This is a genomic window from Catenuloplanes japonicus (assembly GCF_000717135.1).
GTDB lineage: Bacteria > Actinomycetota > Actinomycetes > Mycobacteriales > Micromonosporaceae > Catenuloplanes > Catenuloplanes japonicus.
Genome location: NZ_JNXY01000003.1, coordinates 115,344 through 173,014, shown reverse-complemented (window position 1 = coordinate 173,014; position 57,671 = coordinate 115,344). Strand labels below are relative to the sequence as shown.

General features: G+C 72.9%; 43 protein-coding genes (2 of these 43 cut by a window edge). 24 read left to right on the top strand and 19 right to left on the bottom strand.

All coding sequences use genetic code 11. The features are described from left to right. The 3 genes in view from OP04_RS06405 to OP04_RS06395 are tightly spaced (at most 31 nt apart) and all read left to right on the top strand, a layout consistent with a single transcriptional unit that may run on beyond the window. Positions 1-2,343 carry the 3' portion of an AAA family ATPase gene (locus OP04_RS06405; protein WP_033338568.1) on the top strand. The gene continues 852 nt to the left of window position 1, outside the view, so 2,343 of the gene's 3,195 nt are visible here — the last part of the coding sequence; the start codon falls outside the window, past its left edge; its stop codon occupies positions 2,341-2,343. Positions 2,344-2,374: 31 nt separating this feature from the next. Continuing rightward, the gene (locus OP04_RS06400; protein WP_051797190.1) at positions 2,375-2,986 is read left to right on the top strand and encodes a hypothetical protein; all 612 of its coding nucleotides are present in this window, start codon (positions 2,375-2,377) and stop codon (positions 2,984-2,986) included. Continuing rightward, complete coding sequence (locus OP04_RS06395; protein ID WP_063746553.1) at positions 2,983-4,146, top strand: S8 family serine peptidase; 1,164 nt, start codon at positions 2,983-2,985, stop codon at positions 4,144-4,146. Before OP04_RS06400 ends, OP04_RS06395 begins: the two co-directional genes overlap by 4 nt. Before the next feature lie 201 nt (positions 4,147-4,347). Here the strand turns inward: OP04_RS06395 and eccCa are convergent, their stop codons facing one another. Further along, complete coding sequence (gene eccCa, locus OP04_RS06390) at positions 4,348-8,328, bottom strand: type VII secretion protein EccCa (protein ID WP_085066266.1); 3,981 nt, start codon at positions 8,326-8,328, stop codon at positions 4,348-4,350. Between the two features lie 137 nt (positions 8,329-8,465). Between eccCa and eccD the strand changes: the two genes are divergently transcribed. The 9 genes from eccD (at position 8,466) to OP04_RS06345 (ending at position 33,771) form a co-directional block, all read left to right on the top strand. After that, positions 8,466-9,821 carry a type VII secretion integral membrane protein EccD gene (gene eccD / locus OP04_RS06385; RefSeq protein ID WP_033338651.1) on the top strand — a complete coding sequence of 452 codons (1,356 nt, stop codon included), beginning with the start codon at positions 8,466-8,468 and terminating at the stop codon, positions 9,819-9,821. A gap of 5 nt (positions 9,822-9,826) precedes the next feature. Beyond that, positions 9,827-11,209, top strand: a complete 1,383-nt coding sequence (gene eccB, locus OP04_RS06380) for a type VII secretion protein EccB (RefSeq protein WP_033338566.1) — start codon at positions 9,827-9,829, stop codon at positions 11,207-11,209. Between the two features lie 24 nt (positions 11,210-11,233). Further along, a complete protein-coding gene (locus OP04_RS06375; protein ID WP_033338565.1) occupies positions 11,234-11,551 on the top strand; it encodes a WXG100 family type VII secretion target in 318 nt (105 codons plus the stop codon). Between the two features lie 35 nt (positions 11,552-11,586). Continuing rightward, on the top strand, positions 11,587-11,880 hold the full coding sequence (locus OP04_RS06370) for a WXG100 family type VII secretion target (RefSeq protein ID WP_033338564.1): 294 nt from the start codon (positions 11,587-11,589) through the stop codon (positions 11,878-11,880). A 33-nt stretch (positions 11,881-11,913) separates the two neighbouring features. Then, positions 11,914-12,330, top strand: a complete 417-nt coding sequence (locus OP04_RS06365; protein WP_033338563.1) for a hypothetical protein — start codon at positions 11,914-11,916, stop codon at positions 12,328-12,330. A 1-nt stretch (position 12,331) separates the two neighbouring features. Beyond that, positions 12,332-14,518, top strand: coding sequence for a hypothetical protein (locus OP04_RS53000; protein WP_051797186.1), 2,187 nt, complete (start codon positions 12,332-12,334; stop codon positions 14,516-14,518). Between the two features lie 123 nt (positions 14,519-14,641). Beyond that, positions 14,642-15,073, top strand: a complete 432-nt coding sequence (locus tag OP04_RS49235; RefSeq protein ID WP_051797185.1) for a YbaB/EbfC family nucleoid-associated protein — start codon at positions 14,642-14,644, stop codon at positions 15,071-15,073. Beyond that, entirely contained in the window at positions 15,066-15,386 is a 321-nt protein-coding gene (locus tag OP04_RS06350; protein ID WP_157239361.1) for a hypothetical protein, read from the top strand. The genes OP04_RS49235 and OP04_RS06350 overlap by 8 nt, the downstream gene beginning before the upstream one ends. Positions 15,387-15,420: 34 nt before the next feature. Then, entirely contained in the window at positions 15,421-33,771 is an 18,351-nt protein-coding gene (locus tag OP04_RS06345) for a toxin glutamine deamidase domain-containing protein (RefSeq protein WP_033338561.1), read from the top strand. Here the strand turns inward: OP04_RS06345 and OP04_RS06340 are convergent. Further along, a complete protein-coding gene (locus OP04_RS06340) occupies positions 33,768-34,400 on the bottom strand; it encodes a response regulator (protein WP_033338560.1) in 633 nt (210 codons plus the stop codon). The two genes, OP04_RS06345 and OP04_RS06340, sit on opposite strands and share 4 nt — an antisense overlap. Further along, positions 34,397-35,542, bottom strand: coding sequence for a sensor histidine kinase (locus OP04_RS06335; protein WP_051797184.1), 1,146 nt, complete (start codon positions 35,540-35,542; stop codon positions 34,397-34,399). Before OP04_RS06335 ends, OP04_RS06340 begins: the two co-directional genes overlap by 4 nt. Before the next feature lie 132 nt (positions 35,543-35,674). On the opposite strand from OP04_RS06335, the gene OP04_RS49230 reads away from it, so the two are divergent. Beyond that, positions 35,675-36,478: a CPBP family intramembrane glutamic endopeptidase gene (locus tag OP04_RS49230; RefSeq protein WP_051797183.1), complete on the top strand. Its 804-nt coding sequence runs from the start codon at positions 35,675-35,677 to the stop codon at positions 36,476-36,478. On the opposite strand, the gene sigJ is transcribed toward OP04_RS49230, so the two are convergent. Then, positions 36,462-37,310, bottom strand: coding sequence for an RNA polymerase sigma factor SigJ (sigJ, locus tag OP04_RS06325; RefSeq protein WP_033338559.1), 849 nt, complete (start codon positions 37,308-37,310; stop codon positions 36,462-36,464). The two genes, OP04_RS49230 and sigJ, sit on opposite strands and share 17 nt — an antisense overlap. Before the next feature lie 74 nt (positions 37,311-37,384). Between sigJ and OP04_RS06320 the strand changes: the two genes are divergently transcribed. Next, positions 37,385-38,131 (top strand): SDR family oxidoreductase, encoded by a 747-nt coding sequence (locus OP04_RS06320; protein WP_033338558.1) that lies wholly within the window; start codon positions 37,385-37,387, stop codon positions 38,129-38,131. Positions 38,132-38,274: 143 nt separating this feature from the next. Next, positions 38,275-38,511, top strand: coding sequence for a DUF6289 family protein (locus OP04_RS06315; RefSeq protein ID WP_051797182.1), 237 nt, complete (start codon positions 38,275-38,277; stop codon positions 38,509-38,511). On the opposite strand, the gene OP04_RS52995 is transcribed toward OP04_RS06315, so the two are convergent. Further along, entirely contained in the window at positions 38,493-38,645 is a 153-nt protein-coding gene (locus OP04_RS52995; RefSeq protein ID WP_157239360.1) for a hypothetical protein, read from the bottom strand. The genes OP04_RS06315 and OP04_RS52995 overlap by 19 nt on opposite strands. A gap of 232 nt (positions 38,646-38,877) precedes the next feature. On the opposite strand from OP04_RS52995, the gene OP04_RS06310 reads away from it, so the two are divergent. Both OP04_RS06310 and OP04_RS06305 read left to right on the top strand, forming a co-directional pair. Beyond that, positions 38,878-40,158: an NAD(P)/FAD-dependent oxidoreductase gene (locus OP04_RS06310; RefSeq protein ID WP_033338645.1), complete on the top strand. Its 1,281-nt coding sequence runs from the start codon at positions 38,878-38,880 to the stop codon at positions 40,156-40,158. A 274-nt stretch (positions 40,159-40,432) separates the two neighbouring features. Continuing rightward, positions 40,433-41,254 carry a PHP domain-containing protein gene (locus OP04_RS06305; protein ID WP_232323497.1) on the top strand — a complete coding sequence of 274 codons (822 nt, stop codon included), beginning with the start codon at positions 40,433-40,435 and terminating at the stop codon, positions 41,252-41,254. Positions 41,255-41,258: 4 nt separating this feature from the next. Here OP04_RS06305 and OP04_RS06300 read toward each other — a convergent pair whose 3' ends face one another. After that, complete coding sequence (locus tag OP04_RS06300; protein WP_033338557.1) at positions 41,259-41,972, bottom strand: SDR family NAD(P)-dependent oxidoreductase; 714 nt, start codon at positions 41,970-41,972, stop codon at positions 41,259-41,261. Positions 41,973-42,041: 69 nt separating this feature from the next. On the opposite strand from OP04_RS06300, the gene OP04_RS06295 reads away from it, so the two are divergent. Together OP04_RS06295 and OP04_RS06290 are read left to right on the top strand one after the other, a co-directional pair. Continuing rightward, the gene (locus OP04_RS06295; protein WP_033338556.1) at positions 42,042-42,944 is read left to right on the top strand and encodes a LysR family transcriptional regulator; all 903 of its coding nucleotides are present in this window, start codon (positions 42,042-42,044) and stop codon (positions 42,942-42,944) included. A gap of 46 nt (positions 42,945-42,990) precedes the next feature. Continuing rightward, entirely contained in the window at positions 42,991-43,437 is a 447-nt protein-coding gene (locus OP04_RS06290; protein ID WP_157239358.1) for a hypothetical protein, read from the top strand. A 122-nt stretch (positions 43,438-43,559) separates the two neighbouring features. Here the strand turns inward: OP04_RS06290 and OP04_RS06285 are convergent, their stop codons facing one another. From OP04_RS06285 to OP04_RS06275, 3 genes are all read right to left on the bottom strand, one after another. Then, positions 43,560-44,540, bottom strand: a complete 981-nt coding sequence (locus OP04_RS06285) for a serine hydrolase domain-containing protein (protein WP_033338554.1) — start codon at positions 44,538-44,540, stop codon at positions 43,560-43,562. Beyond that, entirely contained in the window at positions 44,537-44,719 is a 183-nt protein-coding gene (locus OP04_RS06280; protein ID WP_033338553.1) for a hypothetical protein, read from the bottom strand. Before OP04_RS06280 ends, OP04_RS06285 begins: the two co-directional genes overlap by 4 nt. Positions 44,720-44,822: 103 nt before the next feature. Continuing rightward, entirely contained in the window at positions 44,823-45,248 is a 426-nt protein-coding gene (locus OP04_RS06275) for a VOC family protein (RefSeq protein ID WP_033338552.1), read from the bottom strand. Between the two features lie 93 nt (positions 45,249-45,341). Between OP04_RS06275 and OP04_RS06270 the strand changes: the two genes are divergently transcribed. The 4 genes from OP04_RS06270 to OP04_RS56390 all read left to right on the top strand — a co-directional run bounded on the left by OP04_RS06270 (position 45,342) and on the right by OP04_RS56390 (position 47,280). After that, positions 45,342-46,286 carry a helix-turn-helix transcriptional regulator gene (locus tag OP04_RS06270; RefSeq protein ID WP_033338643.1) on the top strand — a complete coding sequence of 315 codons (945 nt, stop codon included), beginning with the start codon at positions 45,342-45,344 and terminating at the stop codon, positions 46,284-46,286. Beyond that, a complete protein-coding gene (locus OP04_RS06265; protein WP_033338551.1) occupies positions 46,283-46,489 on the top strand; it encodes a hypothetical protein in 207 nt (68 codons plus the stop codon). The genes OP04_RS06270 and OP04_RS06265 overlap by 4 nt, the downstream gene beginning before the upstream one ends. A gap of 93 nt (positions 46,490-46,582) precedes the next feature. Continuing rightward, positions 46,583-46,981: a carbonic anhydrase gene (locus tag OP04_RS56395; RefSeq protein WP_269746663.1), complete on the top strand. Its 399-nt coding sequence runs from the start codon at positions 46,583-46,585 to the stop codon at positions 46,979-46,981. A gap of 5 nt (positions 46,982-46,986) precedes the next feature. Then, positions 46,987-47,280 (top strand): carbonic anhydrase, encoded by a 294-nt coding sequence (locus OP04_RS56390; protein ID WP_269746662.1) that lies wholly within the window; start codon positions 46,987-46,989, stop codon positions 47,278-47,280. Here OP04_RS56390 and OP04_RS06255 read toward each other — a convergent pair. The 7 genes from OP04_RS06255 to OP04_RS06225 all read right to left on the bottom strand — a co-directional run bounded on the left by OP04_RS06255 (position 47,277) and on the right by OP04_RS06225 (position 54,907). Continuing rightward, positions 47,277-47,540, bottom strand: coding sequence for a hypothetical protein (locus OP04_RS06255; RefSeq protein WP_033338550.1), 264 nt, complete (start codon positions 47,538-47,540; stop codon positions 47,277-47,279). The two genes, OP04_RS56390 and OP04_RS06255, sit on opposite strands and share 4 nt — an antisense overlap. A 57-nt stretch (positions 47,541-47,597) precedes the next feature. Then, positions 47,598-50,711: a DUF4132 domain-containing protein gene (locus tag OP04_RS06250; RefSeq protein WP_033338549.1), complete on the bottom strand. Its 3,114-nt coding sequence runs from the start codon at positions 50,709-50,711 to the stop codon at positions 47,598-47,600. A gap of 18 nt (positions 50,712-50,729) precedes the next feature. Continuing rightward, a complete protein-coding gene (gene lepB, locus OP04_RS06245) occupies positions 50,730-51,473 on the bottom strand; it encodes a signal peptidase I (protein WP_033338548.1) in 744 nt (247 codons plus the stop codon). After that, positions 51,473-51,778 (bottom strand): PadR family transcriptional regulator, encoded by a 306-nt coding sequence (locus tag OP04_RS06240; RefSeq protein WP_033338547.1) that lies wholly within the window; start codon positions 51,776-51,778, stop codon positions 51,473-51,475. The genes lepB and OP04_RS06240 overlap by 1 nt, the downstream gene beginning before the upstream one ends. A gap of 192 nt (positions 51,779-51,970) precedes the next feature. Further along, a complete protein-coding gene (gene wsfD / locus OP04_RS06235; protein WP_033338546.1) occupies positions 51,971-53,536 on the bottom strand; it encodes a glycan biosynthesis hexose transferase WsfD in 1,566 nt (521 codons plus the stop codon). Next, a complete protein-coding gene (locus OP04_RS06230; protein WP_085066262.1) occupies positions 53,533-54,273 on the bottom strand; it encodes a septum formation family protein in 741 nt (246 codons plus the stop codon). Before OP04_RS06230 ends, wsfD begins: the two co-directional genes overlap by 4 nt. A 31-nt stretch (positions 54,274-54,304) precedes the next feature. Continuing rightward, positions 54,305-54,907, bottom strand: coding sequence for a mycothiol-dependent nitroreductase Rv2466c family protein (locus OP04_RS06225; RefSeq protein WP_033338544.1), 603 nt, complete (start codon positions 54,905-54,907; stop codon positions 54,305-54,307). A gap of 176 nt (positions 54,908-55,083) precedes the next feature. Between OP04_RS06225 and OP04_RS06220 the strand changes: the two genes are divergently transcribed. Further along, entirely contained in the window at positions 55,084-55,599 is a 516-nt protein-coding gene (locus OP04_RS06220; RefSeq protein ID WP_157239353.1) for a carboxypeptidase, read from the top strand. 46 nt (positions 55,600-55,645) lie between these two features. On the opposite strand, the gene yiaA is transcribed toward OP04_RS06220, so the two are convergent. The 3 genes from yiaA to OP04_RS06205 form a co-directional block, all read right to left on the bottom strand. After that, the gene (gene yiaA / locus OP04_RS06215; RefSeq protein WP_051797204.1) at positions 55,646-56,095 is read right to left on the bottom strand and encodes an inner membrane protein YiaA; all 450 of its coding nucleotides are present in this window, start codon (positions 56,093-56,095) and stop codon (positions 55,646-55,648) included. A gap of 92 nt (positions 56,096-56,187) precedes the next feature. Continuing rightward, positions 56,188-56,916, bottom strand: a complete 729-nt coding sequence (locus OP04_RS06210; protein ID WP_051797180.1) for an endonuclease/exonuclease/phosphatase family protein — start codon at positions 56,914-56,916, stop codon at positions 56,188-56,190. A 111-nt stretch (positions 56,917-57,027) separates the two neighbouring features. Beyond that, a protein-coding gene (locus OP04_RS06205) for a DUF4132 domain-containing protein (protein ID WP_051797179.1) crosses the window boundary here: on the bottom strand, positions 57,028-57,671 show its final stretch. Its footprint extends 2,614 nt past the window's final position; only the last 644 of its 3,258 coding nucleotides appear in the window; the start codon falls outside the window, past its right edge; its stop codon occupies positions 57,028-57,030.

Genomic DNA, 57,671 nt, shown 5'->3' with positions numbered 1-57,671 from the left:
ACGTTCACGGCCGGTTCCGCGGCCGCGGTGGTGCTGAGCGGCGAGTCCGCGCCGGTGTTCACGCGGGGTGCCGTGCACGGTGGCGGCGCGACCGGCGTGCTGATCCGGGACGACGCGCACGGCACGTTCGCCGGCACGGCCGTGGACGGTGGTGACTTCGGGTTCGCGATCGACGGCGGCGGCCGCGGCACGCTGGACGACGTGACCGTGGACGGCTGCACGCGGGCCGGGTTGCAGGTCGCGGACGGTGGTGACGCCACGGTACGCCGCGGCGACGTGCGTGGCGGCGGGGTCGCGGCCGTGCTGGTCGGCGCCGCGGGCACGGTCGTGCTGGAGGAGACGACGCTGCGCGACGCCGCCGTGGGCCTGCTGGTGACCGGCACCGGCACCGCGCGCGGGACCGGCTGCGAGCTGCGCGGCGCGAGGACCGACGGCGCGCGGGCGGACGCGGGCGCGACGCTGACGCTGGTCCGCAGCCGGGTGACCGGCAACGGCGGCATGGGCGTACGGCTGGCGCCGGGCGCGCACTGCACGCTGGACGGCTGCGAGGTGACCGGCAACGGCGCGGGCGACAGCGGCCCGTCGTCCGCCCCGCTCGTGCCGGTGGAGCGCCCTGCCGCGGCCCCGGCCGAGCGCCCGGCCGACGAGGTGCCGGTCAAGGACGCCGGGACCGGTGACGCCGCGGCCGCACTGCTGGACGAGTTGCAGCGGCTGGTCGGCCTGGCCGGGGTGAAGCGGGAGATCGCCACGCTGGTCGGCCTGCACCGGATCAGCCGTCAGCGGTCCGCGGCCGGGCTGCCGGTGCCGCCGATGTCCCGGCACATGGTGTTCGCGGGCGCGCCCGGTACCGGTAAGACCACGGTGGCGCGGCTGTACGGGAAGATCCTGGCCTCGCTGGAGGTGCTGCCGGGCGGCCAGCTGGTCGAGGTGTCCCGGGCCGACCTGGTCGCGGAGCACGTGGGCGGCACCGCGGTGAAGACGCAGGAGCGGTTCACCGAGGCGATCGGCGGCGTGCTGTTCATCGACGAGGCGTACACGCTGTCCCCTGTGGAGGGTGGCGGGGGCGGGCACGACTTCGGCCGCGAGGCGATCGACATGCTGGTCAAGCTGATGGAGGACCACCGCGAGGAGGTGGTGGTGATCGTGGCCGGCTACTCGCCGCAGATGCGCGCGTTCATGGACTCCAACCCCGGCCTGTCGTCCCGGTTCGCGAAGACGGTGGAGTTCGAGAGCTACGCCACGCACGAGCTGGTGAGCATCGTCGAGTCGCTGTGCCGCACGCACCACTACGCGCTGGAGTACGACACGCGCACCGCGCTGGAGCGGCTGTTCGACGGCATGGCGCGCACGGAGTCGTTCGGCAACGCGCGCGTGGCCCGGAAGGTCTTCGAGGACATGATCGGGCGGCAGGCGTTCCGGCTGTCCCAGGAGGGCACGCTGGACGGCGTCGAGCTGGCCCGGCTGATGCCGCAGGATCTGGGCGAGGCGGAGGTGTCCGGGCTCGGCGAGCAGCGCCGCGAGCTGGACGCGTTGCTGGACAAGCTGCAGCGGATGGTCGGGCTGACCGAGGCGAAGCGCGAGGTCGCGGAGCTCATCGACCTGCTCGCCTCGTCCCGGGCCCGCGTCGAGGCCGGGCTGCCCGCACCGCCGGTCTCCCGGCACCTGGTCTTCTCCGGCCCGCCCGGCACCGGAAAGACCACCATGGCCCGGTTGTACGGCCGGCTGCTGGCCGCGCTCGGCGTACTCCCGTCGGGTCAGGTCGTGGAGGTGTCGCGCGCGGACCTGGTCGGCGAATATCTGGGGCACACCGCGCACCGGACCACGGAGGCGTTCGAGCGTGCCCGCGGCGGGCTGCTGTTCATCGACGAGGCGTACACGCTGACGAACGCCGGTGGCGGCCAGGACTTCGGCCGCGAGGCGGTGGACACGCTGGTCAAGCTGATGGAGGACCACCGGGACGAGGTCGTGGTGGTGGCGGCCGGTTACGAGCGGGAGATGGCCACGTTCCTGGCCGCGAACTCGGGCATGGCGTCGCGGTTCACCCGGCACATCCACTTCGGCAACTACACGCCGGACGAGCTGGTCGCGATCTTCGAGGGCTTCGCCCAGTCCAGCGGCTACGACTGTCCGGGAGGGACGCTGGTGGCGCTGCGCGAGCACTTCGAGCGGGTGCCCAAGGACCACACCTTCGGCAACGCACGGTACGCCCGGCAGGTGTTCGACGAGGCCGTGACGCGCCAGGCCGGCCGCATGCGGACGCTCCGGAGCCCGAGCGTGGACGAGATGCGCATGCTGGTGGTCCAGGACGTGGCACCGCACCTGACCGGGATCCCGGCGTCATGACCGGGCGTGCGCGTGACGGCGAGGGCCGGTCGTGAGCCGGGATCTGAGCGTGGCCGCGGGCCGCGACCTCAACGACGCGGACCGGGCGATGGCGTCCGCCTGCGCGACCGAGGGCGGCGTGGACGCGCTCTGGCGCACCGGAGACCGCTACCTGGCGCTGACGGACGAGGTGCCGGAACCGTTGCGGCAGCTCGGTGTGCGGCCGCTCGGCGACGAGCCGGGCGTGCTGGCGCTCGCGCACCTGCTGTGGAGCCGCGAGCCGGCCGACCCGCCGGTGAGGATCGCGGCGCTGTTCGACAAGGTGGCCGGACGGCCCGGTTTCGCGGCCGAGCGGGAGACGCTGGACGAGCCCGAACGCGGCTTGGTGCTGGCCTACCTGCGGGCCGGCGCGCCGGTGCTGCGGACCACCGCCACCATGCCGGACGTGCTGGCGCCGGACTCCGGCGTGCGGGTGGCGATCGGCTTCCGCACCGACGGGCGGTACGTGTGGACGGACGCGGCCGGGCACTACCTCGACCGGTACGGCAAGGTCGCGGATCCGGGGCTGCTGGCGCACATCCGAGCCCGGGGTCACCGGTTCACGGCGCCGGGCACGGTCGCGCTCTTCCGGGCCGCGGTGCTGCTCCAGGCGCGGGGGCGATGATGCTGCAGGCCGTACCCGCGCTGGTGTCGTTGCTGCTGGTCGCCCCGGTCCCGGTGGAGATCCCGCCGCTGCCCTCGACCTCGAAGGGGTGCGTCGGCGCGTCGCCCGAGGTCGCGCGCACGCCGTCCTGGGCCCAGGAACGGATGGCGCCGCACCAGCTGTGGCCGCTCACCCGCGGCGAGGGCGTGCTGGTCGCGGTGCTGGACACCGGCGTCAGCGCCACCGTGCCGTCGCTGACCGGCGCGGTCCGGCGCGGCACCGACCTGGCGGGCGGCGGCGCCGCGGACAACGACTGTCTCGGCCGGGGCACCGCGCTGGCCGGGATCGTGGCCGCGCGCCCGGTCTCCGGCGCCGGCCCGGTCGGCATGGCCCCGGGCGCGCAGATCCTGCCGATCCGGATCACGGACAGGGACGGGAAGATCACGCCCGCGCGCCTGGCGGACGGCCTGCGCGCCGCGACCGCGGCCGGCGCGGACGTGGTGCTGTCCGGTGCCGGCGTCCCGGCCGCGAACGCGTCGCTGCGGGCCGCCGTGCAGGCCGCACTGGCCTCGAACGTGCTGGTGGTGGCCGCGGTGCCGGAGACGACCGGCGACGCGGACCCGGTGGGGACGGCCTGGTTCCCCGCGGCCTACCCGGAGGTGCTGGCGGTCGCCGGCGTCACCGCGGCCGGCCTGCCCGCGGCCGTGCACGGCGAGGCGGCCGGGATCGACCTGCTGGGCCCCGCCGAGGGCGCGGTCGGCCCGGCACCGGCCGGGGACGGGCACTACAGCGTGACCGGCGCGGCCGTCGCCGCGGCCTACGTGGCGGGCGCGGCCGCGCTGGTCCGCGCCTACCATCCGGACCTGGCGGCCGCCGAGGTCGCCGCACGGCTGCTCCAGACCGCGGAGCCCGCCCCCGGCGGCCCGTCGCCGCTGACCGGCGCCGGCGTGGTCGACCCCTACGCCGCCGTGACCGCGCTGGTCACCGCGGACGCGCCGGTGACCTCGGACGTCCGCCCGGAGCCGGCCGTGCTGCCGCCTCCCCCGGTCCGCGACCCGGCCGGCCCGATCGCGGGCGTAGTGGCGATGGTCATCGCGGGCGCCTGCCTGATCGGCCTGGCGATCGCCGCCGCGGTCCGTGGCCGCCGCTCCCCCGCCCTGAGTCCAGACACAGCCGCCTGATCCCGGGCACAGTCACCTGATCCCTGACTCAGCCCTCTGATCGCACGATCAGGCCTGGTCGAGACACCGCAGAGCCTCGCCTCCTCCTGGGTGGCGAGGCTCTTGCGTATTACCTGTCCCCGCCGCGGCGATCGCGCCACGGCAGGGACAGGAGTGCACGGGAACTCGCGTGGTCTTCGGTGAGCAGCGACGGCCCCGGTTCTAGGTGGTGGGTGTGAGGACGCGATCCGGGTCGGCCCAGGCGGTCTGGATGAGTTTGCTGCCGCGGCGGGTGCAGAAGAGCGCGCGCCCCGGCGGGAGGTTGCGGGGTTTGACGCCGCCGAGCAGCGAACCCTCCGTGGGCGGGCAGGAGAGCGCGACGTCGGGGCTGTTCGTCTCCTGCATGCGGCGGATCAGCGGGTCCATCGACATGCGGGACACGTTGGCTGCGCCGCGGGTCAGGATCACGTGGAAGCCGATGTCCGCGCCCTGCGGGAGGAACGGGATGAGCGGCTGCAGCGGTCCGTCCATGCCGCCGAGCATGTCGTAGTCGTCGACCAGGATGAACAGGCGTGGGCCGGTCCACCAGTCGCGCCGGCGCAGCTGTTCCGGCGTGATGTCGGCGCCGGGGAGGCGGGGGCGCAGGCCGGCGACCGCGTCCGCGACCGTGGCCCGGGTGGAGTCGGCGGAGACGGAGTAGCCCAGCCGGTACGGCTCGTCGATGGCGTCGAAGAGCTGGCGCCGGTAGTCGACGACCATGATGCGGGCCTCCGCGGGCGTGTAACGGTCCATGATGGAGCGTGCCAGGTGGCGCAGCAGGTTGGTCTTGCCGCTCTCCACGTCGCCGAGCACGGTCAGGTGCGGGACCTCGCCGAAATGGTGCCAGTGCGGCAGCATCTGCTGTTCGTCCAGGCCGAGCGCGACGCGCAGGTCCCCCTCGGGCGCGGGCAGATCCTCGGCCGGCAGCACCGCGGGCAGCGTCTTGACCGAGGGCGCGGACGGTCCGGTCCAGAAGTCCGCGACGGTGGCGGCCAGATCGCGGACGCCGTCGGAGACCGTGGCCGGGTCCGCGAGGCCGTCGATGCGCGGGAGCGCGCCGAGGAAGTGCAGCTTGTCCGGCGTGAGGCCGCGGCCGGGCAGCGCGGGCACGGTCGCGGCCAGGCGCAGGTCGATCGTGGAGTCGATGGCGTCGCCGAGCCGCAGCTCCAGCTTGGTGCCGATCTGGTCGCGCATCGAGTGGTGCACCTCGGACCAGCGGGCCGCGCTGAGGATCAGGTGGACGCCGAAGCCGAGGCCGCGTGAGGCGATCTGGCGGATGGCGGCCTCCGCGGCCTCGAACTCCTGGCGAACCGTGTACCAGCCGTCGACGACCAGGAACACGTCACCGTACGGGTCGTCCGTGATCCGGCCGTCCGCGCGGCGCTGCCGGTAGCCGGCGATGTCGTCCACGCCGAGCTCGGCGAACCGGCGCTCGCGCGCGGTGAGCAGCGCGGTGACCTCGCTGACCGTGCGGTTGACCCGGTCCGCGTCGAGGCGGCCGGCGACGCTGCCCACGTGCGGCAGCTCGGTGAGCGCGCCGAGCGTGCCGCCGCCGAAGTCCAGGCAGTAGAACTGCACCTCGCGGGGCGTGTGGGTGAGCGCGATCGCGCAGATCAGGTTGCGTAGCAGCGTGCTCTTGCCGCTCTGCGGGCCGCCGGCCACGCCGACGTGCCCGCCGACGCCGGAGAGGTCGACCAGCAGCAGGTCACGGACCTGTTCGAACGGCTTGTCGACGAATCCGGCGGGCACGACCAGCGCGCCGCTGCCCGGCCACCGGGTCGCGGAGAGGCCGCGCTGCGGGTCGGGCTCCAGGCCGGGCAGCAGCTCGTCGAGCGTCGGGGACGCGCCGAGCGGCGGCAGCCACACCTGGTGCGCGGGCGGTCCCTGGTCCTGCAGCTGCGAGACGACCAGGTCCATGACGCTCGGGGCGGTGTCGTCCGAGGGTTTCTCCTCCTCGACGACGGGTGCGACCGGGGCGGCGGGCAACGGCAGATGCTCCAGTTCGTACGGTACGACCTGCTGCTCCACCACCTCCTGCCGGACGCGCGCGGCCTTGGGGCGGTAGGGGCCGGAGACGTAGGCGGCCTTGAACCGGACCAGCGTGGTGACGTCCATCCGGACGTATCCGTTGCCGGGCGCGGACGGCAGCTGGTAGGCGTCCGGCACGCCGATCACGGACCGGGACTCCATGGCGGAGAACGTGCGCAGGCCGATTCGGTACGACAGGTGCGACTCCAGCTGCCCGATGCGGCCGTCGTCGACGCGCTGACTGGCCAGCAGCAGGTGCACGGCCAGCGAGCGGCCGAGCCGGCCGATCATCACGAACAGGTCGATGAAGTCGCGGTGCGCGGCCAGCAGCTCGCTGAACTCGTCGACCACCACGAACAGCGTGGGCAGCGGGTCGAGCGCGGCCCCCTTGGCGCGGGCGCGCTCGTACTCCAGGACCGAGGTGTAGCCGCCGGCCTGGCGCAGCAGCTCCTGCCGCCGGACCAGTTCGCCGTTGAGCGCGGCCTGCATGCGGCCGACCAGCGCGGCCTCGTCGGCCAGGTTGGTGATCAGGGCGGACGTGTGCGGCAGGTCGTCCAGGCCGAGGAACGTCGCGCCGCCCTTGAAGTCGACCAGGATGAAGTTGAGCGTCTCGGACGAGTGCGTGGCGGCCAGCGACAGCACCAGCGTGCGCAGCAGCTCGGACTTGCCGGAGCCGGTCGCGCCGATGAGCATGCCGTGCGGTCCGGTGCCGCCGAGCGCGGACTCCTTGATGTCAAGGTCGACCGGCACGCCGTGCTCGTCCACGCCGATCGGCACGCGCAGCCGGGTCGCGTCCGGCCGCGGCGCCCAGTGCACGCCCAGGTCCAGGTGGGCCAGGTCGGCGATGCCGAGCAGCGTGCCCAGGTCGAAGTCGCTGCTCAGCGCGTCGCGGGCCGGTTCGGCGCCGGTCAGGCCCATCCGGTACGGCGAGAGCACCCGGGCGAGCGCGCCCGCGGCGGCCGGGCCGAGCAGGTCCGGGTCGGCGAGCTTGGAGCGCACGGCCGCGCCGATCCGGTCCTGACGGACCATGGTCAGCTCGTCCGCGGTCACCTCCAGGCAGAGCAGGTTCTTGGCCGGGGTGAGCTGCGGGTCCTCCAGGTCGATCAGCAGCGCGTTGCGGTAGCCGCCGTTGACGAACCGGTTGCCGTGCGGAAGGCGGCCGCCGTCGCGGATGACCACGACGTACGGCTCCTCGCGGCTGACGGTGGCGCCGGCCTCGTACCGCGGGCGCTCCAGGAACTCCTCGCCGAGCAGCCGTTCCACGCCGTCGATCGCGTCCGCGGCCAGGCGGGACTGGCCGGCCGCGTCCCGGTCGGCCGGGTGCTGCGCGTGCGGCAGCCACTTGGCCCACTCCCACGCCTCGGCGCCGTCGTCGGCCACGCACAGCGCCAGCCACACCTCCTCCGGTGCGTGCAGCGCCACCAGCTGGGCGATGAGCGCGCGGGTGACGGACCGGGCCCGTTCGCGGTCGCCGGACAGGCGGATCTCGGAGAAGCCGGGCAGGAACAGCGCGACCGGCTGGTCCGGCAGCGTCGTGTACGCCCGGGTGAAGCGGCGCAGCGACTTCGCGGACAGCGGCTCCAGGTCCTCGACCGGCTTGGTCTGCATCGGGTTGATCCGCACGGCCAGGCGCTGCTCGCCGCTGCCGACCCGGATCTCCAGGAAGTCCGGATGGGTGGGGCGGCGCTCCCATCGGCGCGGCGTCATCGCCAGCGACCACAGCGAGCGCGGGTCCGGGTGCCGCCACAGCGTGGCGTCACGCTGCTGGACCACGAACTTCCGGACGCGGCGCCGGTTCTGCCCGAGGTAGCGCAGGTAGTCGCGGCGCTCGGCGTCGAGGCGGCGCTTGCGGTCGCCGCCGCCCCCGCCGCCGGACATGACCTGGCCGAGCATCATGCCGCCCATGGCGACCACCATCATGCCGGACATCAGGTAGCTCATCGGGCCGCGTGCACCGCCGGAGTACATCAGCATCATCACGCCGGACATCAGCGCCATCGGCAGGTACATCATCGCCGCGCGCATGCCGTTGGACTGGGCCTCGGCGAGCTCGGGCGGTTCCTGCAGATTGATCTCGCCGGTCGGCATCTCCGGGCCGCTGCGTCGCGCGGGCCGCCGGAACAACACTGTCGCCATGCCGCCTACGACGGGCGGAAAGCCCGCCTGGGTCATGCCGTCGCGAAAAACTCCGGAATTCCGTTGAACTCGCTCCGGCCGCGTCCGTCGTGCAATCCGTGAATGCTGCCGCGGCAACGGATGTGTGCCGGCTCGTCGTGGTCGGACCTGACCGGCGACTGGAGCTGGCCGTGCCCACCGACGTGGTCATCGCCGACCTGCTCCCGGTGCTGGTCTCGCACCACGGCGAGCAGATGGCCGAGACCGGCCTGACGCACGGCGGGTGGGTGCTGCAGCGCCTGGGCTCGGCGCCGTTCGACGAGGAGGCCAGCGTCGCCACGCTGGGCCTGCACGACGGCGACACCGTCCACCTGCGACCGCGCGCGGACCAGTACCCGGTGGTCGACTTCGACGACCTGATCGACGGCGTGGCCGAGGGCATCCGGGAGAAGGCGCCGCGCTGGACGCCCGCGATGACCCGCTGGACCGCCTGGGGCCTGGCCGCGGTGACGCTGCTGCTCGGCCTGGTCGCGCTCGGCCTGCCCGGACCGCCGCCGGCCCGGGTGCTGACCGCGTCCGGCGCCGCGGTGGTCAGCCTGCTGGGCGCGTTCGTGGCGAGCCGGTTCACCACCTACCGCGCGCCGGCCGCGCTGCTCGGCGCCGCCGGGTTCAGCTACCTCGCGCTGGCCGGCATGGTCGCGCCGGACCTCACCCGGGACAGCGCGCCGCTGGTCTTCGGCGGGCCGCAGCTGTTCGCGGGCGCGCTGGCCGTGGCGCTGCCGGGGCTGCTGGTGGCCGCGTTCGCGGAGCGGCTCCGGCCGTACGCGGCCGCCGCATCCGTCGCCGGGCTGCTGGTGGCCACCGCGGGCGCGCTGTCCGCCTACGCGGGATTCACCGGGGAGCAGTCCGCCGCCGTGGTGGCGGTGGCATCCACGGTCGCGGTGACGCTGGTGCCGTTCACCGCGTTCCGGATGGCGAAGCTGCAGCTCACGCCGCTGCCCACGGAGGCGGAGCACCTCCAGGAGGACATCGATCCGGTGCCGAGCGAGCCGTTGATCGCCGGTGCCGCGCTCGCCGCGCGCTACATGACCGCGCTGCACGTGGGGCTGGCGCTGCCGGCGACCGCGGCGCTGCTGATCCTCGGCACCGGGCGGCACTGGGCCGCGCTGAGCCTGGCCGGGCTGCTGGCGCTGGTCCGGCTGCTCGCGGTCCGGCCGATGACCGGCGCGTGGCAGCGGGTGGCGTTCACCGTGCCGGCCGTGGCCGCGCTGGTCGCGCTCGCGATCACCGGGCTGCTGGCCTGCCCGGACGCGTTCCGGCCGATCGCGCTGGCGGTGGTGCTGATCGCGGTGCCGGCGCTCATCGCGGTCTCGGTGCTGCTGCCCGGGAGACGGCTGATGCCGTACTGGGGGCGGGTCGGCGACATCGTGCTCACCGCGGCCGGCGTGGGCGTGCTGCCGGTACTGCTGGGCGTGTTCGACCTGTACGCCGCCGTGCGGGCGCTGGGGGGCTGAGCGCGATGCAGTCACGTCGTGATCAGGTGCAGGCGCAGTCGTACGTGCTGGGCCGCCTCACCTCCGCGCTGGTCTCGGCCGAGCCGGAGGCAGCGGAGTCGCCGTACCGCCGGCTGATCGTGGGTATGGTCTCCGGCATCCTCGTGGCAGCGCTGGTGCTGGGCGGGTTCGCGGTCTACGGCTTCCTGGCGCCCGGTGGCGCGACCGCGTGGCGTGAGCCCGGCATGCTGGTGGTCGAGAAGGAGAGCGGCAGCCGCTACGTCTACCTCGACGGCACGCTGCGTCCGTTCCTCAACCAGGCCTCGGTACGGCTGGTGCTCGGCCCGGCACCGAAGCAGGTCCGCGTGTCCGCGAAGTCGCTGCGTGGCGTTCCGCACGGCGCGCCGGTCGGCATCCTCGGTGCCCCGGAGGCGCTCCCGCTCCCGTCCGGCCTGGACGGCATGTGGTGGACGGTCTGCACGATCGCGGTCAGCGACCAGGCCGGCGCGCGGACCACCGCGACCAGCGTGACCGTGGACCGGGAGCCGGACGGCGTGCCGCTCGGTGACCGCGCGGTCATCGCCGGCGCCGGCGACGCGGTCTTCCTGATCTGGCAGGGTCACCGGCATCGGCTGGCCGCATCCTGGCTGGCCAAGATCTTCGGCCTGAACGGCGCGCCGGAGCCGGTCGAGGCCGCCTGGCTGGACCTGGTACCGGCCGGCACGGACCTCGGCGGCGCGGTCGTGCCCGGCCGGGGCGAGTTCGGCCCGGAGATCGACGGCCGGCGCGCGCGGCTCGGGCAGCTGTTCGTGTCGCGCAGCACCGGCAGCCCGGACCGGTACTTCCTGCTCCAGCGCGACGGGCTGGAGGCGCTGTCCGCGACCGGATACGCGATCGCGGCCGGTGATCCGGCGACGCTCGACGCGTACAACGGCAAGCCGGTCACGCCGGTCCCGCTCAGCCCGGCCGCGCTGGCCCAACTGCCCCGCGCGGCGCCACAGGCGGTCCCGGCCGGGCTGCCGGAGACGCTGCCGGAGCTGACCGGCCCGGCCGCCGGCGAGAGCTGGTGCGTGACCCAGCCGTCCGGGGAGGAGCCGCGGATCCTCGCGGCCTCACCGGCGATGACCGTCACCGCGGCGGCGCCGGGCGTGACCCGGACCGTGAACACCGCGGACGCGATCCGCATCGCGGCCGGCGCGGGCGGGCTGGTGCGGGCCGGACGGCCCGGCCGCGCGCCCGGCGCGAACCTCTACCTGGTCGTCGACTCCGGGGTGAAGTACCCGGTAGCCGGCGACGAGAACGCCGGGCAGCTCGGCTACGACGCGGGACGTGCCGCGCTCGTGCCGGCCGAACTGCTCGACCTGCTCCCGACCGGCACGCTGCTCGACGCGCGCCAGGTCCGGGGCTGACCGCCCTATTTCGAAGGAGGAACCATGGCGATCGACGTCAATGCCGAGACCACCACCGCCCTCATCAACGCGTTCGAGGCCGCGGCCGAGGACCAGCGCAACGCCGGCAGCAACATGGGCGACATCCAGGCCGTGCTGGCCGGTGGCTGGCAGGGTGCGGCCAGCACCGCGTTCACCAACAACGTGGACGAGTGGCTGGCCGGGCTGGCGAAGGTACGCAACGCGCTGGTGACCATTCAGGACAACATGGTCGAGTTCTCCAAGGCCAACACGCGTACCGAGGACGACAACCTCCAGGACGCCAGCACCTGGATCTCCGAGGCCCCGGCCTCCTGGACCTGAGCACACCACTTCCCGAGAGAGCAAAGGAGATCATCATGGTCAGCTTCAGTGTGGACCCGGTCGTCGTGGCCGGTGCGCTCGAGGACATGCAGACCCTGCAGAACCAGATCGACGAGTCCATGGGCACGCTCAACCAGGCCGTGTCCGCGTTCATCAACGCCAACCAGGGCGACGCGGTCACGGAATACCAGAGCGCGCAGCTCGAGTGGAACGAGGGCCTGGCGCAGATGCAGCGCGCGCTCGGCAAGGCGCAGACCAGCCTGAGCAACATCGACGGCAACTACAAGCTCGGGCAGCAGCAGGGCGTGAACCTGTTCGGCAGCCGCTGACCCCTCTCTCTTCTTTCGAAAGGCGGCGAGACCGTGCCGATCGTCATCACCGACGAGGTTCTCCGTGGGATCAGCGACCGGCTGACCACATGGGCGGCCCACCTGGAGACCGTGGCCGGCGGCGATTGGCCGGCCGAGCTCGCGAACGCACCGGCGGTCTCCTCGCCCGCCGGAACGGGTTACGCGGCGGTCCAGCCGAACAACACGCTCGGGCTGGCCGAGCTGGTGCTGCGCGCCGGAGGCGACTTCGTGCTGAGCACGAGCCTCGAGCAGAAGATCAAGTCCGGCGCGACGCACGTGCTGGAGCGGCTGGAGCCGATGTCTCTGGAGTCCGACCAGTTCGGCGTCGACCTGCTGACGTTCCTGGAGCGGAACAGCGAGATCGAGGATCTGAACCACGTGACCGCGGCCTCGATCGCCGAGACGTTCACCGCGCCCGAGACGGTCTGACATGCCGACCCAGGAAGAGGCGAACGCGTACGACAGCAACGCCCAGCAGAACAAGCCGGGCGACGAGGACACCACGCCCACGCCCGAGGGGCAGATGCCCCCGCCGCAGGAACTGCCGGTCGACAACACGTACAACTGGGACCAGACGATCAACCACGTGCTGGTCTCCGACAACGCGGACACCGGCAACAGCAACGCGGTGACCACGATCGACCGGAACCTGATCGCGATCCCGCAGTGGTACGTCTGGCAGAACACCTGGATCGACGAGCACATCACCACCGGTGTGTGGCACGACCTCAAGCCGGAGAACTACAACAAGCCCGGGTACATCTACCTGTGGCGGTGGGTGCGGCGCAACACCGGCTACGTCCACGACGACGACTGCCTGATGGTCCGAGTCTGGCAGAACAAGGAGATCCTCACCGCCTACAGCAACTACACCACCATCTCGGACACGGCGACGCGGCCGTTCTGGGAGTCGCACGACCACCCGGTGCTGAGCCGGCAGACGTTCGTCAACGCGGCGCAGACCATGGCGTACGTGGAGACCGCGACCGCCCGGATGGCCGAGGAGTTCTCCACCACCGTCGACGGCGTGGACGTGGAGGGTTCCGGCTTCCGCGGCTCCGCGGCCGAGATGTTCCGGTGGCGGCTCAACAACCAGGTCCGCAACGCGGAGGATCTCGGCAAGGACTTCGGCCGGGCCACGTTCGGCTCCGGCCCGAACCCGGACAGCTGGAGCCAGTCGCTGATCGGCGCCGCGAACCAGATCGGCGCGTTCGGCGCCGGGATGGCCAACGCCTGGCACCGCGACAAGACCACGACGCCGGAGGACGGGCAGACACCGCTCAGCGGTTTCGTCAGCCCGCAGCACCTGCACTACCTGCTGTTCAACCAGGTGCTGGACGCGTTCAAGGGCCAGGAGGCGGTGGGCTCCAGCGGCGACTGGCAGGGCGTGCACTGGACCGCGACCGTCAACCTGGGCGACGGCTTCACCGGCTCGTTCAACGTGGCGACCAAGGCCGGCTGGACGTTCATCGACAACCTGATCCGCAGCCGCTGGCTGCACGGGCTGAAGTCGCTGGACGACGTCAGCCGCGCGCAGGTGCCGCCGCTGTTCGACGCGTTCAACAAGCTCGACTCGAAGCTCGGCACGTCGCTGCGACCGCCGGCGCCGTCACCCACGCCCACGCCGCCCGAGGGTGGCGGGGGCGGCGACGGTGAGGGCGGCGGCAACTTCGACCCGAACGACCTGCTCAACGACCTCTTCGGCGGTGGCGACGAGTCCGGCGGCGGCGGGGGTGGCGGAGGCGCCAACTTCGACCCGAACTCGCTGTTCGGGGACGGCGGCGGGGGTGGCGGAGGCGGCGGTTTCAGCGCGGACGATCTGACCGGCGGGGGCGGCGGCTCCGACTTCAGCCTCGGCGGCGGCGGCGGGGGCGGCGGCCTCGACATCGGCGATCTCGGCGGCGGAGGCAGCGGCGGTACCGGCGGCGGTGACTTCGGGCTCGGCGGCGGAGGCGGCAGCGGACTCGGCGGCGGCGACGGCATCGGCAGCATCGGCGGCGGGCTGGGCGCGCTTCCGGGGTTCGGCCTCGGCGGCCTCGGCAACGTCGGTGGTGGCGGGTCCGGCCTCGGCGGCCTGGGCTCCGGCGGTGTCGGCGGCGGGCGGGACGGCGTCTCGCTCGGCGGCGGAAGCAGCTTCGGCGAGGACGACGGCGGCCTGTCGCAGTTCCCGACCGAGGTCGACGCCGTCGACATCGGCCGGATCGGCGAGGGCGCGATGTCCGCGACCGGCGGCGTCACCATGCCCCCGGACATCAGCTCGCCGTTCGGCCCGGCGCAGCTGACCGCGACCAGCGTGCCGATCCCCGGCACCGGCGGGACCGGTGGCGCCAGCGGGAGCGGCGGCATCGGCTCCCCCGGTATGGGCGGCATGCCGATGATGGGCGGCATGGGCGGCGGCATGCCCGGTGGCAAGGGCGGCGACGACAAGGAACGGGAGCGCAAGACCTGGCTGGAGGAGGAAGAGGAGGTCTGGGGCACCGACCCGGACGTCGCTCCCGCCGTGGTCGGGCGCGAGAACATCCCGGCCGGCGGCGACCGGGGCCGGCAGACCGGCACGCCCGGCACCACGCCCACGACGCCGGCGCGCGGCACCACCCGCCAGACCGGACGCGGCTAGCGCGGTGTCCACCGGACCACGACCGTGATCCAGGCGTCGTTCACGTCACCAGAACCGCGTGAACGACGCCTGGAACACCGGAAGGCCAGGTGGACAGCCCACTGAAGACCTGAGGGAGGAACGATGACCGGACCACTGCACAACCAGATCGAAGAGGCGTACGCGGAGCTGGAACGCCAGCGCGAGGAGCTCGCCGAGGTCCAGAGCGGCCTGGGCGACCTGCAGACCACCGTGACGTCCAAGAACCGCGCGCTCTCGGTGACCGTGAACAGCCAGGGCCGGCTGACCTCGATCGTGTTCCCCAGCAACGCGTACCGGACGATGGCCGGCGCGGAGCTGGCCGGCCTGCTGATCGACACGATCGAGCAGGCGCGCACGGACGCGATGCACGCGCTGGTCGGCCGGTTCGAGTCGATCATGCCGAGCGGGCTGCCGATGCTGGACCTGTTCACCGGCGACAGCGAGAGCGGCGGCATCGACCTGGACGCGATGGTCCGCGAGGCCGTCGCGTTCGCGGACCGGCCGCTGATGCGGGAGGGCGAGGCCGATGCCTAGGTACGAGGTGGACACGGACGGGATCCCCCGGGAGCCGTTCCTGGACTACAACGCGCATATCGAGGCGATCACGGCCGGCTACGACGAGGGGCTGGCGTACCAGACACCGGTCGTCCCCGGTGGCGCGCGCGCCGACGTCGACGAGCAGGTGCTGAAGCTGATGAAGCAGTCCCGCGAGACCGTCGACGCGACGATGCGGGTGCTCGGCGTCATCACCGACGGCGACACGCACATCCTGGAGCAGTTCGCGCACACCATGCTCGGCCAGGAGTCGGACAACGTGGGCGAGGCCAACTGGGGACGGGCGCACTGATGGACCGGTGGCGGGGACGGGGAGGGGGTCCGGCATGGCAATCATGATCAACGACGAGCTGTCGAACTTCTTCAAGATCTTCTCCGGCGAGGACTTCCCCGCCACCGACGAGGACAAGCTGCGCCGGCTCAAGGACGTCTACGACCAGCTGGCGGACGGCATCATCGCGGCCGAGCCGAAGCTGATGGGCGGCGTGAACCGCCTCCGCCACAACCTCGACGGCCCGGCCGCCGAGGCGTTCGTGCGGTCGATGGACGAGTACGTCCGCGACCGCGGCTACCTGCGCGTCACCGCCAAACTGGTGCGCCGCATGGGCTCCGCGCACCGCGACCTCTCCACCGAGGTCGAGTACGCCAAGCTGATGATCATCGCGTCGCTGATCCAGCTCGTCATCGAGCTGCTGATCGCGCTCGCCATGTCCTGGATCAACCCCGGGCAGGCACTGGCCCAGATGGCCAAGGCCAAGATCGTGATGACGTTCCTGGCCAAGACGCTGTGGGCACGCATCCTGATGGAGATCGCGGTCTCCATGGTCATGGGCATCGCCATGCAGGTGCTGATGGACGTCTTCATCCAGAAGTACCAGCTGGACATGGGCACCCGCTCGAAGTGGGACCACAGCAAGACGCGCAGCTCGGCCGAGGTGGGCGCGCTCGGCGGCGCGATCAGCCTGGGACTGGGCGGGCTCGGCGACCTGTTCCAGTTCCTGGCCAAGAAGACCGACATCGGCAACGACCTGTTCAACGTCCCCCAGCCGAAGCCCGAGCCGGACACACCGACGCCTGCACCGAAGCCGGTTCCGGACGTGCCGACGCCCAAGCCGACACCTGATGTCCCGGTACCCGCGCCCGTCCCGAAACCGGACACGCCCGGGAAGCGAGGGCTGCGGGAGGCGCTCGAGACCGGCGGCGAGGTCACGTCCGAGACGCTGTCGGAGTACCTGACCGAGGGCTTCTACGGGCTGATGACCGGCGAGGGCTGGCAGGTCGGCTGGGGCGCGGCGGTCAGCGGCGGCGCGTCCGCGCTCATCTCCGCGGGCGGCTCGGGCGCCGGGCACGTGCTCAACGAGAAGTACGGTCCGGGTAGGTCCACACAGGACGGGGCGTCGCCGCAGAGGAAGCACGACGGGCCGGACGTGGAGGTCGAGGTGCCGGCCGCACCGGCCCCGGCACCGGTGGTGGCGCCGATTCCGGAGGCGCCGGAGATCGACACCGCGTCGAAGGACGAACCGGGATCGGGCGCGGGACACCAGGACACGGGCGCGACGGCGGATTCTCCGGCACGGGGCGCCACCGGCGGGAGCAGCGGCTCCTGGGCGTCTCCAGGACAAACCTCCGCCGAGGGTACGACGAGCGGTGGCGCTTCGGAATCCGGCGACCGCGGGTTCGGGGGCGCGTCGCAGGGGAACACGAACGCCGGGACATCGGGCGGGGGCAGCACGGTCGCGAACAGTGGCGCGGTCGGGAACAGTGGCACGGTCGCAGGCGGCAGTCCAGTCGCGAGTGGGCCGGTCGTGAGTGGGCCGGTCGCGGCGGCGCCGATGGCGGGCGCGCAGGCCGGGAACACGCCGGGCGCGACGCCTGCGAGCACTGCGGTCACGGGCGCGAGTGGTGCGGCCGCGGGCGCGAGCGCGAGCGGTGCGGCGCAGACGCCGGGCAGCACGGCGTCGTCCACGAACGGGCCGGCCCCGGTCAGTCAGTCGTCGGTGCCGGGGAGCAGCAACCCGTCCGTGCCCGGGACCGGCACGTCGTCGTCCACGCCGTCCGCGGCCACGACGGCCGCCTCGACGCCGGGTGCGACCACGTCCAACGCCACCGGCACCCCGACCGCGGCGACCTCGCCGGCGGGCGCGAGCAAGGTGGCCACGCCGGTCGCGGCCTCGACGGTCACCGCCGGCACACCGGTCACGCCCTCGGCCACCACGCCCTCGGCCACCACGGCGTCGGCCACCACCGCGCCGGCCACCGGCATGCCGACGACCACCGGTGCGCGCGGTGCCACGCCGTCCGTAACGCCCGGCGCCACGACCGGGCCGGCTCCTCTGAGCGTGGTGCGGGAGGCTTCGGGCGTACCCCCGCTGCCTTCTGAGAAAAGGACCACGACGGATCCGGCGGCGGCGCGGGTGTCTGATGAGGACGCCGAAGGCGTCGATCGGCTGGAGTGGGACGGCGGGATGCCGGTGCTGCCGCCGATCGGGCGGATCCGGGCGACGCTGGAGAAGCAGGGGCGGCGGCGGTACGAGGCGCTGGTCACGGACGCGCTGGCGCTGCTCGGCGACGGCGTGCCGGTACGGCTGCCGCTCACGATCGACGGCAGCCCGTCGGATGTTCCGGCGGTGCTGGAGCTGGCCTACGTGCTGCACCGGTACGGCGGCGCGGACGTGACGCGGTTCGCGGAGCACCAGCGGGCGGCCTGGACGCCGCCGATCGTCTCAGGACTGCCGGGCGGTGGGACGCCGAACGGCGACACGAACGGCGACAAGTCCGGCGAGCCGACGGCGGAGAAGTCCGGCGAGCCGTCGCCCGAGAAATCCGGTGAGCCGTCGCCGGAGAAATCCGGCGACAAGGGGAAGGCGAAGGAGGAGAAGCCGTCCGCGGTGGTGCTCACCGGCGTGTACGACGGCACCGCGGACGTGGTGCACCTCGCGTTCGCCCCGGCCGGGACCTCGTTCACGCCGGCCGCGCTGGCCGACTTCGTGACGACCCAGCTGACCGCGCTGGATTCACCGGCGGATCCGGTCTCGGACGTGGTGATGCTGATCGACGGTCTCCCGGAGGAGTTCACCGAGCGGTACCGGGCGGCGCTGACGAAGAAGCCGGCCGAGGCCAAGACCACGGTGCTCCCGCCGAACACGCCGGCCCACGGCCTCCTGCAGAACGTGACCGGGGACGGCCTGTGCATGCTCAGATCGTCGATGCTGACCGCGCCGCTGGCGCTCGCCGGGCTCAAGGGCCTGTCGCATCCGGTCCGCGAGTTCCTGCGGAGCGTGCCGGGCCGGATCGACACGCCGCGGGGCCGGGACCGGGTGCTGAACGATCCGCGGGTGACGAACACGCTGACGGAGATCACCAGGGTGCTCTCGGAGATGGTGCTCAATCCGCCGCACGCCGGCTTCGGTGACGTCGCCCTGCGCGCCGTCTACGGCGCGCAGGCCACCACGTCCGCATCGGGACCGACCGTGCAGCGGCGCAGGCTGGCCCTGGCGGTGCGGAACTGGGGCGGCACCTGGAACAGCCTGGGCGGCGACCTCTACGGGGTGCTGCTCGCGGACGCGCTGGGGATGCCGCTGGTCATCGGCACCCGGAACGCACGGGGCGGCTACGTGCACCCGGACACCCGCAACAGCGACGTCACGGGACCGGTGCTGCGGCTGTGGCACGAGGGTGGCAACCACTACCAGGCCTGGCTGACCGATCAGCCGGCGACGACCGCGCGGAGGCCGTTCGCGGGGCCGTCACTGCCGCCCGCCGGCCCGCCGGCCGCGTCCTCCAGCTCGGCCGGGGGACCATCCAGCTCGCCCGAAGCTCCCGCCATCCCGCCGGAGACGCTTGTCAGACCGCCGGAGACGAAGGACGACGTCCCGCCGCCCGCGCCCCCGCCGCCTCCGCCCGCGGTCCCGCGAACGTTGTACCGGAACCTGCCCGGCGTGGTCGGCAGCACCTCCGTCCCGGTGCAGGACGCCGCCTGGCGTCCCCGCGCCGCCACCGACCCGGCCGGCCTCGCCGGCACGATCGCGGCGCGGGTGGCGACGTTCCGCGGCCGGGAGTTGACCACGGCCGAGCGGGAGGCCCTGCACGCACAGGTCACCGACGCCGCGCTGAAGGACGATGCCGCCTCGCTGTTCAACGGCTCCGGCTACCGCGTGGTGGTCGGCACCGGCACGCACGCGGTGGAGATCGTGCTCCACGGCGCGAGGCCGGGGTGGAGTCAGAAGAAGCGCCCGACCGGCGACAGGACCACCGTCACCGAGGTGTCGCCCGGACCCACGCCGGAGCGTCGCGCACCGCGCCGGCACGTGGACGAGTCCGCGATCGGCGAGACGTCGACCGGCGGCTACTCCGTGGCGGCCGGTTACAGCGGTGTCGACAGCGACCCGAGCGGCACGGTCCGGGCCGCGCCGATGGGCTCCGTGGTCGGGCAGTACTCCTCGCAGCAGCAGTTGAGCCAGTCCGCCTCGGAGTCGGTGCGCGCCAACGAGGAGCTCCCGGGCGTCACCACCCAGGACGGCACACAGTGGACGGTCAAGAGCGCGCTCAGCATGACCATGGAGCGACGCGACCACCCGCCCTCGGCCCCGCAACCGGCCGGGAACGTGACGATGACCGTGCTGGCGCCGGACACGTTCGACACCCTGATGGTGGCGAACCTGGACCCGGCCGCGGCCGCGCCGGCCGCCTCCCACGAGATCCCGCCTCAGGCATTCGTCGAGCACGTGTCCGTACCCCCTAATCTGCTCCGGGATCTGAAGGACACGCTGGGTCTGCCGGACAGCTTCACGAAGGTGGGCAGCCGGCACCGCGACGCGATCCTGGACCTGGTCGATCCGGCGAGCATCACCGGTGACCTGCGACGGCTGGCGACCGGCACGGTCAGCACCGAGAAGATCGTCACGAAGCGGAACTGGCTGCACAAGCGGCGCGGGTACGTGACGCTGTCCACGACCGTGGGCACGCCGCAGCTGGTGGGCACGCGGGCGCTGAAGGACGTGCGGGCCGAGTCGTCGGTGCGCGGCGCCAGCTCCGGCGGCATGAGCCACAGCAGCACGCAGACCGCGCGGCTGACCGGCACGGCCGGCCCGTCGTTCGGCATCGGCGCGACGCCGGAGCGGGGCCAGGTGCACGGCACGCTCGGTGTGAACGCGGTGGCGACCGCCGAGATCGGGTCCGGCACGCAGCAGGGCCGGGACCAGTCGACCCGGGTCGACGCGAAGAGCAAGGTGAACGGCGAGCGGATGCTGTACCGGGTGCCGCTGCACCTGGCCGCGACCGCTCATGTGGGAAAGAACCCGGTGGGCCGGCCGCGGCCGGTCGGCGAGCCCGCCTACGTGCACCTGTGGCTGACGCCGGACGACGCCCGGCGGTTCCGCTACCCGGGCGCGCCGCGGGACGGCCGGTCGCCGGAGCGGCAGCTGCCGCCGACGGTCGCGGTGCCGGCCTCGGACACCGTGGCCGGGCCGTCGACCTGGCAGCCGCTCGTCCTGCCGGACGTGCGCGGGCTGCGGACCCACAACACCGACGGCCGCCTGCTGGACCTGATGATCGCCCAGGCCGCGGACGCGGAGCCGGGTCTGCTCCCCCGGTCCGGCGAGACGCCGACCCGGCGGCAGCTGCGGAACCTGAAGCGGCTGCAGGACGCGGTGGAACCCTCGGCGCTGCGGGCGAACTGGCGGCGGCTGTTCGGCGGCGGGCTGCGGGTGTCGCTGGAGCGTCCGCCGTCGGCCTACCGGTCGTCCTGGACGACGTCGAAGTACGTGACGGTGGCGGTCCGCGCCCGGCATTCCGCGCCGAGGCTGTCCGTCGGCGAGAACGCGAACAACTACACCCAGTTCGAGGAGACGACGCAGGACGTGCGGGGCCGCTCGCGCGGCCGGACGCGCACGGCCGGGATCGGCGGCGGCGTCCAGGTGCAGGGCGGCATGAGCCTGGTCGGCAGGAGCGTGCGGCACCGGCTGCGCGGCTTCAACCTGCGCGTCGGCGCTACCGCGAACGTGCGGTGGCGCCGGCAGCAGGGCACCGGGCGGTCCGCCGTCTCCGAGCACACGGTCAAGGTGAGCCGGGACATGACCGGCTACGCCGCGGACCTGGAGTACTTCGTCCGGACCGAGCGTGTCGAGCGCCCGCGCACGCTGGTGTCCTGGCGCGGTGTGCACCGGCGCAGCATCCGGACGCCCTGGACCACGATGACGGTGCCGGACGGGTTCCTGTTCGACGTGCCGGAGCACGACTCCGACGCCCCGGCGGCCCCGGCACGGGCAGGCACGCCCGTCGTGTCTGTTTTGGACGCCGTGCAGCCGCCGGCCGGCACGTTCACCATCTCCGGGCCGCGTGAGTTCGTCGACCTCCACGTGGCCGACGACGTGCTGTTCACGGCCGCGGACATCGCGCTGAGCGACAGGCTCACGCCCGGAGCCGGCGGCACCCGGCGCACGCTGAACTGGACGGGCCGGCTGTGGGGCCCGTGGCGCAGCTCCGAGGCGCCCGGCGGGCAGTACACCTACACGTCCAGCGCGCTGACCGAACCGGGCACCGCGAGCGAGACGCACCTGCGGAACCGGCTCACGCCGGACGCGATGCGGTCCGCGCTGGACGCGCTGGCGGAGCGGGCCGACCCGATCGAGCTGATGCGCGGCGGCACGTTCACCGACCTGGTCGGCGACCTGGAGATGACGGTCCAGCTGGCCAATCCGCGCCGCGCGCAGCGGTCGGAGAAGGGCTACGCGATCATCAACTCGGACGGCGTGGCCACGAAGGTCGAGTCCAGTCTGAGCCGCGAGGTCGCGGTGGACATCGGCGCGGCGGCCGCGCTCGCGCCGGAGCTGAAGACCCCGGCCGAGGGCGATCCGCGGGACGTGCACCGGGCGACCGGCACGCTGACCGCGGGTTACACCCGCCGGTCGGGCAGGGGCGACGAGAACGAGATCGGCAGCACCGGCGCGCGGTGGGTGACGAACGACGGCCCGACCGAGCTGCTGATGTCCGACCTGATCGTCACGTTCACCGGGCGGGTCTCCACGCCGGGCACGCTGACGCTGTCGCCGGAGACGCCGCCGGTCACGGTGCGCGTCGAGGCGCCGGACTCGGTGGCGTTCCTGGTCACCGCGGACGAGGCCGCGCGGCTGGTGGACGGCACCGTGTCCACGGCCAGGTCGACGATCGGCCGGCCGCCGCCGTACCTCGGGAAGATGATCGGCACCGGTTTCGTGCACGACGCGGTGGACAGCACGACGCTGCGCGGCCGCTTCCGGACCGCGGTCGACGACATGGCCGGGGTGGACCGGGAGCGCGTCGCCGACGTCGCGACCGGGCTGATCACCAGGTCGAAGCTGGCCGGGGGCATCGACAACCTCTACGACGCCGGGCTGTCCGACTCGTTCGTGGTGGAGCACGCGCTCTACACCGACACGGTGACGGTCACGGTGCACGCGGCGCAGACCGGCCTGCGACCCGGGCCGGGGCTGCCGGCCGGCACCCACGCGTCGTACTACACGGCCACGGTCAGCACCGAGAAGCACACCGACTACCTGCAGGAGGGCCTGCGGGCCGGCGGAGCGTTCGCCTACGGCGGCGGGCAGCGGCTCACCACCGGGAACAGCGGCGACAGCGGCCTGCAGTCCGTGCCGGTCGGCGCCGGGACCTCGGCCGACGTGCGGGGCCACGGTCGCTCCACACAGGACACGGCCTTCGAGGGTACGTCCGGGTACGTCGAGAAGACCGGCCAGGCGACCACGTTCGAGCTCGATCACGACTACACCGTGTCGGTCACGGTCACCCGGGTGCCGGTCACGCTGGACAGTCTCACGCCCGCCGCGCCGGTGCCGCAGAGCAGCGCGGTGATCCCGGTGCCGGGCGCGGTCACGATCGGCGTGCCGGAGGTGCTCGCCGATCCCCCGGCCGGCATGGCCGCGCGGCTGACCGGCCAGGGCACGACCAGGATCGGGCAGGACACCCCGGCGGACGGCACGATCGCGCCCGGCGCCGACTGGCGGCCGCCGCCCGGCATGTCGTACTCGCTGGAGGGCGCGCTGGTCGAGTCGCTCGACGGCACCATCACGCGCGCGTTCGGCAACTCCTCCGCGGTCCGGCACACGCTGCGCACCGGCCACCTGGACGGGCTGACCAAGGGCCCGGCCCCGGCCGTGGCCGGCAACCTGCTGCGCGCGCGGCAGACCACCACGCTGATCGACGACGCCACGCTGCGCACCGAGGCCGCCACCGTGGCGCTCGACGCCCGGTTCTCCGGACGGCCGCTGCTGGTCGCGGTCTCGGACGCGGAGCAGGTCGACCAGACCGAGAAGGGCACCTCGCACCGGGAACGCGGCACGGACAGCGCGGCCGTGGCCGGGAACGCGACGCTGGGCCTGCTCGGCGGCAGCCCGCCGGAGCCGGGGGCGCCGCGTGCACCGCTGGACTTCGCGCAGAACAGCGGCCAGGCCGACGCCGGTGGCGGCGCCGTCCTCGCCGAGTCGCAGACCGCGGGCACCGCCGACTCGACCGGCGTGAAGCTCAAGCAGAAGCAGACGTCCGCGCTGTACCTGGTGGACCTGAAGCTGTTCGCGGCGCCGGCCGACGGGCGGACGATCCCGCTGCGCGAGCGCCGCGCGGCCGGGCAGCCGGCGTCGACGCTGGTGGAGAAGGGCGCGCTGGTCCGGTTCTGGGAGGCGGACGCCCGTGCGCTCGGCCTGTGGGGCTGGCGCGAGCGGTTCGGCCGGACCAAGCGCCTCGAGGACGTCCCGGTCCCGGACGGCACCCGGCTCGAGGTGGAGGACGGCGAGCTGCGGTTGAGCAGCGTGTCGGACCGGTGGGGCCCGGCCGACATCACGCTGCTCCCCTCGGACGACAACACGCCGCTGCGCGTCTCGCCCACCGTCACGCCCGCGCAGGTCGTCGCGCTCCTCGGGCTGCTGCCGCAGGGTGACCCGCCCACGTCGCTGGACCTGACCGGCTGGCCGCAGGCGGACGTGAACGTGCTGCAGGGCCTGCTCCCCGCGGACGCGCCGCCGATCGTCCGGCGGGCCCTGCCGCCGCCCCCGCCCCCGGCCCCGCTCGACACCATCACGGAGGAGGACGAGGACGACGCCGGCCTGGCCATCGCCGGGTTCGAGGACCTGCTGTTCGCCCCGCACGAGAGTCTGCCCCCGCGCCGCGACAACGCGGCCGTGGACGCCGCCTACCCGTGGCTGCGCGGCATCAACCCGCTGCGCGAGACCGACCCGCAGTTCCGGGCGAACTGCCTGATCACCTCGATCGCCACCGACTGGGCGCTGGCGGACAAGGGCGCGTACCGCTACCAGGTCAGCGGGAGCGACCCGGCCGACCCGTCGTTCCTGAACAACATCACCGGCAAGCCGGCCCGCCGGGTGGGTGGTTACGACGAGGTGCTGTCGCTGATGCGCGCGGCCGGCCCGGACAGCCGCGGCATCCTGGTCATCGGCGAACGCAGCCGTACCGTCACCCACGCGATCAACGTGGTCCACGACGGCGACGGCATCGTCTTCCTCGACGGCCAGTCCGGCCGGCAGGCGGCCCTGCCCGCCGACGTCGAGATGATGCGTTTCCTGCCCACCACGGACAACTTCCCCGAGGGTACGGCGTCCGATGTGGACCTTTCGGACCTGCCGATCGCGGGCGGGATCGACGAGACGTCGTTCAGCGCCCGCGGCCGGCTCCTGCCGTTCGAGGCGGACGGCGCGCCGACGAACGCGGACGGCGAACAGCTGCTCGCCCCGGAGCAGGTGCTGATCGGCGACGTCCTGGTCGACTCCGATCGCGTCTCCACCCGGTGGTTCCCCCACCAGAAGTCACACACCGTGGCCTGGACGCTGGAACGGGCCTACCTCCGGGCCGCGATGACCGGCCGGACGATCAGCGAGACGATCGGGTTCTTCGAGCGGAACCTGACCGCGTTCGGCCACTTCGTGCCGACGGCCCAGGCCAAGGCCGCCCAGGCGATGCCCGCGCTGCACGCGGAGGCGACCGCGCTGATCGACACGCTCCGCCACGGCGAGATCCCGGACGCCGGCGACCCGAACCCGCGCACCAACATCCGCACGATGAGTGACTGGCAGGTCGGGCTCGGGCGGCTGGCCCGGCTCTACGTGCAGGTGCAGCAGCTGTCCACGGCCGCCAGCATGTCGGACGGCAAGGCGATCGGGCACGGCGAGTCGAGCGCGATGGCCGTGCTGCGGGCCGCGGACGCGGTGGCCGCGGTGGAGGCGGCGGCGATCGAGGCGGCGGCGGGGACCGGGCAGACGGTGCCGGTCACGGACGACCTGGCGGGCGTCCAGGCGGCCGTCTCGACCATGCTCGACGTGAAGTTCGGCAGGCTCACCGCGGAGGAGTACGCGCACGCGGTCGCCCACTGGCAGCACGCGATCCACGAGGTCTTCCCGCACCTGCACAAGAAGCACGGGACGGCGCTGACCCGGACCGTCCTGCAGCAGCCGTTGTCCGCCAGGACGAACACCGCCTACGGCAGTACCGTCCGCGATCTCGTGGCGGCGGTCGACCAGGCCATGCTCGGCACCGGGCCGGTCGCCGACCGCGCCGTGCCCGGCCTGCCCCCGCTGCCGCCGATCCCGGAGGCGCTGACCAGCCCGTTCGTGGCGGATGTGCCGGTGCACCCGCACGGACCGGCCGCACCCGGCGGGCAGCGGACCATCGGCCAGGTCAGGATCGGCGCCATGACGGTCGGCAACGGCCGGCCGAGCACGAAGTTCGACAGCTTGCAGCAGTCGCACACCGTACCGTGGTCGATGTTCCAGGATGTGCTCCGGTCCTTCGACCACCGGCCGGCCCAGGAGCTGATCGGCTGGCTGGACACCCGCTTCCAGGAGCTCGAGCGCGACGGCGACCTCGGCTGGCCACTGGAGCCGAGCCGCCGGCAGCTGATCCGGCAGGCCCGGGAGACCGTCGCCGGGCTCGGCGGTGGCACGACCATGCCGACGAACCAGTGGGGCGACGTCGTCACGGCGCTGGTCAGCGCGTACGCGGTGGCGCATCAGAGCGCCGGTTCGGCCTCCTACGTCAACCCGGTCGACGCGCGCAACGGTCAGCCGGCCGGCCGGGGCGAGTCGACCCACCTGGCGAACCTGCGCGCGTTCGAACGAGGCGACCGGCCGACGGACGAGACGAAGCTGCGGGACGCGCTGGAAGCGCTCCTCGACGTGGAGATCACGCCGACCAGCGCACTGTCCACCGTGGAGCTGGCCCGCGCGACGGAGTTCTACCTGGAGTCCCTGGATCGGCTGTTCCCGAACCTCGTCGCGGCCCACTGGGACACGATCTGGTCCGCGATCGGCGGGCGCGAGGTGGTGAAGGACCACCGGTTGACCGGCGCGACGCTCACCATCGCACAGGTCTTCGAGATCGACACGCCCCCCGCGGACGTGGACGCGACGAGGACCCTGCTGCACGACTATGCGCAGGCCGGGGAGGACGCGCTGCGGTGGCTGGAGGCCTACGCGCCGGGCACGGACGACGACGCGATGCAGGTCGACGGCGAGCCGGTGCAGGACGACGCCGCCGCGGTCCAGGAGCTCCGCAGACACCTCGACGAGGAGGTGCCGTCCGCGCACGGCGTCGACCCGGAGGCGGCGCTCAGGTTCGCGCTCGACTACCTCACGGGACGGTTCCGCGGACTTCGCCAGCACCGGCCCGGCCTCATCGTCGACGCCGTCCTCGGCTGGCCGATGCTCGGCGACGTCGCGGACTCCGCGCGTGCCGCCATCGGCAACCTCCCGCCGCTCGGCCGCCGGCAGGTCAGCGACCACGAGCTACGCCAGCGGCCGTTGCACGCGCTCCAGGCGTTCGCCAGCCGGGAGAACCGCCCGGTCCGCCAGAACGCGGCACAGAAACGGCTCGCGGAGGTCAAGGCGAGCGAGGCCGTCAACCAGCTCAAGAGAAAGCGGAAGCGCGCGATCGCCGGTGGGGAGCGGCCCGCCGCGGTCACGCACGCGTGGGCGCGGCCGGAGGTGGAGGTCGCGCGGGCGTACCCGTGGCTGGCGAAGGTCAACCCGATGCGGGAGACCGACGCGCAGTTCCGGACGAACTGCCTGATCGCGGCCATGGCGACGGACTGGTCCCTGGCGGAGAAGGGCGTCCACTACTACCGGATCAGCGGCAGCGACGCGGCGGACCCGGAGTTCCTCGGCAACGTGACCGGGAAGCCGGCCCGGTCCGTGGACGGCTACGCGGACATCGTCGCGCTGCTGGAGGCGGCCGGGCCGGACAGCCGCGGCATCGTGGTCGCCGGGGAGCGCGGCGGCAGCGTCACGCACGCGTTCAACGTGGTGCACGACGCGCGCGGCGTGGTGTTCCTGGACGGGCAGACCGGGCGGCAGGCCGCGCTGCCGGAGGATCTGGAGCTGCTGCAGTTCCTGCCGACCACGGGCGGCTTCCCGGAGCCGCCGCCGGGCACGGTCCGCCCGATCCCGCCGATCGCCGGGCTCGCGGAGGACGTGCAGGCCCGCAAGGACACCGGCTTCACCGTCCACACGCGCGTATTTCCTGGTGAGGCGGTCACCGGGCAGTTCGACTCCGCCGGCGAGCCGGTCTACACCGGCGATCAGGTGCTGGTCAGTGAGCTGGTGGTGGCGGACGAGCGGATGGCGACCCGCTTCTACCCGGACCAGAAGTCGCACACCGTCGCCTGGACGCTGGAGCGGGCCTACCTGGCCGCGGCGCTCCGCAAGCGCACCGCCGCCCAGGCCGTCACGTTCATCGCCACCAACCTGGCGCACCTGGCCGGCTTCTTCCCCGCCGCGGGCACCGCGTCCGGCATCGCCATGCGGGACCTGCACGAGGAGGCGACCCGGCTCGCCGCGGAGCTCGGCACGGACGGCGTGGCCGACTCGGCCGGCGCCTGGCAGCGGGAGCTGAACCGCCTGGTCACGCTCTACACCCAGGCCCGGCAGCTGTCCACCGCGACCACGTTCATGCACGGCCGGGCCACCGGTCACGCGGAAGGGCCGGCCATGGCCGGCCTGCGCGACGCGGACGCGCGCGGCACCGCGCTGCCACCCGGCACCCCGATCACCGCCCGGAAGCCCGGCGTCCGGGCGACGATCACCACGCTCGCCGAGGCCCAGGTCAGCGTGGCGACGCTGCTGGACGTCAACGCGGGCGCGCTCACCCCGGACGAGGCGGAGCACGCGCGGGCACACTGGCGCGACGCGATCGCCGAGACGTTCCCGAGGCTGTGGGCGCACCACGGCGCGGCGCTGCTGGACCGGGTGACCGCGACGAACCCGATCACGGCCGCGCCGGTCTCCATCGGACCGGCCGCCACGCTGCCGGACACCGCGCTGCCCGTCTACGCGCCGGTGCCGGGCCCGCTGGACACCGGGCTCGCCGCGGACGTGACGGTCCGGCGGGACGCCTCCGGCGCGGTGCTGGTCGAGGCGATCCGGCTGAACCGGGACGCGCGCCCGAACACCAAGTTCGGCGGTGAGCAGAAGTCGCACACCGTACCGTGGACGATGTTCCGGCGGGTCCTGGGCACGTTCGAGAACCATGACGCCCGGGAGCTGACCACCTGGCTGCGCCGCCGGTTCGACAAGCTGGCCGTGGACGTCGAGCCCGGCGGCGCGCTGGAGCCGGACCGCCAGACCGTCATCGGCCACGCCCGCGCGCTGCTGGCCACGCAGCCGGTGACCGCGCACGAGTGGGCGATGCGGACCAGCGAACTGGTCCGGCTGTACGCGATCGCGCACCAGAGCGCGGGCTCGGCGGCCTACGCCAGCCCGGAGGACGCCGGTCAGTCGCCGTCCGGGCACGCGGAGGCCATCCATCTCGGCACGCTCGCCGCCGCGGAGCGGGATCCGGCGCAGGCCGACCCGGAGGTCATCGCGTGGGCGGTGCGCCAGCTGCTGGACGTCGACGTGACGCCGCGGTCCCGGCTGGACCCGACACAGCTGGCCCGCGCGCTCGACTTCTACCTGGAGAGCCTGGGACGGCTCTTCCCCGCGCTCACCGCCGCGCGCTGGCCGGTGATCCGGCAGGCGGTGCTCGAACGGCACATCAACGGCGCCGGGCGTACGGTGCGGACTCTGCTCGGTCTGCCGGTGGCACCGGACCTGGCCGCGGCACAACTGGCGCTGCGCGACGCCGCCGGCCACCGGGACACGCTGGCCGCCACGGCCCGGTCGCACCCGGACCGGGACGGCCGGTCGGCCGCGCTGCACGCGCTGTTCGCGGACCTGCCGGCGCAGCCGTCCGTCGCGCTCGCGGTCGGGCACGCGCTCGACTACGTGGCCCGCCGCTTCCCGGACCTCGACCCGGCGACGGTGGAGCACGCGGTCCGCACCTGGCCGCTCGGCCCGGTTCCCGGCGACAACGGGCTGACGCTGCGCCTGGACGCGCTGCCGCTGCACGAGCTCAGCACGGCCGACCGGCTGGGCGCGCTCCACGCGATCGTGGCGGTGCACACCGATCCGGGGAACGCGGTCGCGCACCTGCAGACGCTGCGCGCGTTCTACCGCCGGACCGGTGCGGGCGCGGTGGCGGACGCCGCCGACTTCATGGAGATGGCCGCCACCGTGTTCCCGCTGCTGGTCAGCGTCGTCAGCGACACGGCGCTGTTCCAGATCGCGCTGCCCTGGAAGCTCACCAGGGGACTCGGCGTGCCGTCCACGCTGCGGTACCCGGCGAGCGCGGCCGCCGCGATCACCACGATCCGCCAGTGGCTGCCCACGGCCGACGTGGAGCCGATGATCGGCCGCGCGGAGCCGGATCCGCGGCCGACGGTAACGACCGCGTACCGGCGCTTCGGCCCCGGGGGCACCGAGGACGTGCCGTTCCGCGAGTACGCGCCGCTGACCGTCACGCACCGCGCCGACGCACAGCTGGACCTGCCGGAACGACGCCTGCTCACGGACGCGCACCCGCCGCTGAACGTCTCCGCGGACGGCACGCTCGCGGTCAACGGCACCACGGCGGTGCCGGGCGCACAGCCGGAGACCGAGGCGGGCGAGTTCTTCGCGACCGAGGACGTGATCGAGGCAGCGCGGCGGGACCTGGCCGCGCACGGCTCCCGCGTGCGCTTGGTGGTCCACCAGGACACGTACATCACGCTGGCCGCCGCGCCGGATCGCCGTCTGCTGTACGTGACCGCGGAGTTCATCGCGGACGGACAGCGGCGGCCGCACCCGCACAGCCCGATCTGCCGCGATGTCGCGCAGTACGTGATGAACGGCAGCCCGGACACGATGCTCTTCCGGGACGAGACGATCGACCACGCCGTGCCCGCGGGCACCAGCAGCCAGGACGGTCTGGAACTCACCGGCACCCACCACCTCGCGGAAGCGATCGCCCGGATCGCGGAGAGCGACGACGACCTCGGCCAGGTCGGCCCCGCATGGGCGGCCGAGGCGGTCGGGCGCGACCGCCGGGCACAGGCCGGCCCGACCGGCGAGAGCCCGGCCCCGGGCCGGGCCTACGGCGAGGCGCTGCGGTACGGCGACGCGAACGCGACCACCCGGGACCGGCTCGATCAGGTGTCGGAGCGGCTCGGCATCAACGAGCACGCCTGGCCTCGGGTCGGCGACGCCTACGTGAGCAGCTCGATCCGGACCGGCACCGGCGCGGCGCCGGTCGACCACTCGCACGGCGCGCAGACCACGCTGCCGAACGCGTTCGGCTACCACTACGCCGGCGTGGTCGCGGCCAGCGCGGACGGCACCTCGCACGTCACGCTGCAGAACTACAACCCGTCCGGTCACGTGCAACGCGCGCTGAACGATGCCGTCGACGCGAACGTCGACGCGTTCCGCGGAGAGTTCGACTCCGTGATCAGCGCGCTGGAGGGCGAGCTCGCGCTGACCGGCGACACGGGCCTGGAGCAGCGCATCGCGCTGGTGACCGCGCTCCGCACGCTGGCCGATCTCGAGGGCTTGACCGACGAGGCCTCGACGGCACGTGCCGCGGAGGCGCGAGAGACCGCCACGCGCATCATCCGGAAGGTCGCCGGCCTACCGAACCCGAACCGGACCTGGCATTTCAAGATGTATAGCCGGCGCGAGGGGGAGACGTTCCACGAGCGCCAGTCCGCTGCGCAGCAGCACGCCAACCCGCTCACGGTCGTGGTCTCCGGGGAAATGCGGGAGCCCCGGCCCGACCGGACGCGCGACCCCGCCCGGGTGACGTTCGCACGACGGAGCGGGGAACGGTACCGGGAGCAGGCCGACCCGCCGGCCGATCAGGATGGAGATCAGCAACGTCTCCGGCGGCACCACGAGCGGGGCCAGGTCAACAGGCTGGCGCTCCAGGCCGTGGCGCGCGAGGTCGCCCGCACCGCGGTGTGGCGGCGCACGCAGGGGCTGCCGATGCCCACGGTCACGGTGACCGGCCGGGGCAACGGCAACGTGCACGACGGCTGGGCCGGTCGGCGCACCGGCCTCCTGCGGGCCCAGGCGGTCCAGAACGAGCTGACCACGCTGATCGGCGCCGAGCTGAACCGGCTGCAGCCGGGCAACGGGAACGTGACGACCGCGGACATCGTCATCACGACCGTCGCGCCCCGCCGGAACCTGTTCACCCTCCGCCGCCCCAGGGACAATCGGGTGGTCACGGTGGACGTGCACCGGCCACAGCCACCGCACGTCTCCCGCACACCGGTCGCCGGCACCTACGACGGCCTCGCCGAAGGCGTGGCCCAGCAGCTCACGGCCGGCCGGGACGGGCTGCCCCCGCGCTGGTCGAGCGACCGCGTGCGGCGCACCTTCCCGTGGCTGGCCGGTATCAACCCGGACCGCCACCACGCGGATCCGCTGACCCGGCGGCAGGCCCGCGACAACTGCCTGATCGCGTCGATCGCCACCGACTGGGCGCTCGCGGACAACGGCGAGTACCGCTACCAGGTCGGCGGCAGTGCACCGGCCGAGCCCGGCTTCCTGACCAACGTGACGGGCCGGCCGCCGCGGCGGCTGGAGGGTTATGCCGACCTGGTCCGGCTGATGGCGGAGGCGGGTCCGGGCGCGCGTGGCATCGTGGTGGCCGGCAACCGGGACCGGAACGTCACGCACGCGTTCAACGTGGTCCACCACCCGGACGGCATCGTCTTCATCGACGGCCAGACCGGCCGCCAGGCCGACCTCCCGCGCGACCCCACGATCCTCCGTTTCGTCCCCACCTCTCCCGGCTTCCCCGATCCGTCGTCGCCGGCCCCCGCCGTCTCGTTCCCGCCCATCGCCGGCCTGGCGGACATGGGTCCTGAGCTGCGGGAACGCTACGACACGATCCGGGTGATCGATCCGGGCGGCCTGGCCACCGGCCATCAGACGGCCACGCTGAGCATGCTGGACAGCCTGGAGAAGACCGGTTACACCGGCGAGGTCGTGCTGACCTACCCGCGGAACAAGACGCCGTTCTACGCGGACGCGTTCGGCCGGTCGATGGAGACGGACGCGGACGCACGGGCGCTTTACGAGCAGGAGTGGACCGTCCGGCGTGGACAGCTGATCATCCGCATGGTGCCCGCCGAGCCCAACAACCCGAACACCTTCCCGATATGGAACTGGCCGGGCTCGAACACGGCGGAATTGAGCGGGATCACCAGGCCCTGGCAGCTCAAGGGCTTCCACGACAAGCAGCGCGACTTCAAGGCCATGATGATCGCCGACGCCGGCAACGACCGTCCGCACGGCGTCGTCACGCCGGCCGGGCCGCGCACGCTCACCGTGTTCCCCGCGCTCGACGACAGAGAGGGCGTCTACGGGAACTTCTGGAAGGAGCGCATCCAGGCGGGCAATCAGCAGACCGCGGCGCCGGATGCGCTGATCCTGCAACCGTTCCTCTGGGACAAGCACCCACGTCAGCTCATCCTCGGTGACCGGACTCCGGTCCGCCTCGACGATCTGGTCCAGCAGGAGGGCGGCGTTCCTGTCTACCCCAGGTCGTCCGCCGCCGGGACCGTGGCGGATCTCTACCGGCCCGGTGACGGCGCGCTCTCCAAGAAAGGTCTGACCACGCTGCTGGAGCTGGCCGACGACCCGGCGTCCATGGTGGACGTCGTCCTCGTCTACTACGGCGAGATCGACGGCGCGGTGCGGCACGAGCATCTGGTCAGGCAGCTCCACGCGGAGGGCCGGAAGACCGTCGCGGTGTTCCTCGGCAGCAAGCAGCCGCCCGGCACGAACCTGCCCGATGACGGTGTCCCGACCGCGCCGACGCACGCGGCCTGGCTCGGACGCGTGGACCCCGCGCTGGTCACGGCGTTGCAGAAGAAGGCCCGGTTCGTGGTCACCGAGGGCGCGAACACCTGGCAGGAGGCTTTGAGCCTGGGGGTGCCGACGCTGTCGGCCGCGGTCGGCGCCGAGAACACCACACGACCGTGGGTCAAGGACAACGAGCCCGCCACGGTACGCGACGGTGACCACGACGAGGCCCGCGCGCTGATCGAGGCGGCCGCGAGAGGGCTCCAGCGCATGCCCCAGGACGCGGACGTCGCGCAGCTGCGCCGTTTCCGCGAGCAGATCGGCAACCCGGCCAGTGCTCTCCGCAGGTACCTGGCCGCGTGGGAGGCCGCGCTCGCCAACCCGGGCAGCGACCAGGTCACCACCGCGCTGCAGACCCTCCTCGACCGGAAGCCACGGCCGGAGCCGGAGCCCGAGCCGCCGATCGCCGGCATCGACGCGGTCCCCGGCGTGTCCGAGGACTGGTTCTACGGCTAGGGGCGGCGCGCGAAGGCGAGCGCAAGCTGGGTCCGGTCCCGCAGACCCAGCTTGCGCAGCGCCGCCGACACGTGGTTCTTGACCGTGCCCTCGGTCAGGAACAACGTGCGCGCTATCTCCTGATTGGACGCTCCGGTCGCGACCAGCCGCGCCACCTCCTCCTCCCGCGCGGAGAGCGCGGACGGCGCGGACGGCCCCGGCTCGGGCGGCCCCGCGTCCAGCCTGGCCATCACCCGCGCCGAGACCTGCCCGTCGATGACCGTGCCGCCGCGGGCCGCCGTGCGGATCGCCGCGACCAGCGTCTCCGGGGACGCGTCCTTGAGCAGGAACCCGCGCGCCCCGGCCCGCAGGCTCCCGAAGACGAACTCGTCCTCGTCGAACGTGGTCAGCAGCAACGCGTTCACGTGCGGGAAGCGCGCGGCCAGGTGGGTGATCAGCTCCACGCCGCTCATCCCCGGCATGCGCGCGTCGACCAGCGCCACGTCCGCCACGACCGTGGCCAGCACGTCCAGCGCGGCCGCCCCGGACGCGGCCTCGCCCACCACCTCGATGTCCGGCTCCAGCTCCAGCAGCCGGGACAGGCCCCGGCGCAGCAGATCCTGGTCGTCGACCAGCAGCACGCGGATCATGCCGGCAGCTCGACGCGGACCCGGAAGCCGCCGCCGTCCACGTCCGCGGCGTGCAGCTCGCCACCGGCGTCGCGAACCCGCCCGGCCAGCGCGGTCAGGCCGAATCCGTGTCCGGCCCCGCCGGCGCCGCGGCCGTCGTCCGTCACGCTGAGCCGGACCGTCTCCGGCGCGAACCCGAGCCGGACCGCGACACGGTGCGCGCCGGAGTGCCGCAGCGCGTTCGTCAGGCTCTCCTGCAGCGCGCGGAACAGCACGATCTCGCGCGCGTCGTCCAGCCGGCGTTCCTCGCCGTCGACGTCGAGCGAGACGTCCAGGCCGGTGCCGTCGAACGTGCCGGCCAGCTCGCGCAGCGCCTCGCTGCCGTGGCGGCCGTCGAGCTGCGGTGGGCGCAGCGCGCGGACCACCCGGCGGATCTCCTGGAGCGCGTCCCCGGTGAGCGTCTTGGCCTGGCGTACGTCCTGCCAGGCCGTGTCCGGCTCGCGCTCGCGCCAGCGTTCCGCGTTCTCCAGGCCGACCTTGACCACGGTGAGGTGGTGGCCGACCGAGTCGTGCAGCTCGCGGGCCATGCGCACCCGTTCCTCGGACACGGCCAGTTCGTGGGCGCGCTCGGCGTACCGTCGCAGCTCTTCATGGGTTTTGGTGAGCTCCTCGTGGAGCCGGTCGGCGCGGGCGTGTGCGGCCCACGCGTCGTTGACCGCGGTCGCCAGCGCCATCACGAACGCCCCGTAGAGCACGATCGAGAACGCCTCGTAGGCGGAGCGGGCCAGTGATCGGTCCACCAGCCACAGCTGCGCGGCGAACTGGAGCAGGACCAGCACGGTCGTGGTGATCACCCCGGGCCACAGTCCGAACGCGATGGTGATGTTGCACAGCGCCACCAGCAGCAGGAACAGGCTGACCGGTGAGCCGTCGACCAGGCAGATCGCGAGCGCGAGCACCATGAACGCGGCCGTGGCGAGCCGGCGGCCGTGCCCGCGCCGCCACCGCAGCGCGAGCCAGACACCGGCGATCGCGGGCACCAGCAGCACGATCAGCACGCGGATGATGCCGGGCCGCTGCCACACCACCGTGTCCAGCACGAGCACGGAGGCGAGGCAGCCCCAGAAGAACACGCTGACCAGCCACGGACGATCCTTGTTCACCGGTCCAGCCTAGGAGCGCGCGGCGGGCGGGTCGACCGGCGCGAGGATGACCGTGACCATGACCGGAGTCATGGTGCCGGTCATGACCGCGGTGCGATGTGCTCGCGCCGCCGTCTCCCTAGCGTTCCTGGCATGACGACCTCCACTGACCTCCGTCCCCGCCTGCCGCTCCCGGTCCGTGCCGTCCTCACGCTGCTCGCGATGCTCACGGCCGCGCTCTCCCCCGGCGTCGCGATGGTGCTGCCGGACGGCCCGGCACGGAACGTGCTCTTCGGCGTGTGCGCGACGCTGACCGGGCTCGGGCTGGCGATCGCGCTGGTCCGCGGCATCGACCGGCGCCCGGTGGCCGCGCTCGGCCTGGGCCGGCCCGCCTGGGGCGCCACGCTGCTCGCGCTGGCCGTGATGGGCGGGTGCACCGCGGCCGGCACCGGGCTGGCCGTCGTGCTCGGGCTGACCACGCGGTCCGAGATGCCGGACGTGTCCGTGTGGACGTTCCTGGGCGGCGTGCTGCTGGTGCTGGTCCGGGCGTTCCTGATGCAGGGCTTCCCGGAGGAGGTGCTGTTCCGCGGCTACCTGGTGCAGTCCGCGGTCGGGCGGCTGCCGCTGTGGGGCGTGACCGCGCTGTCCGTGCTGGTCTTCGGCGTGCCGCACCTGCTCTCCTCGGCCGGCACGTCGTCGTTCGGGCAGCAGGCGCTGTTCCTGCTGCTGCCGATCGGGTTCGCGCTGCTGGCGACCGCGTTCCGGCTGCGCACCGGCTCGGTCTGGCCCGCGGTGGCCGTGCACGGCGGATTCCACGTCTGGTGGTGGGTGGCGACGCTCTGGGTGACGCCCCGGCCGGAGACGCTCGGCACGTACTACGCGGTCGTCGGCGGTGTGCTCCTGGTCGTGGGCCTGGCCGCAGCCTGGTGGACGGTGAAGGTCATGCGAACGCCGTGAGCTTCTCCGGGTTGCGGACGGCCAGGATGTCGTGGATCCGGCCGTCCGCGACCTCGGCGGCCATCAGGATGCGCGGCCCGGTCGCAGCCTGCACCAGGATCGCCGGCCCGCCGTTCGCGGTCACGATCGACCAGGTCACCGCGCCCCGTCCGAGCTTGCGGCCGAGCCCGGCCAGGAAGACCGGCAGATGCCTGGTGACCGGCCGGGTCGCGGCGCTGACCAGGCCGCCGCCGTCGGAGCGGAACACCGCGTCGCCGGCCAGCACCTCCTCCAGCCGCCGCACGTCGCCGTCCCGCGCCGCGGCCAGGAACGCCTCCAGCAGCCGCCGGTGCGTCTCCGGATCGGCCGGCGTGCGGCGATGCGCGGCCAGGTGGGCGCGGGCGCGCGTGACGAGCTGCCGCGCGTTCGCCTCGGTGACCTCGACGATCTCCGAGATCCGGCGGTACGGGTAGTCGAACGCCTCCCGCAGCACGTACGCGGCCCGTTCCCGCGGCCCGAGCCGCTCCAGCAGCATCAGCACGGCCAGCTCGATCGCCTCCGCGCGCTCGGCGCCGAGCGCGGGGTCTTCCCCGGTCGCGACCGGCTCCGGCAGCCAGGGCCCGGGGTAGGTCTCCCGGCGCGCCCGCGCGGACGTCGCCTCGTTGATCGCCAGCCGGGTGATCGTGGTCACCAGGAAGCCGACCGGATCACGCACGGTCTGGTGGTCGACCCGCTGCCAGCGCACCCAGGTCTCCTGGACCAGGTCCTCCGCCTCCGCGACGCTGCCCAGCATCCGGTAGCCGATGCCGAAGAGCCGGTCACGCGTGCCGAGGAAGTCGTTCAGCGGATCCATCTCGGTCTCCTGTCACGATCGCCCGGCCTGCCCGGTCCTCCCTACGTACACACCGTTCGACGAGAGGCACGACAGTGAAGATCGTAGTGATCGGCGGCACCGGACAGATCGGCTCCCGGCTGGTGGCGCGGCTCACCGCCGAGGGGCACGAGGCGGTCGCGGCGTCCCCGAAGACCGGCGTCGACAGCATCACCGGCGAGGGCCTGGAGGCCGCGCTCGACGGCACGGACGTGGTGGTCGACGTGACGAACGCGCCGGCCTGGGGCGACGAGGAGGTGCTGCGCTTCTTCACCACCTCGACCGGCAACCTGCTGGCCGCGGCGCAGAAGGCGGGCGTGGGCCACCACGTCGCGCTCACCATCGTCGGCGCGGAGCGGATGCCGGACTCCGGCTACCTGCGGGCGAAGGTCGCGCAGGAGAACCTGATCAAGGAGTCCGGCGTGCCGTACACCATCGTGCGGGCCACGCAGTTCTTCGAGTTCATCGCCGGCATCGCGCAGAACTCCACGGTCGGCACCGAGGTGCACATCCCGCCGGCGCAGTTCCAGCCGGTCGCGGTGGACGACGTGGTCGCCGCCGTCGCGGACGCGGCCACCGGCCCCGCCGCGAACGAGACCGTGCAGGTCGCGGGCCCGGAGGTGTTCCGGTTCGCCGAGATCGTGGCGCGCGTGCTGGCGGACGCGCAGGACCCGCGCACCGTGGTCGAGGACCCGGCCGTCGGCTACTTCGGCGCGGCACTGCCGGACGACGGCCTGGTCCCGGCACCGGGAACGGCCCGGCTGGGCACGCTCGATTACGCAAAGTGGTCCAGTAGTAACTAATTTCGACCGGGGCGGGCGGGAGAGTCCCCTCCCGCCCCGTTGCGGTGGGTTGCCGAATGGAGTCAGAAGCGACGGCAATCGATTGCCCACCGTCCACTGTGGCGCGATGCTGCGGGCACCCCCTCTACGGAAAGGCCACCCGCATGCTGCTCCGACGCGCTCTGATCGCCACCGTCCTGGCCGTGACCGCGTTCCTCGCGGTCCCGGGCTCCTCCGCCCAGGCCCGCGCCTGCCAGATCGGCCACACCTGCGACCTGTACTTCTACTCCGACTCCGCGCACACCACGCTGGTCGGCGGCATCCGCACCTACTGCGAGGGCGACACCGCCTCGTGGGGCCGCCGCACCGGCTACCAGGAGTTCTACGAGACCCCCTGCTGACGCTCACCGCCGGCGCGGACTCCACCGCGCCGGCGGGACCGCAGCGCCTGCACGCCGGCCAGCACCACGCCGAGCAGGAACATCAGCACCGGCGAACCGAGGAACAGCACGTGCAGCGGCGTCAGGGCTCCCATGGCGAGGACCGTAGCAGGCCGCCTCACCTCCGGATTTCATGATCAGTTAGCGTCCTACGCTGCACACCCCTGACGACGGACTGCGCAACCCGTTCCGGGTGCTGTGGGACGAGGTAGAAGGCTCGTTCGTGACGGGTTCCGGAAGATCATTCCGGTGACCCTGGACATAGCCGGAAACGGGACTTCCGGTCCACGACCGTCCGTTGATCAGGATGGAACGGGAGCGTGGAGAATGACACAGAACACCGCACACAGGGTCGTCATCGTCGGCGCCGGTTTCGGCGGCCTCAACGCGGCACGGGCGCTGCGCAAGGCCCCGGTCTCGGTCACCGTGATCAACGGGACCAACCACCACGTGTTCGAGCCGCTGATCTACCAGGTCGCGACCGGTGTCCTGTCCCCCGGCGAGGTCGCCACCCCGGTCCGCGACCTGCTCGGCACGCAGAAGAACGCCGAGGTCCGCCTCGGCTGGGTCACCGACGTGGATCCCGCTGCTCGCGTGGTGACGGCCACCGGCCCCGAGGGCGAGTACACGGTCGGCTACGACACGCTGATCGTCGCCGCCGGCTCCAACCAGTCCTACTTCGGCAACGACGGCTTCGCCGAGCACGCCCCCGGCATGAAGACGCTCGACGACGCGCTCGACCTGCGCGGCCGGCTCTTCGGCGCGTTCGAGGCCGCCGAACTCGCCGACGACCCGGAGGAGGCCGCGCGCAAGCTCACCTTCGTGATCGTCGGCGCCGGCCCGACCGGCGTGGAGCTGGCCGGCTCGATCTCCGAGATAGCCACCCGCACGCTGCGCGACAAGTTCCGCAACATCGACCCGGCCTCCGCCCGCGTCGTCCTGATCGACGCCGTCGACCGCGTCCTCCCCACCTTCCGCCCCCAGAACTCCGCCAGCGCCGCCAAGCGCCTCCGGAAGATCGGCGTCGAGATCCGCCTGGGCGCCAAGGTCGTCGACGTCGACACCACGGATGTCAAAATTGAGACCGCGGACGGTGTCGAGCACATCGACGCCGCCACCAAGATCTGGGCCGCCGGCGTCTCCGGCACCGCGCTCGGCCGCCGCATCGCGGAACTCACCGGCGCCGAGACCGACCGCGGCGGCCGCATCCTGGTCCAGCCGGACCTGACCATCCCCGGCCACCCCGAGATCTTCGTCGTCGGCGAGTCCATGACCCTGAACCGCCTCCCCGGCGTCGCCCAGGTCGCCATGCAGGGCGGCACCTACGCCGGCCGCACCATCGCCCGGCGCCTGGCCGGCAAGCCCACCGACAAGCCCTTCGCCTACTTCGACAAGGGCAACATGGCCGTGGTCTCCCGCTTCAACGCCGTCGCGGCGATCGGGCCGTTCAACCTCGGCGGGCCCCTCGGATGGCTGACCTGGCTCGCCGTACACGTCTTCTACCTCCAGCGCGGCCGCAACCGCACCACGGCCATGCTCCGCTGGGCCCTCAGCTTCCTGGGCCGCGCCCGCGCGGAATGGTCCATCCCCAGCAGCCGCCTGTCCTGACGGTGCTCTTCGTGGTCCGGCTCTCCGCGAAGCCGGGCCACGACCAAAATCTGGATCTTCCCGCTTTCGCGGTGGTCGCGGTCCGCACGCTCCCGCGGGCACCGGTCGCCGCCGGCGCTCCTCCCTGCCGGATCCGTGGTCCCCCGAAACCGATCCGGCCCACCGGACGATCGCAACGGCACTACCGGCCGGGGCGCGGTGGCCGGACTCGCCGTCGCGGGTGGTCGCGCCCACAACCGCTGGCCACCCCGGCCATTGATCATGGAACCTAATCGTGGGCGGCGATACGGAACGGAACGAGGCGATCACCCTGATACCCGCGGACAGCCACGTACACAGCGAGTTCTCCTGGGACGCCCGGCGTAAGGGTGGTGCCTCGATGGAGTTGACCTGCGCCCGCGCGGTCGACATCGGGCTCCCGGCCCTCGCCTTCACCGAGCACCTGGATCACACCACCTGGCTGCACTTCACCGCCCCGGCGCTGGACGTCGACGGCTATCTGGAGTCGGTCGATCGCTGCCGCACCCTCTTCCCCGGCCTGCGCATCCTCACCGGGCTCGAAGTCGGCGAGCCGCACTGGCATGCGGAGCAGGTCGGCAAGATCCTGGCGGGCGGGCGGTTCGAGCGGGTTCTCGGCTCGCTTCACTCGCTGCCGGTCACCGAGGGGATCGCCGAGGCCGGCTCCGAATATCTGCGCCGCCCGGCGGCCGAGGTCGTCCGTGACTACCTGACCGAGCTTCCCAAGCTGATCACGGGGTCGGACGCGTTCGAGGCGCTGACCCACATCGATTACCCCGCCCGCCGCTGGCCCGCCGACGAAGGGCCGTTCGATCCTTACCTGTTCGAGGACGAGTTCCGTGCCGCGCTGCGCACGCTCGCCGGGACCGGTCGTGCGCTGGAGATCAATACCCGGCTGCCGATGGACCCGACCATCGTCGGCTGGTGGCACGAGGAGGGCGGCGGCGCGGTCACGTTCGGCAGCGACGCCCACGTTCCCGAGGATCTCGCCCGCGGGTTCGCCGACGCCGCCGCCATGGCCGAGGCACACGGGTTCCGGCCGGGGCCGCGCCCCTATGACTGGTGGGCCCGCGCCTGACGCCTCAGGCGGTCGCACCGCCGTCGAGGGGGATGATCACGCCGTTCAGGTAGTCCGCGCCGGGGCCGGCCAGGAACGTCACGACCGCGGCCACGTCCGCGGCGGTGGCCAGTCTGCCCGCCGGGATCGACGGCAGGACCTGTCGCGCGATGTCCAGTGCGGCCCGCTTCGGCGCGGACATCGGGCCGTCCTGCACGAGGCCGGGATTGACCGCGTTCACCCGTACCCCCTGATGGCCGTGCTCTGACGCCCAGGACCTGGTGAGGCTGTCCAGCGCGGCCTTGGAGGAGTTGTAGAGCGCGCCGCCCGCGTAGGACTTGATCGTGCCGATCGTGCTGACGTTGATCACCCGCCCGGAACCGGACGTGATCAGCGCCGGCATCGCGGCCTCCGTGAGGAAGAACGCGGCACGGTAGTTGAGCGCCACCACGCGGTCGAAGTCCTGCTCGGTGACCGGGCCGCGGTTGTGCACGGCCGCGTTGTTGACCAGGATGTCCAGCCGCCCGAACGTGTCCAGCGTCGTCGCGACGATCCGCTGCCGCACGTCACGGTCGGTCAGGTCGCCGCCGACGAACACCGACCGAGGCAGGTCCCCTGCGACGGTCCGGCGTCCGGTGATCGTGACGGCGGCGCCGGCCTCGGTGAGCGTGCGTGCGATCACGGCGCCGATGCCGTCCGTCGCGCCCGTGACGATCGCGACTTTCCCGGTGAGATCCATGCGTCGACCGTAGGAATCACGGCTCATAAGATCAAAGACCAAAGATCAATGGCTTGATAGCGTACGCGCATGAAGTTCGACCTGCGGCACCTCGAAGCGTTCGTCGCGGTCGCCGAGGAGTTGCACTTCGCCCGCGCCGCCGCCCGCCTCCACCTGGCCCAGCCCGCGCTGTCCCAGCAGATCCTGCGGCTGGAGTCCGCGCTCGGCGTCGGCCTGCTGGTCCGGGAGCGACGCCGCACCGCGCTCAGCGACGCCGGCCGGCTGTTCCTGGTCGAGGCGCGGCGCACGCTGGCGCAGGCCCGCGCGGCCGAGGCGGTCGCGGACCGGATCCGGCGCGGCGAGCTGGGCCGGCTGCGGGTCGGCTATCACCCCACGGCGTCGTCGCAGCGGTTCCTGGCCGCGCTGGCGACGTTCGAACGGGACGCGCCGGACGTGGAGCTGAGCCTGCGCGAGCTGCCGATGGGCATGCTCGGCCAGCCGCTGCGCGACGACCTGGTGGACGTGGCGTTCCTGAGCACGCTCGGCGACGTCAGCCACGGCACCGCCGACCTGCGCACGCGCACGCTGTCCACCGAGCGTTTCCTGGTCGTGCTGCCGGCCGCGCACCCGCTGGCCGGCCGGGAGCGGCTGCGCCTGGCGGACCTGTCCGGGGAGACGCTGGTGCTGCTGGGCCGGGAGGTCTGCGCGGCCTGGCACGACGACCTGACGGCCATGTACGCGCGGGCCGGCCTCACCCCGCGGTCCGTCCGGCACGCCGGCGAGCTCGGCACGCAGCTCACGCTGGTCACGGCCGGGCTCGGCGCCGCGCTGGTCCAGGAGTCGGCGCGGCTGCTGCGCACGGACGGCCTGGCCTACGTCCCGATCGCGGACGCGGACCGCGCGATCACGTCCGCGGTCATGTGGCGCGCGGCCGACCCGTCCCGCCCGCTGGCCCGCTTCCTGGAGCTGCTCCCGGCGCAGGACGGCGTCTGAGCGCGGGAACCGCACCGGCGCCACGGGCGTCGGACCGGTCATGCGGATGATGAGGGTTCGGCCCTGGACGGCCGTGTTGACGACGGCCGTGACGGCGTTCGTGGTGTCGCTCGCGCTCCCCTGGATCCTGAACTGGAACGACGAATATCTCCCCGGCGCGACCGTCCTGTTCTCCGACGACCACGAGCCGCTGCTCGGCGCGCTGCTGCTCGCGCTCTGGGCCACCGCGGTGGCCGGCACGGTGCGCCGATGGTGGGTGGCGTTCCCGGCCGCGGTCGCGGCGCTCGCGATCTGCCCGGTATACTACGCGGTCGGCATCTCGCGGAGCACCGGCCTGGCCGCGGGCCGCGACGCGCAGGGCCGGTTCGTCGAGTGGGTGATCCAGGACCGTCCCGCGGCCGGGTTCGTCGTGGCCGGGGCCGCGGGCGTGCTGCTGTGCGCGTCCGTCCTGTTGCGACGGTACGAGCGGCGGCCGGCACCGGTCGGATCCTGAGCCTTCGGTGTCGAGGTGACGACGCGTAAGCCTCCAGGCTGCTATTTCACGAAATTTCGGGCACGAGGTGCCCGCAGATCGCGGCGGTTCCGGACCTCGGCACCGAAAGGTCAGTAGCCGTGTCAGCCGGAGAAGCGCTCGCGGAGGTGCCGGAAGATCGGCCAGGCGCCGGGCGACGTGGTGGAGATGACCGTGTAGGTGAGCGACGACGCCGGGTCGTGGACGGACGCGAAGGAGATGCCGCTGTCGTGGCCGAGGAGCATGGCCTGGTCGCGAGCCGACGGAAGGAAGAAGCCGAGCCCGCAGCGCATCCGCTCGCCGGGGACGTCGTTGTGCGGGCGCGTCATCTCGGACACCCACGATGCGGGCACGATGCGGCCGGCGAAGAACGCCCGCCAGAACGAGCTCAGGTCGGCCACGGTGCTGTACGCCCCGCCGTCGCCGACGCCGCGCACCGGCAGGTGGAACACGTTGCTGCGCCACCGGCCGTCGCCGAGGTCGAGATAGCCGGTCGCGGTCCGGGCCGGGAGCTCGTCGGCGCGCGGGAAGATCGTGTCGTGCAGGCCGGCCGGGTCGCAGATCACGGTCCGGACCAGGTCGTGGTACGGCACGCCCGCGACCCGTTCCGCGATCAGCGCCAGCACCACGTAGGCGCCGTTGCAGTAGGCGAAGCGCTCGCCGGGCGGGAACGCGGCGGGGTGGCCGTCCAGCACCGCGAGGTAGTCCTCCGGCGCGGCGAGGTGCTGCATCGGGCCGGGCAGCAGATAGCCGTTCACGTCCGCGTCGTCGTCGAGATAATCGCCGATGCCGGAGCGGTGGGCCAGCAGGTGCTCGACCGTCACCCGGTCGTCGATGAGCGGCAGGTCCGCGCCCAGCACCGATCGCGCGGTGGTGGACAGCTCCAGCCGGCCCTGCGCGATCAGGCTCACCACGACCAGCGCGGTCAGGCCCTTGGTGCCGCTGGCGATCGCGAACCGGGTGCCGAGCGTGTTCGCTATGCCGTGCGCGCGGTGCGCCAGGCCGTAGGCGCGGGCGAACTCGACCTCGCCGCCGCGGTCGACGGACACCACGCCGGAGAAGTCGTCCGGGACCGGGATCGTCACGGCGTGTCCCGGTGGTGGCCGCCGCCGAGGCGACGGCGGAGCGCGGCACGGTCGATGCGGGCGTGGTCGGCCTCGGCGCGGTCGATCGTGCGGTCGGTGACCCACCAGTGCCACCGGAAGGCCAGCAGCATGAGCGCCGCCAGGCCCACGATGACCAGGGTGAGGACCGTTCCGAGCATGTGATGACGGTAGCCCCCGCGGGCAAGCGTCGCGAAACGCGGGACACGGCCGGAGCGTGGAAGCTCCGGCCGTACCATGGGCGGAATTGGATCTTTGAAAAGCTCAGGCCGCGGGGTACGCCACCGCGATGTCGAGCGTCCAGGTGACGCCGAAACGGTCCTTGAGCATGCCGTAGAGCGGCGCCCATCCGGACGGCGCCAGGTCGGCGATGATCGTGGCGCCGTCGGCGAGCGCCTTCCAGTGTGCGTTGAGCTCGGCCTCGTCGGTGCCGCGGACGGAGACGAAGACCGGCTTGTCCCCGGCGTCGTAGGTCTGGCCGGCCGGCACGTCGTAGGCCATGACGTGGAACCCGTTCGGCGCCTGGACCTGGCCCCAGGCGACCAGGTCGGCCTCGTCCGGGCCGAACGCCGGGTACGTCTGCGCGTGCGTCACGATCACCAGGTTGCCGCCGAAGACCGACCGGTAGAACTCCAGCGCCGCACGGGCGTCGCCGCGGAAGTTGAGGTGGGTGGTCGTGGTGAGGCTCATGGGTTTCTCCCTGCGCTGACAACGTCTGACAGGAGAAAGATTCGCAGCGGTAGTGGCCAGGATGTGGCCTCTACTCGCGGCATGATCGTGGGCATGCCGAAAACCTCCGCACGACTGCTCGCCATGCTGTCGCTGTTGCAGGCCCGCCGCGACTGGCCGGGCGCGCTGCTCGCCGACCGGCTGGAGATCAGCCCGCGCACCGTGCGCCGGGACGTGGACCGCCTGCGCGAGCTGGGCTACCCGATCGCCACGATCAAGGGCCCGGACGGCGGCTACCGGCTGGGCGCGGGCACGGAGCTGCCGCCGCTGCTCTTCGACGACGAGCAGGCCGTGGCGCTGACCGTCGCGCTGCAGGTCGCGGCCGGCAGCGGCGGCGGCATCGGGGACGCGGCCGGCCGCGCGCTGAACACGGTCCGGCAGGTGATGCCGACGCGGCTGCGGCACCGGATCGACACCGTGCGGGTGACGTCCGTGGCGCGCCCGGCGCCGGAGGTGGACGGCGCGGTGCTGGTCGAGGTGAGCACCGCGGTGCGGCGGCAGGAGGTGCTCCGGTTCGACTACGGCGAGGGGGTACGCCGCGCGGAGCCGCACCACGTGGTCACCCGGTACGGCCGGTGGTACCTGGTCGCCTGGGACCTGGACAAGGACGACTGGCGCACGTTCCGGATCGACCGGATGACGCCGCGCACGCCGACCGGCCCCCGGTTCACGCCGCGTGCGGTGCCCGGCGGCGACGTGGCCGCGTTCGTGACCGCACGGTTCCAGGGATCGGACACCGGGTGGCAGTGCCGCGGCGAGGTGATCCTGGACAAGCCGGCCGCGCGCGTGGCCGAGTTCGCCGGCGACGCGATCGTGGAGGCGCTGGGCCCGGACCGCTGCCGGATGCTGGTCGGCTCCTGGTCGTGGCCGGCGATGGCCGCGACGCTGGGCCGGTTCGAGGCCGAGATCGAGGTGGTCGGACCACCCGAGCTGCGGGACGCGTTCGCCCAGCTGGCCCACAGGTTCGCGCGCACGGCGGGCGTTATCGTGGGCCGATGAGCGCCGAACCCAAGCCGCAGCGCCCGGTCCCGCTGATCCTGCTGATCGGCAGCGTGTTCGTCACCGTCACGGTGGTCGAGGTGCTGCTCGGCGGCGTCGATCGCACCTGGATCGTCAGCGGTCTGCTGCTGGTCGGCGAGTTCGTGATCGGCGTGGTGCTGGCGGTCGCGGTGTGGACGCTGATCATGGCGCGGCGCGACTGACCCTTTCCGGCGTGTGGCCTGCGTCGCAGACATCGACGGGAGTCCGGGCGAAGAATGCTCGGGTCCCGCAACCGATAGACGTGGAGAACGTCGATGTCGCTCCCTGCCATAGGCCGTCGCTCACTGCTCACCGCCGGTGGTGTCGCGGCCGGCGCGCTGGCCTTCCCGGCCGCCGCTGCCCAGGCTTCCGAAGCCGCGCCCACCACGCCCGCCGCCGCGATCCGGCAGCTGCTGGAGGGCAACCGGCGCTTCACCGCCGGGCGCTCCCGCCACCCGCACCAGACTCTGGCCCGCCTGCACGAGGTCGCCGCCGGGCAGCACCCGTGGGCGGTCCTGCTCGGGTGCGCCGACTCGCGCGTCTCGCCGGAGCTGCTGTTCGACCAGGGCATCGGTGACCTGTTCGACGACCGTGTGGCCGGCAACATCGTGGACGACCTGCTGCTGGGCAGCATCGAGTACGCGGTGGAGGAGAGGAGTTCGCGCCGCCGCTGATCCTGGTGCTGGGCCACGAGCGGTGCGGCGCGGTCAGTGCCACGATCAACGCGATCAACACCGGCGCGCACGCGCCCGGCCACATCGCGACCATCGTGGAGGCGCTGCGGCCGATCGTGACGCCGTTCGCGTCCGCGCCGGACGGCGTCGAGCGTGCGGTGCAGGCCAACGTCACGGCCCAGGCCGCCGCGATCGTCGCGCGGAGCGAGATCGTGCGCGAGCGGGTCGAGTCCGGCGCGACCGCGGTGGTCGGCGCCCGCTACGACCTGGACACCGGCGTGGTCACGCTGGTGCGCTAGGCGGCTTGAGCCGCGTGCAGCGCCGCGTACCGGCCGTTGCGCGCGATCAGGTGCTCGTGCCCGCCGATCTCCACGATCCGGCCGTGGTCCAGGACCACGATCCGGTCGGCCCGGCGGATCGTGGAGAGGCGGTGCGCGCGGGTGACCGGGATCAGCGAGGCCATCTCGCCGACGCGCGCGGCGAACACCTCCGTCTCCGGGCGGAAGCGCTCGTTGCGGGGCCGGGAGCGTCGCGCGACCGCGAGCGCCAGCGGCCGCATCGTTCCCGTCCATGGGCTTGCCGGGGTGCAGGTCAGGAGTGATCCGCGCGTAAGGATTCAGTCGAGCACGCGCAGGTCGTGGATCAGCTCGGAGAGCGCGACCGGCGGGAGGCCCGTGGCGTCGAACTCGACGGTGCCGACGGTCTGCTCCGGGGCGGAGTCGACCGTGTCGGAGGCGTGCCAGCCCGGCGTGGTGTGCAGCACGGCCCAGCCGCCACCGGGCAGCGACTTCGCCATCTGCACCATGGAGGCGTCGTACCACCGCGTCCACCCGTGACGCTCGAGCCCGCGCAGCACGGCATAGCTCGTGGGCCGGCCCGCGAAACGGTCCAGTGTGGAGCGATCGGTGTAGTACGGCCGGTCGAGCTGCGGGAACGGTTGCAGCAGCTCGTAATCGGCGAAGACCTCGGCCCACTCCCCCAGCGGCGCCTCGATCGGGTGCAGCACACCGACCACATCGGACGGTTCCAGCGTCAGCGGCTTGTCGTCCACGGTGGCCGGTGAGCCGTCCTCGGCCACCCGCGCGGTCGCCCGGAGCACGCCGTCCGTGAACACGCCCCAGACCAGGCGCTGGGCCAGGTGCGTCATCCACGGGTGCGCCGCGAACCGGTCCAGGAAGATCGGCGCGGGGATGCGGCGGGACGTGCACATCGCCCGCTCCAGCCGGGTGACGTGCAGCGACGCGGACGCGCGGGCGGCCTTGCGGAGCGCGGCGAGCCGGTCCTTCGCGGCCTTGTGGCGTGCCTTGTCCTCACCCCGCCCGGCGCGCGGCAGCTCCGCGTGGACCCGGCCGGACGCGTCGCGGACCACCGGCAGCATCCGGTGGTCGAACGCGATCCGGTAGACGCCCGCGTCCGTCTCCACGGTCTCCGCGCCGGACAGGTCGAGCGTGGGGACGAGCCGGTCGGCCAGCTCGTCCGTGGTCAGGCCGCGCAGCGCCGCGATCTCCTCGATGTGCCCGCGCGCCACGTTCGCGAACGCGGGGAACCGGGACCGCTCCGCCAGCAGGTTCAGCTCGATCAGCGCGGCGTCCGTGCCGCGGTGCCGGATCGCGTCCAGCGCGGTCTGCGCGCGGGCGCTCGCGGCGGTGCCGGCCCACTGCCGGGCCAGGCCCGCGAGGCGGCGGGCGCCGGCGTCGTCGCCGAGCAGGCCGACCGCGTGCAGGCACCACGCCTCGGACGGCGGTGTGCCGGCCTCCAGCCAGCGGTCCAGCAGCGCGTTCGTGAGCGCGGCACGGTCCTCGACGGACATGGTCGTGCGGGCCGCGAGCACGCCCGGGTGCACCTGATCGGCGTCGCAGGACGCGAGTCGTACCAGCAGCGTCGCATCCGCGCCGGGCAACGGCGGCTTCGTCAGGTAGGCGGGGACCTTCGGCTGCTTGGCCTTGGGCGCGGTCAGCGGGTCCTGGTCCAGGAACGCGGCGAGTTCTGCGCTGTGGGACAGCAGCAGCGCCCGGTGTCCCTGAGCGTCGAGCCAGCGCAGCGCGCGACCGACCGACGGCTCGGCCGGGTTCGCCGTCCACTCCGCGACCATGCCCGCGGCGGCCTGACGCGGGTGGCGCAGCAGCCAGGACCGGGCGAGCCTGCGGTGACGTTTGCCGGCGAACGCGCGCGCGACCGGCCCGGCCAGCGCGGTGTGCCCGATCGGCTGCGCCGCCTGCAGCGCGGCCTCGGTCGCGTCCCGGTCGTCGAACGCGGCCAGCAGCGCGGGCAGGTGACTCACGCCGTGCCGGACCAGGATCGGCGGCAGTGCCCACCGTACCCAGTAGGAATGCTGTGCGAAGCCGAGCGCCATCAGGCGTTCGTGCGTCCAGCGCGGCGCCAGCACGAGCGCGGGGAGCGGCGTGGGGATCGCCCAGTGCTCGTGATGCTCCAGCCACGCGGTGACGGCCACGGTGTCACAGCGCCCGATCGCCACGCCGTCCCACTGCGCCGCGTCCTCGTAGACGCTCATGCCCTCGGCCGCGGCCCGCTCGTGCTCGCGCCAGTCCGTCTCCGGCTCCACCGGCGTCAACGGCTTACGCTGCACCGGATGCGCCGCCTGCGGCGGCTGATAGGCAAAAGGCGTTCCCGGGGGTACGGGTGTGAGGTACTCCGGATCCTCCACGGGCACGCACCGCGCGTCCGCCCACGGCGCCTTCTCGCGGCGCAGCTCGGCCAGGCGCGCGCGGGCGTCGTCGTGGTCGACGTGCGCGAGCAGGCTCACCCAGACCGAGTTGTAGTGCGCGTGGTCCTGGAACGGGTAGCCCGGCGCCATCCGGCTCAGGATCTCGCCGGCCCGCGCGCCGTCCGCCAGGTCCAGCAGGCTCGCCAGGTAGATCCGCCCGCCGGACGTGCCGAAGAACTCGTGCCGCACCCGCGGGTTCGCGTGCAGGAACCGCTCCACGGTCTCCGCGTCGCCGGCGGCGATCCCGGACGCGTGCACGTTGAAGTTGCCGAACTCGCCGAGGTGCCGCATCGCGTCCTCGTGCGCCCGCCGCTCCGCCTCGCCGCTGCTTCTCGTCAACGGGATCACGAAGGAGACGGCCCAGGACAGGTCGGCCAGGCGGCTGCCGTCGAGCGCGGCGGCCTGCCGGTCGCGGGCGTCGAGCAGCGCGTCCCGGGCCGCCGCGTAGGTGGCGTCGTCCGCGAGCACGAACAGCTGCCGGAGCCGGGCGAAGACGCCGACGCCGACGTAGGGCAGGTCGCTGTCGACGCCGCCGACGATGCGCCGGGCCGCCTCGGGCAGGCCGTGCGCGGCGGTCAGGAAGTCGGCCAGCCAGTCCTCGCCGGGCTCGGCCGCGCCGTACCAGGCGAACCGGTCCCGGACCGCCCGGACGAGCGCGTGGTCGTCGGCTTCGGTGGTGACGCGGGCCCGCGGGTCGAGCAGGCGCTCACCGACGCGCCGGTCCTGCGCACCGGTCGAGGTGACGTAGCCCCACACCCGGGACGGGTCGGACTTGTGGCTGACGACCAGGCGGTCCGTGGACCAGACGTGCTCGCGCAGACCGGCCCAGGCCTCGTCCAGCGAGGCGAGCGGGCGCGGGTCGATCTCGATGCCGCCCCGGCGCGGGTGCAGCACGTCGCGCAGCCACCGGGTGACGTGGACGCCGTCCCGCGCCTCGTCGTCGCGCGGCGCGGGGGTCCACGGCTGCGGGGCGGGCGAGGGCGCGGGGGCGTTCCACGAGATCACCGCGTCACATTAGGGCCACTACCTGCTCAGGGGCCAGACCGTGCCGAGCACTCTGGCCTGAACGGCGGACAGATCCACCGGTCCGTTCGACCGGGAGTCGAGCGAGACGAGGCGATGGTCGCCGACCAGGTAGAGCTGGTCCGGTGGCACGGTGACGGTCGGGCAGTCCGCGATCCCGTTCACCACCACGTACGGGACCGGGCCTATCGCTTCCGCTTCCGGTCCCTCCTCGCCGTTGCCTGCCAGGTAGGGCTCGTCGATCGGGACGCCGTTGCGGATCATCCGGCCGTCCTGGCAGCCGATCGCGTCGCCGGGCAGGCCGATCACGCGCTTGACCGTGCTGTTGCCGTTCTCCGGCATGGCGTAGACGACTATGTCGTCATATTTCAGCCCGGAAAGCCGGAACGCGGCCTTGTCCATCAGGTAGCGGTCCGCGATCAGCATCGTCGGCTCCATCGCACCGCTGGCCATCACGCCGACCGTCATCACCCACTGGTTGACGGCCAGGCCCGCGACCAGGCCGATCACCAGCGTCCGCACGGCGCGACGGCGGATCCGCACCGGGCGGGGCAGCTCCCGGCCGCGGCGCTCGCGCCACACCGTGCGCAGACCGCCCGCGGCCCAGCGGACGGCCTCCCAGGTGCCGGTCGTCTCGCCGAACTCCGCGAGCACGGCCTCGCCCCACTCGCCGCCGTGCTCCTTGCGGCCGCGTACCGCCATGGTCAAGGTCTTCGCCGCGAGGCGGCGGATCAGCGGGTCCATCAGGCGGTCCTCGGCTTCAGCACCGGTGCCGTCGACGTGGTGCGCAGGCGCTGCTCGGCCAGGGCGGCGCCGTCCGCGGTCAGGCGGTAGGTGTGGCGCGGTGGCCTGCCCGGTTCGTCCGACGGCTCCCATCTCGTCTCGAGCAGCTTCTGGTCGGACAGGCGCATCAGGATCGGGTAGAGCGTGCCGGAGGCCAGGTTGGTCTCCTTGCTCAGCTCGTAGCCGTAGCGCCACTGCTGCGGGTCCGCGATCAACGCGCTGAGCAGCCGTAACGTCTGGGGCGAGGAGTGCGGGAGTCTCGGCATGGTTCGAAAGTCTACATAACTCGACTTTCGGGTCGGTCAGTCCCGCGTGCGTGTGTTCCTTTCCGCAGGTCCTGACCCATGCTAGGCAGGGCCGGGGTGCGGAGACTTCTCGAATCCTGACCGACGTCCGGGCGGGGTCCGGCCGGCGGGGATGGCATCGGGTGAGAGGGCTTGCGGGCGCGGGACGAGGGGCTATGTGCGGAGGTCGCGGCCGTAGTTGTGGCCGAAGGCGCGGGCGTAGGTGAGGTCGGGGTCGCGTTCGACGGGCTCGCGGAAGGTGGCCAGGGCGGCGCCGGTGACCACGAACAGGATCAGGCACAGCAGGTTGGCGAAGACCATATGTTTTAGCAGGTCGGAGGCGCCCTCGGTGAGCATGACGGCCCAGAACTGGGCGATGACGGCGGAGGCCAGGAACAGGCCGGTGCCGCCGGCGGCGCGGCGACGGCGATCGGCGGAGACGGCGCCGAAGGCGCAGATGGCGGCGCAGGCGAGGACGGCGGCGACGAGCAGCGCGGCGGCCTTGCCGAACGTGTTCTTCCAGAGGATCTGGATCACGCAGACGCGGCATTCGGTCGCCTCGGGACCGCGACCGGCGGACTCGGGGTAGGAGAAGACGTAGATGGCACGCAGTTTGCCCATGCCGTCCAGGCCGCGGCCGAGCATGCCGAACAGACGAGAAGGATCCGCGGCGTAGACGCCGAGGCGGTCGGCCAGCCCGGCGTGCGCGGAGAACGTGTAGAACTCGGGGTCGTAGGCGGCGCTGCCGGTCGCGTTGACCGGGAGGCCGGCGGAGGAGGTCCAGCGTTCCGGCAAGCCGAGTCTGCGCAGGTCGGCGGCGGCGTCGGGGCTGTTCGGGAGCATCTCGACGAAGACGGCGGTGTAGTCGTTCTGGACCGTGAAACGTTCCGGCTGGGCGCCGAGGTAGGTGGCGGTGCCGGCGCACAGCGCGATCGAGACGACGAGCCGCCCGATGACGGGAGGACCACGGACCAGGAGCAGCAGGGGTACGACGGAAGCCAGCAACGACACGGTCTGCGTCTTCGCCCCGATCGTGAACGCGGCGGCGCCGGCCACCAGCAGCAGTCCCCACCAGCGCGGATGCCGTAGGTAGAGCAGTACGCCCGCGACCAGCGCCAGCAGGCCCACGAAACCGGCGGGCTCACTGTAGGCGGAGATCAGGTAGCCGGCGAACGTACCGTCCGCCATGATCAGCGTCAGTGCGCCCGCGACCACGGACCGGCCCACGGTGCGGAGCGGGACCGCCATCGCCACGGCGGCGATCGCCAGGCCGGTCAGCAGCGCGCAGATCACGCCGAGCACGCGCAGGTCCAGGCCGTCGGTGGCGGTGAGCGCGTGGGTGAGCCACTTCGCCGGCCAGGCGAGCCAGAGCTGGGTGGAGTGGTACGGCTCGCCGGTTCCGGTCGCGCCGCAGTCCTCGCCGTACCAGGTGTGGTCGTACCAGATGAGGTAGAGGTAGTCGGTTGTCGAGCTGTTGTAGGGGTTGCCCTGGCGCAGGCCGAGGCTGCACAGCAGGCGGTTGCCGTCGCCCTGGTCGCTGAGGCCGATCGGCCCGCCCGCGAACAGCCGGGCCAGCAGCACGGTGGTCGCGGCGGCGGCCAGCCCGGCGAAGACGAGCCCGGCGGGCCTGCGGCGGGGTTCCCGCGTCCGGTGGTGCAGCGTGGGCGGCCGGGCGTCGATATACATCGACTCGCCGCGGTGGCCCGCGTGCCGGCCGGTCGTGGTGAAGTGGTCGCTCATCGGGCCACCAGCCCGGTGCGTACCGTGCCGGTGGTCTGTTCTTGACCTGTCACCCAGCACTCGGCGGTGCCGTCGTTCAGGACCACGCGCGACGGTTTCGCGGCGCCGGCATACGTCAGCGCGGCGGCCTGGCAGCGGGCGGTGCGGTCCGCGTCCGCGCCGGAGGCGTCCACGTCGCCGGCGCGTTCCGCGTCGTGCGGCTGGTCGCAGGTGACCACGGTGGTGCCGGATCGGCACATCCGCAGCCGCGCCGAGTCCGTGTACTTCAGCGCATCTTTGAGCGGCAGGGTTGCCCGTGGCGGTCTCGACGTGCCCACTGCAAGATCACACAACACGGTACGGACGCCGGCCGCCCACTCCGCCCGGGTGGGGAACTTGACGAAGACCTCGATGCCCCAGGTCGAATCCAGCGCGGTGGCACCGAGGTAGGGGCGGATCGGGTCGTAGGAGCAGGCCGCGTCCGTGACGCCGGCGAGAATCTCCGGGCCGGGGCGCTCCGGGCCGAGCGTGCTGACCACCTCCGGCAGCGTGCCGCTCCCGTAGGTCTCCAGCGTGTGCGGCGCGGTGCAGGGGACGGCCGGCGCGCTGTCGCTGAAGCCGGCCATCTCCTCCGCGAGCGTCTTGTCCTTGCACATGCCCACCGGGACGTCGACGGTCGCCAGCGCGTACTGCGGCGGCGACGCGCACCCGGCCAGCACGGCGAGCACGGCGAGTCCGGTCAGCAACCGACGCCACATGCACGCCCGATCGGCACGTTCCGGACGGACCTTAGCTGAAGTCGAGTTCCCCGCTACGGGTGCGCTTGAGCTCGAAGAAGTTCGGGAAGCCGGCCAGCGCGACCGCGCCGTCGAAGATCTTCAGGGCGTCCTCGCCGCGCGGGATGCTGTTGAGGACCGGGCCGAAGAACGCGGCGCCGTCGATGTGGATCGTCGGGGTGCCGACGTCGTTGCCGACCGGGTCCATGCCCTCGTGGTGGCTCTTGCGCAGCGCCGCGTCCCACTGGTCGCTGGTGCGCGCCTCGATCAGCGACGCGGGCAGGCCGACCTCGGCGAGCGCCTCCGGGATGACCGTGTCCAGGTCCTTCTTGCGGCCCTGGTTGTGGATGCGGGTGCCGAGCGCGGTGTAGAGCGGGCCGAGCACCGCGTCGCCGTGCTGCTGCCAGGCGGCGGTGACGACGCGTACCGTACCCAGGGAGCGGTTGGTGGTCTGGCGGTAACTGTCGCTGATGTCGCGGTCCTCGTTCAGCACGAACAGGCTCATCACGTGCCAGCGCAGGTCGATCTCGCGGTGCTTCTGGACCTCGAGAATCCACCGGGACGTGATCCAGGCGAACGGGCAGGCCGGGTCGAAGTAAAAATCTACGGTGGTCACCCGCGCAGACTATGACGGGCTACCGATCATCGGCGATAGGAACAGTTGGTTTACCGCACTGTTCACACTCCGAGCCCGTCGGGAATGATCTCCTCCCACCGGGAGTTGCACGCCCTCCTCGGCGCATCGCTCCGCACTCCGTTCAAGAACGCCTGGCCCGGTCCAGCGGTGATCCAGTGGCGTTCCAGTGGGGGTTGGGACGGTGGCTCGGGTCCGGCGTGTTCGGGACGACGCTGCCGCCCTTCAACCGCGCCGCGTTCATCCGGGACGAGCCGGGGATCACGCTGTTCAACGCGCACGTCAGCGGCCACGTCGATCCGGCGTCGACCGCGCGGCAGAACATCGTCGACGCCGCGGCCGGGCTGCCCGCGAAGACCAGCGACAACAGCCACGTCGGTACGACGAACGTGACGCTGGACGCGAACATGCTGCGCGCCATCCTCGAGATCAACCTGGTGAACGGCTACACGTTCCGGGTGACCACGATCGCGGGCGGGCGGCACAGCGCGACCTCCGCGCACTACACCGGCAAGGCGTTCGACATCGACACGATCAACAACGTCCGGGTCACCACCGCGAATCCGCTGAACCAGGCGTTCAAGAACGCGTGCACCGCGTACGGCGCGACGTATGTGCGCGGCCCCGGCGACGATGCCGACCACGCCACGCACATCCACTGCGCCTGGCCCTGATCGAACGGCCTGCGCCCCGGCCGATGAGACCCGGGGCGCAGGGCGGTCAGACGTGGGTCTGCGGGTAGTACGGCTCCTGCGGGACGGCGTAGGTGGGCGGGGTGTTGCGGGCGGCGAGGGAGTCGCGGACGTTCTTCTGGACGGCGACGGCGGCGAAGAGCGTCATGCCGAACGCGAGGCCGTAGAAGCCCTTCTCGCTGAGCGTCATGCCGGCGTTCCACAGGCCCACCACCAGCATCACCACGCCCAGGCCCATCGCCAGCCACGACAGCCCCAGGTAGAACACGGACACCGGGATGCCCTCGGCGCGGTCGCGGACCGACTTCTGCACGGAGACGGCGGCGAAGACGCCGAGGATGAGGACGGCGGCGTAGAAGCCCTTCTCACTGCGGACCATGCCGGAGTTCCACAGGCCGACCGCGAAGCAGACGATGCCGAGCAGCAGCGCCGCCCAGGACGCGCCGATGAACGCGGGAGTGGGCTTGGCAGTGTTCATGGCGGCGTCTCCGTGGGGGAAGGTGGCCGGCCCCGTGCCGGCGCTGCACACAGCCTCTACGAATCAGCAGCTCAGGCCATGAGTAGCGCTACTCAAACCCGGACGTCGGCCGCCACGCCGTAATGGTCGGACAGGAACCTCGACCGCCCGTCCGCCAGACTTACCGCGTCCTGGAGGACCAGATCCGCAGTCGCCGCGAGACCGGGCGAAGCCAGCACGTGATCGAACGCGGGCGGCGACGGGAACTGCGCGGTCGGCCGGTAGGTCGGCCGGGTGTCGCCGGCCAGCACGTCGCGTAGCCCGGTCGCGGCCAGGAAGTCCTGGAGCACGGGCTTGTTCCGCGGCACGTTCAGGTCCCCGACGACCACCGTGGGACGCGACGGGTCAAGACGCGCCGCCAGGAACTCCAGCTCCGCACGCTCCAGCCGGGTGTAGCGGTTGCCGTCCGACCAGTCGTCGTCCCGGTTCGCGGACAGGTGCGTGTTCACCACGACCAGACCGCCGATCGTCGCGCTCTGGAAACCCTTGCGCATCAACCACTCCCCGCGCGGATGCCCGGAGGTCGGATACCGCGTGAACCGGCCCTCCACAATGGGCAGCCGGGACAGCAGCACCAGGCCGCCCCGCAGCAGCGGCCCGCCGGTATACGCGTGATGACGGAAGCTCGGCGTGGCCCGCCGCAGCAGCGCGGCACCGCGCCGGAGCATGACCTCCTGCAGGCACACCACGTCGTGATCCGACGCCTCCAGCAGCGCGCCGAGCGCGCCGAGCCGCGCCCGGACCTCCCCCTTGAACAGCGTGTTGAAGGTCAGGATTCGCATCGCCGCAGCGTACCCCCGAAGATCAAGATCTTTGATTTTCCCGCTTCCGCCGTGGTCCGGCCCGCATGCTCCCGCGGGCTCACCGTTCGCGGTGGTCCGGCCCGCGAAAACCTATCCGCGCAGTGCAGAAAGCTCCCGGGCTACCTCCGACGCGGTGATCGGGTCGAGGCCGGCGAGCGGGACCAGCCGGGACGCGTCGAGCCCGCCGGTGCGGCGCGCGACGATCTCGATCCGGCCGAGGCACTGCGTCTCCGCGCCGCCGTAGGGGGCCAGGCCCGGATCCAGCTCCACCGTGACCGTGTGCGCGCCGATGGTCCGGACGATGCGGCGCACGATGCCGCGGTCCTCGGCCCGGTCCCGCGTCCAGCCCTTGCGTTCCAGGCCGAGGATCCGCACGGTGAGCACCTCGCGGCCCTCGACCGCCCCCGGCCCCAGCGTGTGGATCTCGCGGTCGAGCTGCGGGAACGGCTGCCCGATCTCGTAGTCGGCGAACACCCCGGCCCACGGTTCGCGCAGCTCCAGCGGGTGCGGGAGCCCGATCACGGCGTCGTCCCGGATCGTGGTCGGCCCGTCGTGCACGTCGGCCAGGCTCAGATCCTCGGCCACCCGGAAGCCGCGCGTGAGCGCACCGTCCACATAGACCGCCCAGACGAGCCGCCGGGCCACGTGGCGCAGCAGCGGGTGCACGATGAAAAGATCCCGGAACTCCGCGCCGGTCCAGCGACGGCCGGTGATCATCGCGTTCTCCAGGCGGC

Coding starts and splice junctions, on each gene's coding strand:
- OP04_RS06395 (WP_063746553.1), top strand. CDS start 2,983: ATGATGCTGCAGGCCGTACCCGCGCTGGTGTCGTTGCTGCTGGTCGCC.
- eccCa (WP_085066266.1), bottom strand. CDS start 8,328: ATGGCGACAGTGTTGTTCCGGCGGCCCGCGCGACGCAGCGGCCCGGAG.
- eccB (WP_033338566.1), top strand. CDS start 9,827: ATGCAGTCACGTCGTGATCAGGTGCAGGCGCAGTCGTACGTGCTGGGC.
- OP04_RS06375 (WP_033338565.1), top strand. CDS start 11,234: ATGGCGATCGACGTCAATGCCGAGACCACCACCGCCCTCATCAACGCG.
- OP04_RS06370 (WP_033338564.1), top strand. CDS start 11,587: ATGGTCAGCTTCAGTGTGGACCCGGTCGTCGTGGCCGGTGCGCTCGAG.
- OP04_RS53000 (WP_051797186.1), top strand. CDS start 12,332: ATGCCGACCCAGGAAGAGGCGAACGCGTACGACAGCAACGCCCAGCAG.
- OP04_RS49235 (WP_051797185.1), top strand. CDS start 14,642: ATGACCGGACCACTGCACAACCAGATCGAAGAGGCGTACGCGGAGCTG.
- OP04_RS06350 (WP_157239361.1), top strand. CDS start 15,066: ATGCCTAGGTACGAGGTGGACACGGACGGGATCCCCCGGGAGCCGTTC.
- OP04_RS06345 (WP_033338561.1), top strand. CDS start 15,421: ATGGCAATCATGATCAACGACGAGCTGTCGAACTTCTTCAAGATCTTC.
- OP04_RS06340 (WP_033338560.1), bottom strand. CDS start 34,400: ATGATCCGCGTGCTGCTGGTCGACGACCAGGATCTGCTGCGCCGGGGC.
- OP04_RS49230 (WP_051797183.1), top strand. CDS start 35,675: ATGACGACCTCCACTGACCTCCGTCCCCGCCTGCCGCTCCCGGTCCGT.
- sigJ (WP_033338559.1), bottom strand. CDS start 37,310: ATGGATCCGCTGAACGACTTCCTCGGCACGCGTGACCGGCTCTTCGGC.
- OP04_RS06315 (WP_051797182.1), top strand. CDS start 38,275: ATGCTGCTCCGACGCGCTCTGATCGCCACCGTCCTGGCCGTGACCGCG.
- OP04_RS52995 (WP_157239360.1), bottom strand. CDS start 38,645: ATGGGAGCCCTGACGCCGCTGCACGTGCTGTTCCTCGGTTCGCCGGTG.
- OP04_RS06310 (WP_033338645.1), top strand. CDS start 38,878: ATGACACAGAACACCGCACACAGGGTCGTCATCGTCGGCGCCGGTTTC.
- OP04_RS06300 (WP_033338557.1), bottom strand. CDS start 41,972: ATGGATCTCACCGGGAAAGTCGCGATCGTCACGGGCGCGACGGACGGC.
- OP04_RS06295 (WP_033338556.1), top strand. CDS start 42,042: ATGAAGTTCGACCTGCGGCACCTCGAAGCGTTCGTCGCGGTCGCCGAG.
- OP04_RS06290 (WP_157239358.1), top strand. CDS start 42,991: ATGATGAGGGTTCGGCCCTGGACGGCCGTGTTGACGACGGCCGTGACG.
- OP04_RS06280 (WP_033338553.1), bottom strand. CDS start 44,719: ATGCTCGGAACGGTCCTCACCCTGGTCATCGTGGGCCTGGCGGCGCTC.
- OP04_RS06275 (WP_033338552.1), bottom strand. CDS start 45,248: ATGAGCCTCACCACGACCACCCACCTCAACTTCCGCGGCGACGCCCGT.
- OP04_RS06270 (WP_033338643.1), top strand. CDS start 45,342: ATGCCGAAAACCTCCGCACGACTGCTCGCCATGCTGTCGCTGTTGCAG.
- OP04_RS06265 (WP_033338551.1), top strand. CDS start 46,283: ATGAGCGCCGAACCCAAGCCGCAGCGCCCGGTCCCGCTGATCCTGCTG.
- OP04_RS56395 (WP_269746663.1), top strand. CDS start 46,583: ATGTCGCTCCCTGCCATAGGCCGTCGCTCACTGCTCACCGCCGGTGGT.
- OP04_RS06255 (WP_033338550.1), bottom strand. CDS start 47,540: ATGCGGCCGCTGGCGCTCGCGGTCGCGCGACGCTCCCGGCCCCGCAAC.
- lepB (WP_033338548.1), bottom strand. CDS start 51,473: ATGGACCCGCTGATCCGCCGCCTCGCGGCGAAGACCTTGACCATGGCG.
- OP04_RS06240 (WP_033338547.1), bottom strand. CDS start 51,778: ATGCCGAGACTCCCGCACTCCTCGCCCCAGACGTTACGGCTGCTCAGC.
- wsfD (WP_033338546.1), bottom strand. CDS start 53,536: ATGAGCGACCACTTCACCACGACCGGCCGGCACGCGGGCCACCGCGGC.
- OP04_RS06230 (WP_085066262.1), bottom strand. CDS start 54,273: ATGTGGCGTCGGTTGCTGACCGGACTCGCCGTGCTCGCCGTGCTGGCC.
- yiaA (WP_051797204.1), bottom strand. CDS start 56,095: ATGAACACTGCCAAGCCCACTCCCGCGTTCATCGGCGCGTCCTGGGCG.
- OP04_RS06210 (WP_051797180.1), bottom strand. CDS start 56,916: ATGCGAATCCTGACCTTCAACACGCTGTTCAAGGGGGAGGTCCGGGCG.